This is a genomic window from Methylosinus sp. RM1 (assembly GCF_011378635.1).
Lineage (GTDB): Bacteria > Pseudomonadota > Alphaproteobacteria > Rhizobiales > Beijerinckiaceae > Methylosinus > Methylosinus sporium.
Map to the genome: position 1 here is coordinate 1 of NZ_WOVC01000006.1, position 53,633 is coordinate 53,633.

Annotated in this window: 59 protein-coding genes and 2 tRNA genes (1 of these 61 running past the window's edge); 26 read left to right on the forward strand and 35 right to left on the reverse strand. The window is 64.6% G+C overall.

The features are described 5' to 3' along the window. Nucleotides 1-377: 377 nt before the first annotated feature. A complete protein-coding gene (locus FMZ75_RS05360) occupies nt 378-1,187 on the reverse strand; it encodes a glycosyltransferase family A protein (RefSeq protein WP_166141609.1) in 810 nt (269 codons plus the stop codon). Nucleotides 1,188-1,375: 188 nt separating this feature from the next. Continuing rightward, entirely contained in the window at nt 1,376-2,506 is a 1,131-nt protein-coding gene (locus tag FMZ75_RS05365; protein WP_108918209.1) for a HupE/UreJ family protein, read from the reverse strand. Nucleotides 2,507-2,726: 220 nt separating this feature from the next. Here FMZ75_RS05365 and FMZ75_RS05370 point away from each other — a divergent pair, with 220 nt between their 5' ends. Beyond that, the gene (locus FMZ75_RS05370) at nt 2,727-3,260 is read left to right on the forward strand and encodes a copper resistance CopC family protein (RefSeq protein ID WP_246728787.1); all 534 of its coding nucleotides are present in this window, start codon (nt 2,727-2,729) and stop codon (nt 3,258-3,260) included. Nucleotides 3,261-3,337: 77 nt separating this feature from the next. Next, complete coding sequence (locus tag FMZ75_RS05375; protein WP_166141610.1) at nt 3,338-3,907, forward strand: hypothetical protein; 570 nt, start codon at nt 3,338-3,340, stop codon at nt 3,905-3,907. Between the two features lie 10 nt (nt 3,908-3,917). Here the strand turns inward: FMZ75_RS05375 and FMZ75_RS05380 are convergent, their stop codons facing one another. From FMZ75_RS05380 to FMZ75_RS05400, 5 genes are all read right to left on the reverse strand, one after another. Then, nucleotides 3,918-5,069: a PepSY domain-containing protein gene (locus FMZ75_RS05380; protein ID WP_166141611.1), complete on the reverse strand. Its 1,152-nt coding sequence runs from the start codon at nt 5,067-5,069 to the stop codon at nt 3,918-3,920. Nucleotides 5,070-5,569: 500 nt separating this feature from the next. Further along, nucleotides 5,570-5,788 (reverse strand): YdcH family protein, encoded by a 219-nt coding sequence (locus tag FMZ75_RS05385; protein WP_108918206.1) that lies wholly within the window; start codon nt 5,786-5,788, stop codon nt 5,570-5,572. 111 nt (nt 5,789-5,899) lie between these two features. After that, nucleotides 5,900-6,493 carry a hypothetical protein gene (locus FMZ75_RS05390; RefSeq protein ID WP_166141612.1) on the reverse strand — a complete coding sequence of 198 codons (594 nt, stop codon included), beginning with the start codon at nt 6,491-6,493 and terminating at the stop codon, nt 5,900-5,902. 10 nt (nt 6,494-6,503) lie between these two features. Beyond that, complete coding sequence (locus FMZ75_RS05395) at nt 6,504-7,940, reverse strand: protein adenylyltransferase SelO family protein (RefSeq protein ID WP_166141613.1); 1,437 nt, start codon at nt 7,938-7,940, stop codon at nt 6,504-6,506. 155 nt (nt 7,941-8,095) lie between these two features. Beyond that, the gene (locus FMZ75_RS05400) at nt 8,096-8,275 is read right to left on the reverse strand and encodes a YdcH family protein (RefSeq protein WP_142863319.1); all 180 of its coding nucleotides are present in this window, start codon (nt 8,273-8,275) and stop codon (nt 8,096-8,098) included. A gap of 268 nt (nt 8,276-8,543) precedes the next feature. On the opposite strand from FMZ75_RS05400, the gene FMZ75_RS05405 reads away from it, so the two are divergent. Continuing rightward, nucleotides 8,544-8,618, forward strand: a tRNA-Val gene (locus tag FMZ75_RS05405). Nucleotides 8,619-8,949: 331 nt separating this feature from the next. Then, complete coding sequence (locus FMZ75_RS05410) at nt 8,950-9,417, forward strand: MucR family transcriptional regulator (protein WP_142863318.1); 468 nt, start codon at nt 8,950-8,952, stop codon at nt 9,415-9,417. Between the two features lie 66 nt (nt 9,418-9,483). Here the strand turns inward: FMZ75_RS05410 and FMZ75_RS05415 are convergent, their stop codons facing one another. Continuing rightward, nucleotides 9,484-10,248: a metallophosphoesterase family protein gene (locus FMZ75_RS05415; RefSeq protein WP_166141614.1), complete on the reverse strand. Its 765-nt coding sequence runs from the start codon at nt 10,246-10,248 to the stop codon at nt 9,484-9,486. Between the two features lie 193 nt (nt 10,249-10,441). Here FMZ75_RS05415 and FMZ75_RS05420 point away from each other — a divergent pair, with 193 nt between their 5' ends. The 3 genes from FMZ75_RS05420 (at nt 10,442) to FMZ75_RS05430 (ending at nt 13,089) form a co-directional block, all read left to right on the forward strand. Then, nucleotides 10,442-11,029, forward strand: a complete 588-nt coding sequence (locus tag FMZ75_RS05420; protein WP_166141615.1) for a TadE/TadG family type IV pilus assembly protein — start codon at nt 10,442-10,444, stop codon at nt 11,027-11,029. A gap of 111 nt (nt 11,030-11,140) precedes the next feature. Then, nucleotides 11,141-11,632 carry a pilus assembly protein gene (locus tag FMZ75_RS05425; RefSeq protein WP_246728789.1) on the forward strand — a complete coding sequence of 164 codons (492 nt, stop codon included), beginning with the start codon at nt 11,141-11,143 and terminating at the stop codon, nt 11,630-11,632. A gap of 20 nt (nt 11,633-11,652) precedes the next feature. Next, complete coding sequence (locus tag FMZ75_RS05430) at nt 11,653-13,089, forward strand: TadE/TadG family type IV pilus assembly protein (RefSeq protein WP_166141617.1); 1,437 nt, start codon at nt 11,653-11,655, stop codon at nt 13,087-13,089. 61 nt (nt 13,090-13,150) lie between these two features. Here FMZ75_RS05430 and FMZ75_RS05435 read toward each other — a convergent pair whose 3' ends face one another. Next, nucleotides 13,151-13,597: a four-helix bundle copper-binding protein gene (locus FMZ75_RS05435; RefSeq protein WP_166141618.1), complete on the reverse strand. Its 447-nt coding sequence runs from the start codon at nt 13,595-13,597 to the stop codon at nt 13,151-13,153. A gap of 165 nt (nt 13,598-13,762) precedes the next feature. Between FMZ75_RS05435 and FMZ75_RS05440 the strand changes: the two genes are divergently transcribed. Next, nucleotides 13,763-13,993, forward strand: coding sequence for a hypothetical protein (locus FMZ75_RS05440; RefSeq protein WP_142863313.1), 231 nt, complete (start codon nt 13,763-13,765; stop codon nt 13,991-13,993). Nucleotides 13,994-14,011: 18 nt separating this feature from the next. Here FMZ75_RS05440 and FMZ75_RS05445 read toward each other — a convergent pair whose 3' ends face one another. The 5 genes from FMZ75_RS05445 to tpiA all read right to left on the reverse strand — a co-directional run bounded on the left by FMZ75_RS05445 (nt 14,012) and on the right by tpiA (nt 17,216). Next, nucleotides 14,012-14,320, reverse strand: a complete 309-nt coding sequence (locus tag FMZ75_RS05445; RefSeq protein WP_207783303.1) for a hypothetical protein — start codon at nt 14,318-14,320, stop codon at nt 14,012-14,014. Between the two features lie 81 nt (nt 14,321-14,401). Beyond that, a complete protein-coding gene (locus tag FMZ75_RS05450) occupies nt 14,402-14,614 on the reverse strand; it encodes a hypothetical protein (protein ID WP_142863312.1) in 213 nt (70 codons plus the stop codon). Between the two features lie 220 nt (nt 14,615-14,834). After that, a complete protein-coding gene (locus FMZ75_RS05455) occupies nt 14,835-15,914 on the reverse strand; it encodes a 3-deoxy-7-phosphoheptulonate synthase (RefSeq protein WP_166141619.1) in 1,080 nt (359 codons plus the stop codon). A 213-nt stretch (nt 15,915-16,127) separates the two neighbouring features. After that, nucleotides 16,128-16,358 carry a hypothetical protein gene (locus FMZ75_RS05460; protein WP_142863310.1) on the reverse strand — a complete coding sequence of 77 codons (231 nt, stop codon included), beginning with the start codon at nt 16,356-16,358 and terminating at the stop codon, nt 16,128-16,130. Nucleotides 16,359-16,457: 99 nt separating this feature from the next. Continuing rightward, a complete protein-coding gene (tpiA, locus tag FMZ75_RS05465) occupies nt 16,458-17,216 on the reverse strand; it encodes a triose-phosphate isomerase (RefSeq protein ID WP_166141620.1) in 759 nt (252 codons plus the stop codon). 205 nt (nt 17,217-17,421) lie between these two features. On the opposite strand from tpiA, the gene ndk reads away from it, so the two are divergent. Then, the gene (gene ndk, locus FMZ75_RS05470) at nt 17,422-17,844 is read left to right on the forward strand and encodes a nucleoside-diphosphate kinase (RefSeq protein ID WP_108918182.1); all 423 of its coding nucleotides are present in this window, start codon (nt 17,422-17,424) and stop codon (nt 17,842-17,844) included. Nucleotides 17,845-17,848: 4 nt separating this feature from the next. On the opposite strand, the gene FMZ75_RS05475 is transcribed toward ndk, so the two are convergent. The 11 genes from FMZ75_RS05475 to FMZ75_RS05525 all read right to left on the reverse strand — a co-directional run bounded on the left by FMZ75_RS05475 (nt 17,849) and on the right by FMZ75_RS05525 (nt 28,226). After that, nucleotides 17,849-18,559, reverse strand: a complete 711-nt coding sequence (locus FMZ75_RS05475) for a glutathione S-transferase family protein (RefSeq protein WP_108918181.1) — start codon at nt 18,557-18,559, stop codon at nt 17,849-17,851. Between the two features lie 366 nt (nt 18,560-18,925). Further along, entirely contained in the window at nt 18,926-19,528 is a 603-nt protein-coding gene (purN, locus tag FMZ75_RS05480) for a phosphoribosylglycinamide formyltransferase (RefSeq protein ID WP_246728804.1), read from the reverse strand. Nucleotides 19,529-19,575: 47 nt separating this feature from the next. Further along, nucleotides 19,576-20,643: a phosphoribosylformylglycinamidine cyclo-ligase gene (gene purM, locus FMZ75_RS05485; protein WP_166141622.1), complete on the reverse strand. Its 1,068-nt coding sequence runs from the start codon at nt 20,641-20,643 to the stop codon at nt 19,576-19,578. Between the two features lie 140 nt (nt 20,644-20,783). Next, nucleotides 20,784-21,152, reverse strand: coding sequence for an iron-sulfur cluster assembly accessory protein (locus FMZ75_RS05490; RefSeq protein WP_185966512.1), 369 nt, complete (start codon nt 21,150-21,152; stop codon nt 20,784-20,786). Nucleotides 21,153-21,209: 57 nt separating this feature from the next. Then, the gene (locus tag FMZ75_RS05495; protein ID WP_166141623.1) at nt 21,210-21,635 is read right to left on the reverse strand and encodes a VOC family protein; all 426 of its coding nucleotides are present in this window, start codon (nt 21,633-21,635) and stop codon (nt 21,210-21,212) included. 15 nt (nt 21,636-21,650) lie between these two features. After that, entirely contained in the window at nt 21,651-22,007 is a 357-nt protein-coding gene (locus FMZ75_RS05500; RefSeq protein WP_026598750.1) for an iron-sulfur cluster assembly protein, read from the reverse strand. Between the two features lie 69 nt (nt 22,008-22,076). After that, nucleotides 22,077-23,327: a cysteine desulfurase gene (locus FMZ75_RS05505; RefSeq protein WP_166141624.1), complete on the reverse strand. Its 1,251-nt coding sequence runs from the start codon at nt 23,325-23,327 to the stop codon at nt 22,077-22,079. Next, on the reverse strand, nt 23,324-24,628 hold the full coding sequence (gene sufD / locus FMZ75_RS05510; protein WP_166141625.1) for a Fe-S cluster assembly protein SufD: 1,305 nt from the start codon (nt 24,626-24,628) through the stop codon (nt 23,324-23,326). Before sufD ends, FMZ75_RS05505 begins: the two co-directional genes overlap by 4 nt. A gap of 10 nt (nt 24,629-24,638) precedes the next feature. Next, entirely contained in the window at nt 24,639-25,388 is a 750-nt protein-coding gene (gene sufC / locus FMZ75_RS05515; RefSeq protein WP_142863303.1) for a Fe-S cluster assembly ATPase SufC, read from the reverse strand. A 140-nt stretch (nt 25,389-25,528) separates the two neighbouring features. Next, a complete protein-coding gene (gene sufB, locus FMZ75_RS05520) occupies nt 25,529-26,998 on the reverse strand; it encodes a Fe-S cluster assembly protein SufB (RefSeq protein WP_108918175.1) in 1,470 nt (489 codons plus the stop codon). A gap of 67 nt (nt 26,999-27,065) precedes the next feature. Further along, on the reverse strand, nt 27,066-28,226 hold the full coding sequence (locus tag FMZ75_RS05525; protein ID WP_166141626.1) for a cysteine desulfurase family protein: 1,161 nt from the start codon (nt 28,224-28,226) through the stop codon (nt 27,066-27,068). 301 nt (nt 28,227-28,527) lie between these two features. On the opposite strand from FMZ75_RS05525, the gene FMZ75_RS05530 reads away from it, so the two are divergent. Next, nucleotides 28,528-29,202, forward strand: a complete 675-nt coding sequence (locus FMZ75_RS05530) for an alpha/beta hydrolase (RefSeq protein ID WP_108918173.1) — start codon at nt 28,528-28,530, stop codon at nt 29,200-29,202. Nucleotides 29,203-29,504: 302 nt separating this feature from the next. Here the strand turns inward: FMZ75_RS05530 and FMZ75_RS05535 are convergent, their stop codons facing one another. After that, complete coding sequence (locus FMZ75_RS05535; RefSeq protein ID WP_166141627.1) at nt 29,505-30,074, reverse strand: redoxin family protein; 570 nt, start codon at nt 30,072-30,074, stop codon at nt 29,505-29,507. A 216-nt stretch (nt 30,075-30,290) separates the two neighbouring features. Here FMZ75_RS05535 and FMZ75_RS05540 point away from each other — a divergent pair, with 216 nt between their 5' ends. Next, complete coding sequence (locus FMZ75_RS05540; protein ID WP_142863300.1) at nt 30,291-30,734, forward strand: hypothetical protein; 444 nt, start codon at nt 30,291-30,293, stop codon at nt 30,732-30,734. A gap of 100 nt (nt 30,735-30,834) precedes the next feature. On the opposite strand, the gene FMZ75_RS05545 is transcribed toward FMZ75_RS05540, so the two are convergent. Beyond that, the gene (locus tag FMZ75_RS05545; RefSeq protein ID WP_166141628.1) at nt 30,835-31,956 is read right to left on the reverse strand and encodes an anhydro-N-acetylmuramic acid kinase; all 1,122 of its coding nucleotides are present in this window, start codon (nt 31,954-31,956) and stop codon (nt 30,835-30,837) included. 172 nt (nt 31,957-32,128) lie between these two features. Here FMZ75_RS05545 and nhaA point away from each other — a divergent pair, with 172 nt between their 5' ends. The 4 genes from nhaA to FMZ75_RS05565 all read left to right on the forward strand — a co-directional run bounded on the left by nhaA (nt 32,129) and on the right by FMZ75_RS05565 (nt 35,344). Continuing rightward, nucleotides 32,129-33,328 carry a Na+/H+ antiporter NhaA gene (gene nhaA / locus FMZ75_RS05550; protein ID WP_166141629.1) on the forward strand — a complete coding sequence of 400 codons (1,200 nt, stop codon included), beginning with the start codon at nt 32,129-32,131 and terminating at the stop codon, nt 33,326-33,328. A gap of 45 nt (nt 33,329-33,373) precedes the next feature. Continuing rightward, the gene (locus FMZ75_RS05555; protein ID WP_166141630.1) at nt 33,374-33,712 is read left to right on the forward strand and encodes a hypothetical protein; all 339 of its coding nucleotides are present in this window, start codon (nt 33,374-33,376) and stop codon (nt 33,710-33,712) included. Between the two features lie 103 nt (nt 33,713-33,815). Further along, the gene (locus tag FMZ75_RS05560; protein WP_166141631.1) at nt 33,816-34,178 is read left to right on the forward strand and encodes a hypothetical protein; all 363 of its coding nucleotides are present in this window, start codon (nt 33,816-33,818) and stop codon (nt 34,176-34,178) included. A 431-nt stretch (nt 34,179-34,609) separates the two neighbouring features. Beyond that, nucleotides 34,610-35,344 carry an FkbM family methyltransferase gene (locus FMZ75_RS05565; RefSeq protein ID WP_166141632.1) on the forward strand — a complete coding sequence of 245 codons (735 nt, stop codon included), beginning with the start codon at nt 34,610-34,612 and terminating at the stop codon, nt 35,342-35,344. Between the two features lie 127 nt (nt 35,345-35,471). Here the strand turns inward: FMZ75_RS05565 and FMZ75_RS05570 are convergent. After that, nucleotides 35,472-35,545: transfer RNA gene (locus FMZ75_RS05570), tRNA-Cys, on the reverse strand. 178 nt (nt 35,546-35,723) lie between these two features. Then, complete coding sequence (locus FMZ75_RS05575) at nt 35,724-36,041, reverse strand: GCG_CRPN prefix-to-repeats domain-containing protein (RefSeq protein WP_142863295.1); 318 nt, start codon at nt 36,039-36,041, stop codon at nt 35,724-35,726. 176 nt (nt 36,042-36,217) lie between these two features. On the opposite strand from FMZ75_RS05575, the gene FMZ75_RS05580 reads away from it, so the two are divergent. The 5 genes from FMZ75_RS05580 (at nt 36,218) to FMZ75_RS05600 (ending at nt 42,362) form a co-directional block, all read left to right on the forward strand. Then, nucleotides 36,218-37,354 carry a hypothetical protein gene (locus tag FMZ75_RS05580; RefSeq protein ID WP_166141633.1) on the forward strand — a complete coding sequence of 379 codons (1,137 nt, stop codon included), beginning with the start codon at nt 36,218-36,220 and terminating at the stop codon, nt 37,352-37,354. 372 nt (nt 37,355-37,726) lie between these two features. Beyond that, nucleotides 37,727-40,489, forward strand: a complete 2,763-nt coding sequence (gyrA, locus tag FMZ75_RS05585) for a DNA gyrase subunit A (protein WP_166141634.1) — start codon at nt 37,727-37,729, stop codon at nt 40,487-40,489. Nucleotides 40,490-40,679: 190 nt separating this feature from the next. Further along, the gene (locus tag FMZ75_RS05590) at nt 40,680-41,315 is read left to right on the forward strand and encodes a glutathione S-transferase family protein (protein WP_166141635.1); all 636 of its coding nucleotides are present in this window, start codon (nt 40,680-40,682) and stop codon (nt 41,313-41,315) included. A gap of 46 nt (nt 41,316-41,361) precedes the next feature. After that, nucleotides 41,362-41,919, forward strand: coding sequence for a Uma2 family endonuclease (locus tag FMZ75_RS05595; protein WP_166141636.1), 558 nt, complete (start codon nt 41,362-41,364; stop codon nt 41,917-41,919). A 107-nt stretch (nt 41,920-42,026) separates the two neighbouring features. Further along, nucleotides 42,027-42,362: a hypothetical protein gene (locus FMZ75_RS05600; protein WP_108918131.1), complete on the forward strand. Its 336-nt coding sequence runs from the start codon at nt 42,027-42,029 to the stop codon at nt 42,360-42,362. Nucleotides 42,363-42,401: 39 nt separating this feature from the next. Here the strand turns inward: FMZ75_RS05600 and FMZ75_RS05605 are convergent, their stop codons facing one another. Beyond that, a complete protein-coding gene (locus tag FMZ75_RS05605; protein WP_166141637.1) occupies nt 42,402-43,061 on the reverse strand; it encodes a class I SAM-dependent methyltransferase in 660 nt (219 codons plus the stop codon). 51 nt (nt 43,062-43,112) lie between these two features. Here FMZ75_RS05605 and FMZ75_RS05610 point away from each other — a divergent pair, with 51 nt between their 5' ends. Further along, nucleotides 43,113-43,706: a glutathione S-transferase family protein gene (locus tag FMZ75_RS05610; protein ID WP_166141638.1), complete on the forward strand. Its 594-nt coding sequence runs from the start codon at nt 43,113-43,115 to the stop codon at nt 43,704-43,706. A 116-nt stretch (nt 43,707-43,822) separates the two neighbouring features. Here FMZ75_RS05610 and FMZ75_RS05615 read toward each other — a convergent pair whose 3' ends face one another. The 5 genes from FMZ75_RS05615 to FMZ75_RS05635 form a co-directional block, all read right to left on the reverse strand. Further along, nucleotides 43,823-45,280 carry a replicative DNA helicase gene (locus FMZ75_RS05615; protein ID WP_166141639.1) on the reverse strand — a complete coding sequence of 486 codons (1,458 nt, stop codon included), beginning with the start codon at nt 45,278-45,280 and terminating at the stop codon, nt 43,823-43,825. 459 nt (nt 45,281-45,739) lie between these two features. After that, nucleotides 45,740-46,306: a 50S ribosomal protein L9 gene (gene rplI / locus FMZ75_RS05620; protein ID WP_108918135.1), complete on the reverse strand. Its 567-nt coding sequence runs from the start codon at nt 46,304-46,306 to the stop codon at nt 45,740-45,742. A gap of 40 nt (nt 46,307-46,346) precedes the next feature. Then, the gene (locus FMZ75_RS05625; protein WP_166141640.1) at nt 46,347-47,357 is read right to left on the reverse strand and encodes a DUF2232 domain-containing protein; all 1,011 of its coding nucleotides are present in this window, start codon (nt 47,355-47,357) and stop codon (nt 46,347-46,349) included. 199 nt (nt 47,358-47,556) lie between these two features. After that, entirely contained in the window at nt 47,557-50,115 is a 2,559-nt protein-coding gene (locus FMZ75_RS05630) for an ABC transporter permease (RefSeq protein ID WP_166141641.1), read from the reverse strand. Further along, nucleotides 50,112-50,801, reverse strand: coding sequence for an ABC transporter ATP-binding protein (locus FMZ75_RS05635; protein WP_166141642.1), 690 nt, complete (start codon nt 50,799-50,801; stop codon nt 50,112-50,114). The genes FMZ75_RS05630 and FMZ75_RS05635 overlap by 4 nt, the downstream gene beginning before the upstream one ends. 180 nt (nt 50,802-50,981) lie before the next feature. Here FMZ75_RS05635 and FMZ75_RS05640 point away from each other — a divergent pair, with 180 nt between their 5' ends. The 5 genes from FMZ75_RS05640 to serS form a co-directional block, all read left to right on the forward strand. Then, a complete protein-coding gene (locus FMZ75_RS05640; protein ID WP_246728790.1) occupies nt 50,982-51,614 on the forward strand; it encodes an arylesterase in 633 nt (210 codons plus the stop codon). 158 nt (nt 51,615-51,772) lie between these two features. Then, nucleotides 51,773-52,021, forward strand: a complete 249-nt coding sequence (locus FMZ75_RS05645; RefSeq protein ID WP_166141644.1) for a twin-arginine translocase TatA/TatE family subunit — start codon at nt 51,773-51,775, stop codon at nt 52,019-52,021. Nucleotides 52,022-52,067: 46 nt separating this feature from the next. Then, on the forward strand, nt 52,068-52,508 hold the full coding sequence (locus tag FMZ75_RS05650; protein WP_166141645.1) for a twin-arginine translocase subunit TatB: 441 nt from the start codon (nt 52,068-52,070) through the stop codon (nt 52,506-52,508). Next, on the forward strand, nt 52,505-53,287 hold the full coding sequence (gene tatC, locus FMZ75_RS05655; RefSeq protein WP_166141646.1) for a twin-arginine translocase subunit TatC: 783 nt from the start codon (nt 52,505-52,507) through the stop codon (nt 53,285-53,287). The genes FMZ75_RS05650 and tatC overlap by 4 nt, the downstream gene beginning before the upstream one ends. 203 nt (nt 53,288-53,490) lie before the next feature. Beyond that, nucleotides 53,491-53,633: the 5' portion of a serine--tRNA ligase gene (gene serS, locus FMZ75_RS05660; protein ID WP_108918144.1), read on the forward strand. The gene runs 1,177 nt beyond the window's last position; 143 of the gene's 1,320 nt are visible here — the first part of the coding sequence; its start codon is at nt 53,491-53,493; its stop codon lies beyond the right edge, outside the window.

Consider the following 53,633-nt stretch of genomic DNA (forward strand, 5'->3'; position numbering starts at 1 on the left):
GCGATGATCCGATCGTCAAGCTGTCCGCCGTGACCGCCTGACCATTCCGGCCATAGCCGGAAATCCCGGTGTCGGCCTCGATCCAGCTACACCACGCTCTGGGACACGATCGGGTCGATTTTTAGAAATGCCAGAGCTGATCGCCGAGTTTTACCAGCTCCGGTAGACTCAGCAGGCGTCCGAAAGTCAGGCAAAATTCGGCCATAGGGCGCGTCCATGGCCGGGGAGCGCGTCTTTTCGAAGCGATCTGGCCTTTGCGGGCGCGTCTTATGCGTCTCGACAATTCCTCGAATCCATCCGCACCGAGACATAGGCGCATCGCCTCCGCGCGCGCCGCCAATCGCGTCGCTATATAGCGCGCGAGGCTCTCATATTGCTCAAAGTCGGGGTGTGCCGCATAGGATTTTTGCAGGCAGAGGAGGGCGCTGACATAGAGATCCGAGCCGAGGCGCGCGGCCAGCGCACAATGTCAGCGCGTCGCGCCGGAAACAATTGCCCGAGGTCGGCGCGGAGACCCAGTTTTCCCAATCATGCGCGTCGATGAAGTGAATGCGCGACTCGATATCGTTCAGCGGCGCTTCTTCGAACGGCCAGAGGCCGGAGGATAGGCCGAAGGGGCGTAGCCGCTCCTTTCGCAAGCCGCGTCCTGAAGCGATGAAGTCGCCAAAGGCGATCCACGACGTTCTGACAACGCCGCCCTTGGTGGATTGCAACATATCGGAAGAGGTGAAGCCGACCGCCGTCCGTAGCGAGAAATGCACGAAGATATGCGTTTCCACGAAGGTCGGGAGGAGGATGTCGTCAGCGTCGAGAAAGACGACATATTCGCCGGAGCTGGCGGCGAAGCCGGTGCCGAAAGCGGCCGTCTGCCCCTGATTGGCTCTATGCGAAATGATCTCGACTTGCGGATTTCGCCGTCGAATCGTCGCGAGAACGACCTCGCTTTCATCGGTCGACGCGTCGTCGACGATGATGCATTCGATGCGAGGATAGGTCTGAGCGAGCGCCGAATCGACCGCTTCGATCAAGAAGCGTCCATAATTATAGTTCGTGATGATTATGCTCACGAGCGGCAAGTCGAAGCCGAGCTTCCTGCCGGATGCGCGTCCTTCGCTCCGCCGATCGTCCTCGTCGACGAGTTTTATCTTATGGTCGGCGTCGTGAAATTGTGTAAAATCTTCAAGCATGGCCGACTCGACGCTTTATACTATTTGCGGCGATTTCGACGCCAATTCGGCGACGTCCCGTCGCGGCGGAAAATCGATTGTCGAGGATAATATACGTAATATACCGAATTGTAAAACGCGCGGCTCTGGACGTGACGGATGCTCTCTTTGGAAGCGAACGAACCGAGTCCGCGCGACCGAAAAGCGCCCTAAACTCGCTCGAACAGCCAATAGGCGCCGAGACAGGCGATGACGCCCGAGCCGAGGCGCACGAGGCGCGGATCGCGCACTCCATGGGTGAACAGCCTGTCGAAGGCCGAGAGCAGGGGCAGCGCGATGAGCACGACGCCGATCTGGCCGGCCTCGACGCCGAGATTGAAGCTCGCCAGCGCCGGCGCGATGGCGCGCTGCGGCACGCCGATTTCGATGAGCCCGCTCGCAAAACCGAAGCCGTGGATGAGGCCGAAGACGAAAGTGTCGCGCCAGCGGCCTTCCACCTTGCAGGTGAAGAAATTCTCGATCGCGACATAGACGATCGACGCCGCGATCGCGATCTCCACCCAGCGGCTCGGCAAATCGACGAGGCCGAGCGCCGCCAGCGACAGCGTGATCGAATGCGAGACGGTGAAGGCGGTCACCAGCTTCACCACCGGCCAGACGCGCGTCGCCCACAGCATCACCGCGATGAGGAAGCACAAATGATCGTAGCCGGTCATAATGTGCTCGATCCCGGCGGCGAAGAATTTCGGCGCGAGCTCCCAGGGCGTCAGCAGCGGCTTGGAGAGATCGACCAGAGCGTCGCCGGGGAAGATCATGACCTCGCCCGGCGCCGGCTCCGCGCCGAGGCTCTGCGCCTCGGTGAGGCGCTCGTCGGCGTTGCGCTCGCCGACGCCGACGAGATGTTTCGCGCGCGATCCCTGCGCCTCGAGCAGTTTGTAGGGGTTGTAGAGGATTTGGCCCGGAACCGCGCTGCAATCCATGCGCAGCACGACTTTCGAGTCGCGCGGATTGGCGGGGTCCGCGCCCACCGAGACGATCTCGCTCGGGCAGGCGGCGCCGGCCTCGTTCTGCAGCGCGACGCGGCTTTGAATGAATTTGCCGATCATCGCCTCGATGACGCCCGGCTCGGTGAGATCGACATCGGCCCGGCTCGGCCCGCTCTCGGCGAACATGCGCTCTATGTCGGCGCCGAGAAAGCCGACATCGACGCGATAGCGGCCGTCTCCCTCGGGAACGATGCGGCTGCTGGAGATATCGGCCGTATGCGCCTTCGCCGTTCCCGCGCCGCCGACGACCGACAGGGCGACGATGAGCAGCAGAGCGATGCGCGAAAGCGCCATTCCTTCGACTCCCTTGACGCCTCGCGACATGGCGGCGTATGCACGAAATATCGATAGTGCATATCACGCCGATCTTGACAAGGCCGGCGTCCGGGCCGGCGTCCAGGCTCGTGTCGAGGAGCCGATCGGGCGCCGCGGCGCACAATCACAAGTCGAGCGTGCGCCTTGCTCGCATTCGACGACCGGCTTAGCATCGATGGATGTACGACAGACGGAAACCATGATCCTTCCCGCCGCCGCTCCCCGATGCGAGCGACGCCGAGCCGGCGCCGGCCCCTGGTCGGCGGCCCGCAGCGTTCTTCTGGCGATCGGTTTTTCGATCGGCGTCGCGCCGAGCGCATTGGCGCGCGCGAGCGGCGCAGAGACGCTCCCCAACGACCGCCTGCCGCATTTCGAGAGGCTTCCCTGCGCTGCGCAGGAGCCGTCGCCGAAAGCGGAGCGGCCCATTCTGCTCGCCCATGCGATCGTCGTGCGCACCTCTCCGGCGCAGGACGGCGTCGCCGCCGGAAGCATCGGCAAGGTCGACGTCTGGTATGACGCCGGCATAAGGGACGCCTTCGCGGCGCTGGCGGTGATCAGCGCCTCCGGCGAGCGCGTCGACAAGCGCGATGCGGCGATCGACCGAGCCGACGCCGCCCATGTCTCGGTGAGCGTCAATCCGCTCGGCCCCGGCAAATATACGGTTCGCTATCGCGCTCTGTCCGCCGACGGCCATCTCGTCAGCGGCGCCTGGGATTTCGAGGTGCGACCCTGAGAGACGCGAAGGCGGGCTGCGAGCGGCTGTCTTCGCGCAATCAAAAGCCGCTCCGCAAAGGAAAGGAAGCCGCGTCGATGAGCCCGAACGGCCGGATGAATCTGATTTTGTTCCTCGCCGTCGTGGTGATCGCCGCCGGCAATGTCGCCGCCTTCTCCTATTCTCTCTGGGGCCCTTCTTTCAGCCTGTATTGGAACGATTTTCTCGACGCGCATCTCTATCGGCCGGCGGTCAAGGCCGGCGACCGCACCATGGCGAACTGCCTCAAGGTGAGTGATTTCTATTCGGCGCGGCTGACCACCTATTTCCTCGCCGACTCGGACAAGAGCGCCGGCGGGCGGACCGACGATCTCAGCAAATACGACGAATATTGCGATCGGGTGCCGGGGACCGGAAAGGTGATCTTCTCCGTCACTCTGATGGAGAAAGACGTGCGGAGCCAGGCGGTCGCGCTGTCCTTCTACAAGACGGACGCCAAAGGCGGGCTCGAGCTCTTGACCGCCTTGCCCTCCAAGACGCATCCGGCTGGTTTCGTGACCTTGGAATCCTCTGTCGATCACAAGGGGAAATATATGCTGAAGCTCGCTTTCGGCGACGGCAAGAGCGATGAGGACATGATCGAAATGCCGATTTCGGTCGGCCAGTGACGTCTTCGCGTCATATCGTCCGGCGGCGCGCGCGGCGCTTGTGGCGCCATCGCAGGACGCCGGTCACGTAGAGGAGCAGGGGCGCGAGCCCCGTCAGCAGAACCATCGTGCGGCCGAGCGCGCCGAAGGCCTCGCCGCAATGCAGCGGGAACAGCCATTCGAGCAGCGTCTCGCCGGCGGTGAACTCGCCGCGGTCCTGCGTCTGCAGCACTTGTCCGCTGTAGCGGTCGACGCCGACATTGCGGAATGTCTTGGTCCGATTGGGCTCGTCCGCCGATTGCTCGCCGACGACATAGACGCCGTCTTCGCCGCTCGGCAGCAAAATCCAATGCAGCCGACCCGTCGGAAAAATCTGCTCCGCGCTGGCGACCGCCGCGTCGATGCCGATCGGCGCTCGGCCGGGGATAGGCGTCGATTTTCCAAAATCGGGTTCGGGGCGTACGGGGGAGATGAGAGTCGCCAGCGAATGCGTCGCCGGCTTGAAAATCATCGCGACTCCGGTGGCGAGCGTCGCGAGCAGAAGAATGGCGAAATAGGCCCCGACGCATCTGTGCGCGTCATAGGCGACCCGCTCGAAGCTCGCGCCCCATTTGATCGTCAAGCCCTGCCGCCATCGGCCATTGCGCGGGCGCCAGAGATAAAGTCCGAAGAGAACGGAGAAGAACAAAAGAATTCCGACGGCGCCGACGAGATAGGCGTTGTTCGCGCCGAGCAGCAGCGTCCAGTGAAAGGCCATGACGATCTGGACGAAAGGCTGCGAGAACACATCGTCGCCATGCGAATATAAGCGGCTGCCGATGACTTTGGCCGTATAGGGATCGACGAACAGCTGGTGGAAGTAGCTGTCGAGATCGTCGCTCTCGACCATGTAGCTCACGATCGCGGCCGCGCGCGAATGACGCGGGAGCGTGATGCGTTCAGGCCGTCCGTCCGCCGGAATGGCGGCGGTCGCCGCCGCGAAAATCTCGTCGAGCGGACGCATGGCGGGTCGCGTCGGCGATTCGACGCGCATGAGCGGGGCGTTCAGCCACTCGTCAATGTCCTCGCGAAAGGCGAGCAGAGCGCCGCTGAGCCCGATGAGCACGAAGATCGCGCCGGCGAAGAGGCCGATGATGCGATGCGTCGCCAGAAAAATCTCGCGGCCCGAGCCGGTTCGACTCATGACAGACGCCTCCGCCGTCTCGACTGCGGGCGCGGCGGGATCGAGACAGTTTTCGTTTCGGCTTCGCCCGCGCTCCGCGGCCGCGAGGGGAGCGTCTTCCGCGGCCTGTGTCAATGGCGCCGAAGCGCCGGGTTTTCGCGGCGCGACCGCGCCGGTCGTGGCGCCGCATTCCGACAAATTTCGATCGCGCGCCTCGGGATGTTTTGGTTGCGGGCCGCAAATGTGTAATATCGAATGATCGAGGCGCCGGCTGCGATGTCGCGCGCCCGAAGGGCGATGCTCACTGCGCTGTTCCGTCGCATTTCGGCATATTGTATCTCTCTTGAACAGGCCTAGGCTCGCCAAAATTGAAAAAAGCACGGCGGAGGACCGTATGGGGAGCGCCCAGGAAAGCAAAGAGACAGTGAGGCTGGTGGCGGTCATCGCGATCGTCGCGGTCGTTTCCCTCGTCGTCGCTGTCGGCCTCAGAATGTGGAAATAGCGTGTCGCTTTCGCCCGTCTCAGGCGATGATGTCGGGCGTCAGCTGATCTTCCAGAAAAGCGATGCGGTCGCGCAGCAGCAATTTTCGCTTTTTCAGCCGCTGAATTTGCAGCTGGTCCACGGCGCCGACGGTGAGAAGGGCGTCGATCGCATCCTCGAGATCCCGGTGCTCGAGCCTCAGACGCTCTACTTCGACCCGGATCGAGCTGCGTTCTGTTTCGTTGAGTTCATCGATCATTAGGAGAGCCTGCCCGAGCGGCGCGGCGAGTCGTGACATGTGATTATCGCCTCGCATCGCCTTCATCTTCAAGTCCCGATACGGCGGCGGCTCCGCATAAATTCCAAAGGATCAGTCGACCGCGACCGCTTTGTCCAGCTCCACGCAAGCCGAAGCGTCGACGCGCTCCAGCTCGAAGACCCGATTGTGGCGCGTGAGCTCCAGACGGATCGCTTTCTTGTTCTGATCCGGGCCGCGCCAGCCGCTCACGCTTTCGTCCAGATAGAGCGTGAGCGAAGCGCCGTCCTCGGAGAGATCGATGGGGAAGTCGCCGCCTTCCGCAGCCGCGCCGCCGAGGCCGCCGTGCGCCACGCAGCGGGCGGCGGCGTCCTCGCGGAACGATCGCGCGAGGCGGTGGCCGCCGACGTCGCGATTGGCCTCCTCGCTCCAGGCGCAGCCGCCGACGACATAGAAGGGCTTGCCATGGCCTTTGTGACGGAATTCGACGCGCAGCTCGCGCTCATTCTCGGCGGCAACGGGGAACTCACGCCGAAGCGAGAGCCGCACCGAGACGATCGTCTGGCCGGGATGCGCGCGCAGATAGGCTTCGTCGAAGCGGTTGAAGAAGCAGGCCCCGCTCGGCGGGATTTTCTCGATCAGCAGATTTTTGGCCGCGGCGGCGCTCGAGAGAGCGCAGAGCAGACAGATGCAGATCGAGCGGTTCATCTTCCGAACGTCATCCCCCGGCGGGCGCCGGCGCATAGGCTTCGCGCATCGACGCGATCTGGGCGATCTTGTCGTCGAGCGCGCTCCAATCGTCGCGCTCGGCGATCTGCGCCCAAATCGATTCGACCTCTTCTATCAGCATAGTGCAGGGCGTGGCGCGACGGAAATAGGGATGGTCGAGATTGGCGCCCGGCGCCGTCTCATGGGCGGCGAGCGCCTCGCGCAGGCTCGCGAATTCCGGCGCGTCATAGGCCGCCGCCTGCGGGCTCGCGGCGGCGCGCTCGCGGCTCGCCATGCCGCCGCGCCAATCGAAGAAGGTCTGTTCGAAAGACGCCTGCGTCTTGCCGAGAAATTCCAGCAGAGCTTTTGCGAGGGCGGCGTCCTGCTCGGGATCTCGCGCCGGCAGCAGGCCGAAGCGATCGAGCAGGGCGAGTCGGAACTCGCGCTGAAGATGGTTCTGATAGCCGCCGAGTATCTGTTCCGCCCGCTGCAGCCCGACCTGCTGCAGAATGGTTTCGGCGAGCCGCGTCAGGTTCCAGCCGAGCGCGCCGGGCTGGCGGCCGAAAGAATAGAGCCCGCTGTCGTCGAAATAGGCCGCCGTGAATTGCGGATCATAGCGCGGCGCGAAACGCCACGGCCCATAATCGAAGCTCTCGCCCGTTATGTTGATATTGTCCGAATTGAGCACGCCATGGACGAAGCCCGCCGCCATATAGCGGGCGGCGAGCCGCGCCACGCGCGCCGCCACGCGCTCCAGAAAGGCGCCGGCGCGGCTTTCCGCCGGCTCGCCCGCGAGCTCGGGGAAATAATGGGCGACGCAATGCGCGACGAGCCGGCCGAGCGCCTCTTCGTCGCCGATATGGGCGAGGCGCTGGAATGTGCCGATGCGGATATGGGAATGGGACAGCCGCACCAGCACGCTGGAGCGGGTCGGCGAGGGCTCGTCGCCGCGATAGAGCGGCTCGCCGGTCTCGATCAGGCTGAAGCTCTTGGAGGTGTCGACGCCGAGCGCCTCCAGCATTTCCGTGGCGAGAATCTCGCGTACGCCGCCCTTGAGCGTGAGCTTGCCGTCGCCCTGGCGCGACCAGGGCGTGCGGCCGGACCCCTTCGTGCCGAGATCGAGCAGGCGCCCGTCCTCTATGTCGCGCAATTGCGCGAACAAAAAGCCGCGGCCGTCGCCGATGTCGGGATTGTAGGCGCGGAATTGATGGCCGTGGTAGCGCAGCGCCAGCGGCTTGGGGAAACCGCCGGGCAGCGGCTCGAAACGGCCGAGATGGGCGATCCATTCCTCCTCGGTCAGCGTATCCAGGCCGACGCGCGCCGCCCAGCGCTGATTGCGATAGCGCAAAATAAGCCGGGGGAAGCGGGCGGCGTCGACGGGATCGAAGAAACCGTCGCCGAGCGTGGCGTGGAGCGTTTCGGCGCGATAGCGCGGGGCAGGGGGCATGGGTCTCGGCTCTCGCTTTGGCAGGAGATTCTGCGGCTCTGAGCCCCGCGAAGCAAGCCGGGCGCCCGCGTGGCGCGGGCGGAGCGAGAGAGGACCGGCCGAAAAAAAGGCGGAGAAAGCTCTCCGCCTCGACGCTGGACCTCGGGTTCGGGCCGTCAGTGCACGCTGGCGCCTTGCCGCAGCTTGTTGATCTCGTCCTTGAGCTGAAGCTTTTTTCGCTTCAATTCGTGGAGCTTCGAATCGTCGTATCGGGGATGATGCTGCACCTGCTCGATCTCTTTCTTGAGCGCCTGATGGCGGCGTTCGAGCTCGACGAGATGGGTCTGTAGCGACATACGGCGCCTCCTTTGGTTGATGACAGAAGGACGACGCCAGTGTGACAGGAATTATATGGCCCGCAAGGGGCGGCGACGTCGCGGGGGCGCGAATTATTTCGTTCAAAAGCCCTGGCCGCGGAACGAATTCTTAAAGTTTTCAGGCGTCGGGCCGATGTTCGGCCGCGCGCGGGGAAACCGTTCTGAAACCGTTCTGGGGCGCTTGCGCCTCGGCCCGACTGCCGCTATACGGGCGTCACTCGCGTCGAACGAAACCGGTCGGCGCAGGGGGCGCGTAGCTCAGCGGGAGAGCACTACGTTGACATCGTAGGGGTCACAGGTTCAATCCCTGTCGCGCCCACCATCTATGTCACATCGAGTTTCATGTCGCTTCGAGCGGGCTTCGACCTCTCGCTTCGCGCATTGTCGTGCGTCCGATTCGTCCAAATGGCCATCACGCAGCGAAAGCGTCCGCCGAAGAAACGCTCGGGTCGCAGGGGATGCTCCGATTGCCGAGAAGCGGCTTTCGCGCCGTGCGACGGTTTCGATCGCTCTGCAATATTTCGGCGTGATGAGCCGCTGCAAAAAAAGCGAGTTTCTTGTTCGATGCGCGTGTCTTTGCGAGTAAGGCGACGATTGCAATCGACAGCGATATCGGCTCCAATATAAAAGATTTGAACGCCGAGGAAAGCACCATGTCCGAAGCCGAAGACAAAGCGCTCGTCGCACAGATACTCTCTTCCTATCTTTCGAATAATACTGTTGCTCCTGTCGATCTCCCTTCTGTCATTGCGGCGGTGAAAAAAGCTTTCGGCAACGGCGATGCGGCGATGGCGGCCGCCGCCGAGGGAGAAGCCAAGCAATGGCGGCCGTCCGTTCCCGTGAAGAAATCGGTGAGCCCCGAAGCGATTATTTGTCTTTGCTGCGGAGAGCCGTTCAAATCCTTGAAGCGTCATCTGCAGGCCGAACATAAGCTGACCCCGGACGAATATCGCGCCGCTTTCGATCTGAAGAGCGACTATCCGATCGTCGCGCCCGATTACGCCGCCCGGCGCTCGGCGCTGGCGAAATCGCTCGGCCTCGGCCGCAAGCCCGCCGCGAAGCTCGTGCCGCCCCCGAAAAAGCGCGGCGCGCCGGCGCGCAAGGCGGTCGCCGAGGCGTGACGCACATCCGTCGCGCCGCTTTCGCCGGATCGGCGCGAGCGGCCGCGCGTCGGTTTCACGAGCCTGTCAGACATGGCCCACGAACAACATTCGGCGACTGTCCGTCTCGAGAACGAGAGCGGTGAGGATAGAGGTCGCGAATGCGCCCGTATCGACATTGATGCGGTTGGGCAGGATGTCGGGCTCGGAGACGGGCGTGTGGCCATGCACGATCATCTTTTCCCAGGCGCCTCGGAAGCTCAAAAACTCCTCCCGAATCCACAACAGATCCTCGGCTCTCTGAGCGTCGAGCGGCACGCCGGGCTTTGCGCCCGCGTGACAGAAGAAATAATCGCCATAGCTCGCGGTCAGCGGCGTCTCCTGAATGAAGCGCCTGTGCGCGTCCGGGAGCCGCGCCGACAAAGCGCGGCGCGCCTCCTCATAGCCCTTGCCGCGCATGATGGAAGAGACCTCCACCCCATAGGAATGAAGGGTCTCGATGCCGCCGAACCTGCGCCAGCTCTCGAGGACGGACGCATCCTCGAGGAAGCGCATGAATATTTCCTCGTGATTGCCGCGGAGCGCGAGAAAGGGCGTCGGAAAATCGCCGCGGCTCAGCCAATCGACGACGGTGGAGGATTGCAGGCCGCGGTCGATGTAGTCGCCGAGAAAAATCGTCAGCACAGCCGACGGCGCCGATGCGCGCTCCTCCTCGATGCGCCGCGCGAGCTTGTCGAGGAGATCGGCGCGTCCATGGATGTCGCCGACGGCGTAAATTCGCAGATCGGGTGGGAGGCGCGTCGGAAGCCCGGTCTGCAATGTCTGAAATTGCGTCAATCGAGAATTGGTCATTTCATCGGTCCGAGACCAGTCGCGCCCGGAGGCCCGCCGCGACATTCTGTCCAGACATTAGAGCAGATCGTCGGCCGATGAAATCGCGCGGGACCGCGATCGTCGCCTTTATCCTGTTCGCGCCCCGCGAACAGCTCCGCTCTGGTAACGGTTTTTTTGCCGGCTTCGCTCATGCTGGGGGCGGAGAGAAAATATGCGCAGGGACGACGAAAAAGCCGGCGATCGAGCGGCGCGCGAGGCCGATGTCGACGTAAGGGCGTTTCGCGCGGGCGCGGCGCTTTTGGCGTGCCGCCGCGGCGCGGCGATCGTCGAATTCGCCTTCGTCGCGGCGCCGCTCTTTGCGATTTTGATCGCGATCTGCCAGGTCGGCGTCGTGTTTCTCGCGCAGCAGGAACTCGAATCCGCCGTCGAGAAATCGGCGCGCACTCTGCTGACCGGCGAGGTCCAGAAGAATGGTCTCGACCAGTCGCAATTCACGACCAAGGTCTGCGGCGGCCTCACCGCGCTCTTTTCCTGCTCGCAGCTGATGGTCGATGTGCAGACGGCGAGCGCCTTTTCGTCCGTCGATACATCGGCGCCGGTCCTCACCTATGATTCCAACGGCAAGGTCACCAATAGCTGGAAATTCCAGACCGGCGGCGTCGGCAGCATTCTCGTGCTGCGCGTGATCTATCAATTTCCCGTCGTCGGCGGGCCGCTCGGCTTCAATCTGGCCAATCTCGCCAATGGCAGACGCTTGCTGATGGCGACCGCCGTATTCCAGGTCGAGCCTTATTCTTGAAATAGCATCGGAGCAGGTCCTTTGCGAATGCATTGTCTCAGCCGCTTCTTCTCGTGCGCCGGCCGACGCGCGCGAGATGGCGCTCGCACGCTGCGGCGCGACGAAGGCGGCATGATCGCGGTGGAATTCGCATTGCTGATTCCGATCGCCGTGCTGATCCTCGTCGCCGAATTCACGCTCGGAGAGGCGATCGGCATCAGCCGCAAGGTGGCGATCACGGGACGCACGCTGACCGATCTCGTCGCGCGGCGCGCGGTCGTGTCTTCCGCCGATCTCGCCACTATTTTGAACGCTTCGACGCAAATCATCGCGCCCTTCCCGAGCGCCAATCTGAAGATCGTTCTCGCCCAGCTGTCCACGGATGACAAAGGCAAGACGACGACGGTCGTATGGAACGAGCCCTTCAATATGACGGGTCTCGTCGACAAATCGACCTTCGTGCTGCCGGCCGGCATGGCGCAGGCCGGAACCTCGCTGATCTATGCCGAAGTTCGTTATGACTATACCCCGCCCTTCGGCGCGAAGCTGATCCCCGCCGTGCCGATCCGTTACACATTCTATATCAATCCGCGCATCACCTCGTCGGTGCAGCGGGTGAACTGAACGAAAAGGCGACGCGACGCATGACGCTCTTCCCGGCTCTCGCGAAATTCGTCGCCCATCGCAAGGGCAATGTCGCAATCATATTCGCGCTCGCCGCGATCCCACTGATGATCGCCGCGGGCGGCGCCGTCGATTATGCGAGCGCAGGGCGCGTCAAGACGCAGCTCTACGCGGCCGCCGACGCCGCCGCGCTCGCCGCGACGACTCCGCCGATGATGCTGAAATCGGAGGCCGTCGCCAAAGCCGCCGCAACGACCATGTTCGCCGCGCAGGCGGCGCAGATCACGCGCCAGACCTATAACGCCGCCAATCTCGCCATAGACGTCCGCGACAAAGTCGAACCGGGCTCTATGACGCGCAGCGTGTCGGTCACCTATACGACGCAGGTGCAGAATTCTTTCGGCGCTTTCTACGGCCTGCGCACGTCGAACATAAGGGTGAACGCCGTGGCGAGCGCGACGACGGCGCGCAATATCGATTTCTATCTGCTGCTCGACAACTCCCCCTCGATGGAGCTGCCGGCGATGCAAACGGGCGTCGATGCGATGAACGCGACCGGATGCGCTTTCGCGTGTCACGAGAAAAACCTCAGCGACGGCGAGTACACGAACAAATATGCTGGCTGGGGAACCATCGACAGCTACGCCTACGCCAAGAACAATGGCATAAAGCTGCGCATCGACAATGTGCGCGAGGCCGCCAAGAGCCTCGCCTCGACGGCGCAATCGCTGATGTCCTCCAATGGCGCGACCTATCGTCTGGCGGCCTATAATTTCAATTATGCGGTCTCGATGATGCAGAGCCTCGTTCCGACGACGAGCGCCAATGTGAGCCTCATCCAGGCCAATATCGAAACCATGACTCCGCCCTTGATGGATTCGAACAATTATCTCGCGTCCAATTCGTCCTACACCTATCCGACCGCCGTCTCGACCTACAATACGGTCACGACCGGCGGCGCGCTGCGCAACAATGATGCGATGACCGATCTCAACCAGGCGTTCACCAAGCTGAACGCCGTCATGCCGCTCCCCGGCAATGGCACGACCGCCGCCGGCGACACGCCGCAAGAGGTCTTGATGCTGGTGACCGACGGCGTGATCGACGCGAGTAACTACTCCAGCACGAGCTGCACGACCTCGATCAATTCGAGCTATTCGAATTCCTATGGTTCTTTCTATCGCTGTCTTCAGCCGGTCGATGTCTCGTATTGCACGGCGATCAAAAATCGCGGCATTCGCATCGCTGTGCTCTACACGACCTATTATCCCGTGCCGAGCAACGGCTTCTACAACGCCACCGTCGCGACTTTCGCCTCGCAGATTTCCGACAATCTGAAGAGCTGCGCCTCGTCCTCGGATCTCTACTTCGAGGTCAACACGGGCGGCGACATCACCACCGCTCTGGCGACCTTGTTCCAAAAGGCCGTCTCCACCGCCTCGCATCTCACGCAATGATCGGGCGCGAGCCTGCGCCATTCGCCGATCGCCCGCGCAGGCTCGATCGCTCGCGTCCGCGTCAGACCGAGACCTTGCGGCATTCGTCCGCGCAGGCTTTGCATGCGTCGCCGCAGGCTTTGCATTCGGAATATTGCGGGAAGCGGTCGCATTCTTTCTTGCACGCCATGCAGACGTCGCCGACCGCCTTGGCCAGGGTCGGCGTGAACGGCGAATTGACCGCCGCCAGCGACTCGAGCGCGGCGCAGGCGGAGACGAGATCATAGGCGGCCTTGGTGCAGCCGGCCATGCTCGTATCGTTCATCGACAGCATTCCGAAGCAGTGACGCAGGCATTCATTACCGGTCGAGACACATTCGGCGCTGGTCTTCATCAGCGGCTGAAACTTCGGACCGTGCATCATGTGCTCGGAGTGCGGATTGGTGGACTGCTCCTCGGCCAGAGCGCGCGTGGCGGAGAGGGCGGCGGCCGCGCCGACGGCGGCGGCGACGAATTCGCGACGTTCCATGGAGAGCCTTCCTTTCGCTTCGATAGGAAAGTTCTGCTCCAACTGGCGCAGGCCGCAGAAAATTCAATCTTTTTTCTCGGTCTAGCAGCGCGTCATTTTTATTGCGCACGCGAGCGGAAAGGCCATTTAGGAGGAAAAAGGGGAGGAAGACGCAAGGAGGGGGAGATGGAGCCGAAAATCGCGCTCACGCTCGCGCGCGGAGATGCGGAAGCGCTCATGGGTTGCCTGCGACGTCGCTTCGAGCGGCTGTGCGACATCCGCAAAGAACTCTGTGAGCCGGACGAATTCGACGAGCTGGAGCGCGAGGAGCGCGCCTATTTCGACGCCGAGAATGCGCTGGTCGAGCGCATCATCGGCGAATTGGCGCGCGCCCTCGAAGAGGAGCCGCGCCACTGAGGCGCGAGCGTCTGCGCGTCACGCATCGCAGGGCGAAGGGGCCGTCGCGTCCCAGGCCAGCGGCCGCGGCGCGCGGCGGCGCGTCTCCGGCCATCTCGCCAGCAGCATTCGCAAGACGACCATGAGATCGGCGGCGGCGCGCACCTGGCCGAGATCGAGAAAGCCGCGAATATCGGCGACGAGAATGTCGCGCACGGCGGCGGCGCCGCGGTGGCTGTTGAGGAGATAGCTGGCGAGCGTTCGCTCATGCGCCTTCGAGGGGGCGGCGTCTTCGATCGGCAGGAGATCGAGGCCGCTCGGCGCCAGTATTTCGGCGATCTGCATCATCGGTCGGCTCCACGACTCGTTTCTGACGCAGAGCGCTAAACCGACGAAAATGACGTTTTGTGACAGTGGCTATCGGGGGAACTACCTATCGAGCGCAGGCGCGGCGGGGGCTTTCTCGCGCAGCAGCCGCTCCGCGCATTCGGCGACGCGCAGCCACACGACGCAGCCCTCGCTGTCGCCCGTTTTTTGGAAATCGGTGGCCCTTTCCCGCGCATTGGACGGCGCTTCACCCAGCAGCCGGTGGGTCAGCGCGCGTGCATGAATCTCGACGGCCTGTTCCAGGGAAATCTCCATAGGATCCACTCCTCGTCGCAGCCGTTGCAGCCGCGTTCGTTCACGCGACATATCTGTGGCACATGACGTAGAGCGCCGGCCCTGCGGCGCAGTGTCGCGTTTTCCGGCCGAGCCGCAGGCCGCGCGTTCCAGCCGAAGCTCTCGAAAGATCGGGGACAAGTCGATATATCCCCGCTCTTTCAAGCTGATCGGCAGAAGCTACGGGATGCGGCGCATCGGCTCAGGAGGCGATGCGCGTCGTCCCCGAGGTGGATCGCCGCAGCTCGACAGCGGTCGCGAGACGACGCAGCGCGGCGAGCGAGGTCGCCCAGTCGATGCAGCCGTCGGTGACGCTCTGGCCATGGACGAGCGGCTTGCCGGGAACGATATCCTGTCGCCCTGCGACGAGATTGCTCTCGATCATCAGACCGATGATGCGCCGCTCGCCGCCCTCGATCCGCTGGGCCACATCATCGACGACGAGAGGCTGGTTCTCGGGCTTCTTGCTGCTGTTGGCGTGAGAGGCGTCGATCATCAGATATGGCGAGACGCGCGATTTCTCGGCTTCTTTGGCTGCGGCGTCGACGCTGGCGGCGTCGTAATTGGGCGTCTTTCCGCCGCGCAGAATAATGTGGCAATCCTCATTGCCGCTGGTCGAGGCGATGGCGGAGCGGCCGTCCTTGGTGACGGCGAGGAAATGATGCGGCTGCGAGGCGGAGAGCACGGCGTCGAGCGCGATGCGCACATTGCCGTCGGTGCCGTTCTTGAAGCCGACCGGGCAGGAGAGGCCGGAGGCGAGTTCGCGATGCACCTGGCTCTCCGTGGTGCGCGCGCCGATCGCGCCCCAGCCGACGAGATCGGCGATATATTGCGGCGTCGTCATATCGAGGAATTCGCAGCCCGCCGGCAGGCCGAGCTCATTGACCTCGAGCAGCAGCCGCCGCGCGAGGCGCAGGCCCGCTTCTATGTCGAAGCTGCCGTCGAGGCGCGGATCATTGATGAGGCCCTTCCAGCCCACCGTGGTGCGCGGCTTCTCGAAATAGACGCGCATGATGATCAGGAGCCGGTCGCCGAGCTCGCGCTCGGCCTCGGCCAGCAGGCGGGCATATTCCATCGCGGCGTCCGGATCATGGACCGAGCAGGGGCCGATGACGACAGCGAGGCGATCGTCGCGCCCGCGCAAAATGTCGCGCAGGGCGGCGCGCGCGCCGAGCACGGTGGCGCTCGCCGTCTCGCTGCGCGGAAGCTCGCGCATGATCTCGGCGGGCGGGCTCAATTCGGCGATTTTGACGATGCGAAGGTCGTCGGTTTCGGTCGGCACGGCGGGCTCCTTGTTTTCGAGCGTCACGCCGGCGGCATAAAAAAGCCGCCAGCGGGACTGGCGGCTCTCGGGGTTTTCAGGCTTCGCGTTACGTCAAGTCACACGCGTTCGCCTCCCGTCGCCGCCGGCGCAGGATAGCTAAAGTACCAGTAGTAGCGCGTAGAGCGGGCGAGGGTCATGACGGCCTGAGTTAAAGCGGAGAGGGGGAAGGAGTCAAGGCGCCGGCACGCAGAGTCCCGAATATCCGGTCATGCGCGTATTCAACGGCGAGCCGTTCTCCCTGCCGTCGGCCGCTATTCCGAAGGAGGCGCGCGGCTGCAGCTTGCGTGCGGCCTCGACGCATTTTTCTTCCGTCGCATAGCCGGGAATGGCGTTGGTCGCCACGGCGCCGGCGGCCTGGGAGGTGGTGACGACGAAGGTTGCGACGATGAGCGTGTAGGACATTGAAAATCTCCTCGCGAGCAATGAAAGCGAATGAAAAATGGCGAAGACGCCGTTACGCTTCGAGACCCTATCGCGAAACGATTGCGAGAACGTCGCCGCTCAGCGATAGACTTCGGCGATTTCCAGAAATTCCTTCGCGGTCAGAGAGGCGCCCCCGACGAGCGCGCCATCGACATTTTTCACGCGCAGCAGCTCGGCGGCGTTGGCGGGCTTCACCGAGCCGCCATAGAGAATGCGAGTCGCCGCGGCGCCGGCGCCGAAGAGTATGATGAGCCGGGCGCGGATGGCGGCGTGCATTTGCGCGACGTCGAGAGGCGTCGGCGTGAGGCCGCTGCCGATCGCCCATACGGGCTCGTATGCGACAACCAATTTGTCTGGCGCGGCGCGGCGCGGCAGTGAGCCGTCGAGCTGCGCCTCGACGATCGCGGATGCGCGGCCGGCGTCGCGCTCGGCGCGAGTCTCGCCGACGCAGACGATGGGTGAGAGCCCGGCGCGTAGGCCCGCCAGCGCCTTGGCGTGGATCAGCGCGTCGTTCTCGCCATGATCCGCGCGCCGCTCGCTATGGCCGACGATCACATAGGAAGCGCCGGCGTCGGCCAGCATTTCAGCCGATATATCCCCCGTATGGGCGCCGCTCGGCTTTTCGTGGCAATCCTGGCCGCCGACCGCGATTTCGGCCCCGGCGAGGAGTCGCGACGCGCGCTCCAGCAGAGTGGCCGGCGGACAGATCGCCAGCTCCACTTTTTTTCGCAGAGCCGCGTCATAGCCGCCCGCTACCGCCTCGATCTCGCCGAGCGACGCCGAAAGCCCGTGCATTTTCCAATTTCCGGCGACGAGCGGGCGCGGCGTGGAAGACATGTCCGGGCGTTCCTCTCAAATCGAAGCGTGAAGCGAGCAATCTGGCCATATCAGCGCTCGCCGCCATGGGCAATTCGCCGCGACGCGGCGCGGTTGCGGTCAAAAGGAAAATTGTCGCCGCTCCGGCCGGGTTGCCGGGCGTTCGGCCGACAGCTATAAGCGCCGCGATCTTTCCCATCCTCGAACTCGACGAGAAGACGCGCCCATGGCGACCGAACGCACATTCTCCATCATCAAGCCGGACGCCACCAAGCGTAATCTGACCGGCAAGATCAACGCCCTCATCGAGGACGCCGGGCTCCGCATCGTGGCGCAGAAGCGCATTCAGATGACGCGCGAGCAAGCCGAGACCTTCTACGGCGTCCACAAGGAGCGCCCCTTCTTCGGCGAGCTGATCGACTCGATCATCTCCGGCCCGGTCGTCGTCCAGGTTCTGGAAGGCGAGGGCGCCATCGCCAAATATCGCGCTGTGATGGGCGCGACCAATCCGGCCAGCGCAGATCCGGGCACGATCCGCAAGGAATTCGCCGTCTCCATCGGCGAGAATTCCGTGCATGGCTCCGATGCGCCGGAGACGGCGGCGATCGAGATCCCGCAGTTCTTTTCGGGCAATGAGATCGTCGGCTGATTTTTCAGGCCGCGACATAATTCGGAAAATAGGCGGCGAGCAGCCTGTCTCGGTAAGCCACGAGATTGGGCTTGCTCGCCACCGCGTCGCGGAGCGGCGATTCGAGCTCGGGAACGAGCGATTCCGCCACCATGGCGAAGGCCGTGGCGTCGGCGGCGCTCGGCGCCGCGCCGAAGAGATAGGGCTTGTCGCCGAGCAGAATTGAGAGCGCGTCCACGTCGCGACGCGCCAATTCGGCGAGCTCCTCATTCGAATGCCGCCCGAGGCCCTGCGCCGTGAGGCAGCGGGCGATCTTCTTTCGGATCAGCGCCTTTATGAGCGGGCGAACGAGCGCCGGAACGCGCGCGAAAAATTTCGCCGGACCACGCTCGAAATTGCCATCGTCGATCCAGCGGGCCTGCACCATCAGCCAATAATAATGTTCTTCCAGCATTTTCTCGACCGCCCAGCCGGCGGCGCGCTGCTCCGGCGTGAGGCCTGCGTCGAAATCCATGCCATAGGTCTTTTCGAGATAGAGGCGGATAAAGGTGGAATCGGCGACGATTTTTCCCTCGTCATCGATATAAGGCAGCTTGCCCTTGGGCGCGCGGCCGTAGCCGGAGTGATCTTCGCTGTATCGAAGACCGGCGAATTTCAGCAGCGCCATGGTCTTGAGCACAAAGGGGCTTGCATCCGGGAGGCCGAAATAAGGGCCGAACGAGTATAGTTTTATCATTGTCGAAACCTCTTTGCGGAAGCCACTTCGAGAATATGATCGAGAAGCTGCAAAGACTCTATTCTCGACCGGCAAAGGCAAGTAAGTCTCGTATCTTTGCGTTAACATTGGGGCTGATCCGCGCGATGGCGGCGAGGGCGATATGATGACGAAACGCTGGGTCGATTGGGGGGCTAGGGCGACAGGCTTGCTGGCGCTCGCGATTCTGATCGTAGCGACGCCCTTCGATGGCGCGCTCGGCCTCGCCAAGCTTTTGGCTTTCGGCGTCTATCTCTGCTGGTTCGCGCTTCCGAGCCCCTGCAAGGGCGGCGCGTCCTATCCCTTCGGCCATGGCTTTCGCCCAGACGCCGGTTGCCCGCGGCAGGTTCAGCCGGAGGAGGGGACGGCGAGCGCCGGCTGCAGCGACGGGCTCGCACCGAGCACGCGATTGCCCTCGACCCTGACGGCGCCGGAGACGACGAGCCGCAACGCCCGCGGATAGAGCAGATGCTCTTGCTCGAGCACGCGCGTCCCGAGACTCTCCGGCGTATCGGAATCGAGCACGGCGACCGCCGCCTGGGCGACGATCGGCCCTTCATCCATTTCCGGGACGACGAAATGGACCGTGCAGCCGTGAATTTTCACGCCATCGGCGAGCGCCCGCTCATGTGTGCGCAGGCCGCGAAAGGCCGGAAGCAGGGCCGGATGGATATTGAGCATATGCCCGCGCCATTGGCCGATGAACCAGGGCGTCAGCAGACGCATGAAGCCGGCGAGACAGAGAAGCTCGATTCGATGCGTCTCCAGCACGATCTGTAGCGAGCGCTCGAACTCCTCCCGGCCGGCGTAGATCTTATGATCGACGGCGGCGACGGCGACGCCCGCCGCTTTGGCTTTGGCGAGTCCGACGGCTTCCGGGCGATTGGAGACGACGAGCGCGATCTCGGCCGGAAAATCCGGCGCGCGGGCCGCCTCGATCAGCGCGTCCATATTGGAGCCGCGCCCGGAAATGAGGATCGCAGTGCGCAGCCGCCGGTTCACAGCGGCAGATTCCCGCGCGTGACGACGCGCGGCCCGTCGCCGGTCGCCGCAATCTCGCCTATGGCGATCGGCGTCTCGCCCGCTTCGCGCAGCGCCGCGACGGCTTCGTCCGCGCCGTCTTTGGCGACGACCACGACCATGCCGATGCCGCAGTTGAAGGTGCGCAGCATTTCGGCTTCCGCGACGCCGCCCGTCAGCGCGAGCCAGGAGAAGACCGGTGGCGGGCGAAACGCGCCGAGATCGAGCGCGGCGCCCAGCCCCTTCGGCAGCACGCGCGGCAGATTGTCGGGAAAGCCGCCGCCGGTGATGTGGGCGAGGGCGAGAATTTTCTCGCTGCGCTTCAACGCCGCGAGCAGCGGCTTCACATAGATGCGCGTCGGCGTGAGCAGCGCCTCGGCCAGCGTCCGCTCGGCCGCGAAGGGCGCGGGCGCGTCCCAGGCGAGGCCCGACTCGGCGACGATGCGGCGAATGAGCGAGAAGCCGTTGGAATGGGCGCCGGAGGAGGGCAGACCGAACAGAAGATCGCCTTCCCTCACCTCGGCGCGCGGCAGCAGGCGCGAGCGCTCGGCCGCGCCGACGGCAAAACCTGCGAGATCATAATCGCCCTTGGAATAGAGGCCCGGCATTTCCGCCGTCTCGCCGCCGAGCAGCGCGCAGCCGGCCTCGACGCAGCCGGCGGCGATCCCCGAGACGACGGCCGCTGCTGCGCCCGGCTCGAGCTTACCGCTCGCGTAATAGTCGAGGAAAAACAGAGGCTCGGCACCCTGCACGACGAGATCGTTGACGCACATTGCGACGAGATCGACGCCGATCGTGTCATGAAGGCCGGATTCGATGGCGATCTTGATCTTGGTGCCGACGCCGTCATTGGCGGCGACCAGAACGGGATCGGAAAAACCTGCCGCCTTGAGGTCGAAGAGGCCGCCGAAGCCGCCGATCTCGCCATCCGCGCCTGGTCGGCGCGTCGAGCGCACGGCGGGGCGGATGAGGTCCACCAGCCGATTTCCGGCGTCTATGTCGACGCCGGCCTGGGCGTAAGTGAGACCTTTTTGTCCTGCCGCCATTGCGATATCCCGCGCTCGATTTCGAGCCTGCGGCCTAGCGCCTTACGCGGCTGGGCGCAATCCGTTTTGCGGGTGTCGCGGGGCAGAGCGAAGGACGATTTTTCCGACCGCCTCGTCGCCCCGCTCCGCGCGAGACGGACTCAGCCGCTCACATGCTTCTCGACCGCGCTCGGATCGACCGGGTTGAGCTCGACGCTCTCGCCGCAGCCGCAGGCCGAGGTCTGGTTCGGGTTCTGGAACACGAAGCTCGACGAGAATTGCTGCACATCGAGATCCATGCGCGTGCCGAGCAGATAGATGACCGCCTGGCCGGCGACGATGACGCGCGCGCCTTTTTCCTCGATCACCTCGTCGCCCGGCGAGGGCTCGGCCAACTCCATCTTATAGGCCATGCCGGCGCAACCGCTCTTCTCCACCGAGATGCGCAGGCCGATATTGGGGTTCTCGGCGCCGGCGAGCAGGCCGCGCACGCGCTCCGCCGCGGAATCGCTGAGGCTCATGACGTTCATCTGTTCGCTCCCTACATCCCTTCGTCTGCCGCGTGAATGCGCGACCCGACGTCGCGATCAATAATTCTTCCATATGCCCGGCGTCGCCAGCTCGACGAGATTGTCGTCGGGATCGCGGAAATAGAGGCTCCGCCCGCCGCGCGGCCACTCCATCCGCGCCTCGATCGGCACATTCTTCTCCGCGAGCCGCCGCTCCCACAGGCCGAGATCCTCGGGCCGGATTGCGAGCGCGAAATGCAGACGCCCGCGACCTTCGTGCGGCGGTATCTCGCCCCCCGGCAGAACAACCGCCTCGCCCATTGTTTCCCGCGCAAAAAGTAGAAGAACGCTACGCGGTCCGCAATCATAAGCTATGAGCCGCTGATCGGCGAACATTGGCTCGAGGCCGAGCGCGTCCTCATAGAAATGCGAGGCGCGCGCCAAATCCTCGACATAGAGAGCCGTCTCGAGACACCCGTCGATCTTCGGCGCGGGCGCGTCCATCGGCTCTCCTCACTCTCACCACATATCGAGAGTCATGCGCGCTTCGTCCGACATGCGGCTCTGGTCCCATGGCGGCTCGAAGACGAGCTTGACGATGACGGCCATCACGCCCGGCACGAGGCTCACCGAGCTCTGCACCTGCTCGACGATCTGGCCGGCGACGGGACAGCCCGGCGCGGTCAAGGTCATGTCGATATAGACGACGTCCTCGGGCGTGATGTCGATATTGTAAATCAGGCCGAGCTCGAAAATATCGGCGGGAATCTCGGGATCCTGCACGGTCTTCAGCGCGGCGACAATGCCTTGCGTCAGCCGTTCGACCTCTTCCTTCGATCGGCCCGCGGGCAGGGACTGCTGCTCATCCCGAGTCAGCTCCCGACCGGTCACGACTTCCTGCGGCTCCACCGCGTCATCGGTCTTGGTCACGATTCTGTCTCCTCATCAAGAAAACAGCGCCTTTGCTTTCAGCAGCGCTTCCGCCAGGCGATCGACCTCGTCGCGCGTATTATACATTGCGAAAGAGGCGCGGCAGGTGGAGGTGACGTTGAAGCGCTGCAATAGCGGCATGGCGCAATGGGTCCCGGCGCGCACGGCGACGCCGGAGCGGTCGATAACGGTCGCTATGTCGTGGGCATGGGCCTCCGGCATGTCGAAAGCGACGATCGGTCCCTTGTCCTTGGCGTGACCGAAGATTCGAAGCCCCGGTATAACGGAGAGGCGCTCATGCGCATAGGCGGTGAGATCGGCCTCATGGGCGCGGATCGCCGGGCGGCCGATCTTCTGCATATAGTCGAGCGCCGCGCCGAGGCCCGCCGCCTGCACGATGGGCGGGGTGCCAGCCTCGAAGCGATGCGGCGGCGTGTTGTAGGTCACATAGTCGCGCGTGACCGTCTCGATCATCTCGCCGCCGCCGGCGAAGGGCGGCAGCTTCTCGAGCCATTCGCGCTTGCCATAGAGAGCGCCGATGCCGGTCGGTCCGTAGAGCTTATGGCCGGTGACGATGTAGAAATCGACGTCCAGCGCGCGCACGTCGACATCGAGATGCACCGCGCCCTGCGAGCCGTCGACGAGCACCGGCACGCCATGAGAATGGGCGATGCGCACGATATCGGCGATCGGCGTCGGCGCCGCCAGCACATTGGACATATGCGTCAGCGCGACAATCTTGGTCTTCGGCGTGATGAGCTTCTCGAAATCCTCGAGCGAGAAGACGCCGTCATCGTCGGTCTCGATCCATTTCAGCACCGCGCCCTTGCGCTCGCGCAGGAAATGCCAGGGCACGATGTTGGAGTGATGCTCCATGATCGAGAGGATGATCTCATCGCCCTCGCCGATATGCGCGAGCCCATAGGAAGAGGCGACGAGATTGATCGCCTCCGTCGCGCCGCGCGTGAAAATGATCTCCTCGCGATTCTCCGCGTTGAGGAAGCGGCGCAAGGTCTCGCGCGCGCCCTCATAGGCGTCGGTCGCCGCATTGGCGAGATAATGCAGGCCGCGATGCACATTGGCGTATTCATGCTCGTAGACCTGGGAGATCCGCTCGATCACCTGCCGCGGCTTCTGCGCCGAGGCGGCGTTGTCGAGATAGACGAGATCCTTGCCATAGGGCTTCTCGGCGAGGATCGGAAAGTCGCGGCGGATCGCCTCGACATCATAGGCGGGCGTGGCCTCGGCCAAGAGCGGCTGGTTCACTTCGCTCCCCCTCGCTTGCCGAGCCAGCTGCGGATGCGCTCGAAATAGATGTCGCGCACCGCTTCCTCGCCGAGCGCCTCGACGATCTCGCCGGCGAAGCCTTCGATCAGCAGCGCCTCGGCCTCATGCTTGGGCAGGCCGCGCGCTACCAGATAGAAGGTTTGGTCGGCGTCGAGGCGTCCGCAAGTGGCGCCATGGCCGCAAACGACGTCGTCGGCGAAAATCTCCAGCTCCGGCTTATTGTTCATCGTGGCGTTCTCGCTGAGCAGCAGAGCCCGCGACTGCATGGAGCCGTCGGTCTTCTGCGCGCCCGGGCGCACCACCACCTTGCCTTGGAACACGCCGGTCGACTGACCGTCGAGCACGCTGCGGAAACGCTCGCGGCTCTGGCAATGAGCCGCGGCATGTTCGACGACGAGCGTCGTATCCGCGTGATCCTTGCCGCCGAGCAGGGAGATTCCGTCGAGCGAGACGCTCGCCTCCTCGCCGGCGAGTCGCGCGAAGATTTGCCGACGCACGAGGCCGCCGCCTTCGACGAAGCCGAGCGATTTGAACGCGGCTTTCGCCTGCGCCGTGATCAGCAGGCTGAACAGGCGGATGGCGGATTCCGATTGCGGGCCGATGTCGGCGATATGCTCGACCTCGGCGCCCGCGCCGATCGCGAAAGCGAGAACGTGGTTCTCCTGCGCGCCGGAGGGCGAGAGGGCGAGCGAGGTCTCGACGATCTTCGCCTTGGCGCCGTCGCCGACGATGACGAGCGAGCGCGTGAAGGAGGAGCAGGCCTCGCCGCCGGAGGAGAGCAACAATATCTCGATCGTCTCGGCGACTTCTGTCGCCGGAGCGATGCGCAGCACCACGCCGTCCTGCATCAGCGCCGCATTGAGAGCGATGACGGCGTCGGCCCCGGCGTTCTCCGGCAGGCCCAGCGCCGTGAGGACGGAAGCGTCCTCCTTGGCGAGGACATCGGCGAGAGAGGAGAGCTCGACGCCGGCCGGCAGAGAAGCGACGTCCGACAGCTCGGGACGGAACGCGCCGTCGGCGACGACGAGACGCACACGGCCGAGGGTCGTCGGCGGCAGCGTGATCGCTCCCGGCGCGCCGAGCGGAGCCACTGTGCGCAGCGAGGCGCGCAGATCGGTATAGTGCCACGCCTCGACGCGACGCGTCGGCAGCCCTTTGCGCGTGAAGAACTCCCACGAGGCCTGGCGCAACGCGGGCGCGCCCTTGCCCTTCATCGCCTCGAAGGCGCCGGCGAAGGCCGTCTCGGCCTCGCTCTTCTTGTCGATCGCCTGCACGGTCATGATCTTATCCTCACGCCGCTTCGCCGACATAATCGCGATAGCCGCTCTTCTCGAGCTCGAGCGCGAGCTCCGGCCCGCCGGTCTTCTGAATCTTGCCCTTGGCCATCACATGCACAGTGTCCGGCTTGATGTAATCGAGCAGGCGCTGATAATGGGTGATGACGAGGAAGCCGCGCTTCGGCGAGCGCAGCGCATTCACGCCCTCGGAGACGATGCGCAGAGCGTCGATGTCGAGGCCGGAGTCGGTCTCGTCGAGAATGCCGAATTTGGGCTCCAGCAGGCTCATCTGCAGAATGTCCATGCGCTTCTTCTCGCCGCCGGAGAAGCCGACGTTCAGCGCGCGCTTCAGCATGTCCATGTTGATGCCGAGCTTGGTGGAAGCCTCGCGCACCATTTTCATGAAGTCGGGCGTCTGCAGCTCTTCCTCGCCGCGCGAGCGGCGCTGCGCGTTCACGGCGGCCTTGAGGAAGGTCATCGTCGCGACGCCCGGAATCTCGACCGGATATTGGAAGGCGAGGAACACGCCCTTGGCGGCGCGCTCATGCGGCTCGAGGTTCAGAATATTCTCGCCGTCGAGCAGCACCTCGCCCTCGGTGACGTCATAGCCCTCGCGGCCGGAGATGACATAGGAGAGCGTGGATTTGCCGGTGCCGTTCGGCCCCATGATGGCCGCCACTTCGCCGTCCTTCACCGTGAGGTTCAGCCCGTCGAGAATTTTACGCTCGCCGATGGAGACGTGGAGATTCTTGATTTCGATCATGGTGTCGTCCTGTTGGCTGTTCGCTGTCGTGCGAGGGACGTTGCAAATCGGAGGCCGCTCAATCGGGGCCGTTTCGTCGCCCGCCTGCCTCGTAAAGAGGCGCTCAATAAACGCAGAGCGCCTCTTTGCTCATCGATACGTCAACCGACGCTGCCTTCGAGGCTCACTGCAATCAGTTTCTGCGCTTCCACTGCGAATTCCATCGGCAGCTTCTGCAGAACGTCGCGCACGAAACCATTGACGATGAGCGCCGTCGCCTCTTCTTCGGAGAGGCCGCGCTGCATACAATAGAACAGCTGGTCCTCGGAGATTTTCGACGTCGTCGCCTCATGCTCGAACACGGCGGAAGCGTTCTTCGACTCGAGATAGGGCACAGTATGCGCGCCGCATTTGTCGCCGATGAGCAGGCTGTCGCAATTTGTGAAATTGCGCGCGCCTTCCGCCTTGCGATGCGCCGACACCTGTCCACGATAGGTGTTCTGCGAATTGCCGGCCGAAATGCCCTTGGAGATGATGCGGCTCTTGGTGTTCTTGCCGAGATGGATCATCTTCGTGCCGCTGTCGACCTGCTGATAGCCGTTCGACACTGCGATCGAATAGAACTCGCCTTGCGAATTATCGCCGCGCAGAATGCACGACGGATATTTCCACGTCACCGCGGAGCCCGTCTCCACCTGCGTCCAGGAGATATGCGAATTCTTGCCGCGGCAATCGCCACGCTTGGTGACGAAATTGTAGATGCCGCCCTTGCCCTCGCTGTCGCCGGGATACCAGTTCTGCACCGTCGAATATTTGATCTCGGCGTCGTCGAGAGCGACGAGCTCGACCACGGCGGCGTGCAGCTGGTTCTCGTCGCGCTTCGGGGCCGTGCAGCCTTCGAGATAGCTGACATAGGAGCCGGCGTCGGCGATGATGAGCGTGCGCTCGAACTGTCCCGTGTTCTTCTCGTTGATGCGGAAATAGGTCGACAGCTCCATCGGGCAGCGAACGCCCGGCGGGATGTAGACGAAGGACCCGTCCGAGAAGACGGCGGAGTTCAGCGTGGCGTAGAAATTATCCGTCACCGGCACGACTGAGCCGAGATATTTGCGCACCAGCTCGGGATGCTCGCGCACCGCTTCCGAGATCGGGCAGAAGATCACGCCGGCCTTGGAGAGCTCCTCGCGGAAGGTCGTCGCCACCGAGACCGAGTCGAACACCGCGTCCACAGCGACCTTGCGCTGCTCGACTCCGGCCAGCGCCTCCTGCTCGCGCAGCGGAATGCCGAGCTTCTCATAGGTGCGCAGCAGCTCTGGATCGACCTCGTCCAGCGACTTGGGGCCGGGCGTCGATTTCGGCGCGGAATAGTAATAGAGGTCCTGATAGTCGATCGCGGGATAATCGACGCGAGCCCATTTGGGCTCCTCCATCGTCAGCCAGCGCCGATAGGCCTCGAGCCGCCACTCGGTCAGCCATTCGGGCTCGTTCTTCTTTGCCGAAATGAAGCGGACGATATCCTCGCTGAGACCCTTTGGGGCCTTTTCGGATTCGATATCGGTGGTGAAGCCGTATTTATATGCGTCGACGTCGATCTCTTCGACGCGCGCCACCGTCTCCTGGCGAGCCGCCATTTGTCCTCTCCTCGTCTCGACGGGTTCAAGGCCCGCCGGCCGAAATTAGAGCCGCCTAAGCCGCCCTTCAGGCGGCCGTCCGCCGCGCCCTGATCCTCTTTGCGACCCCTGCAAAAGCGATACCAAACAAATCTACATGCTCCTCCGTCGAACTCCAGCCCAAACTCGCCCTGAGCGCGGCTTTGTCCTCGAGGCCCATAGCGGCGAGCACATGGGAGGCTTTCACCTTGCCCGAGGAGCAGGCCGAGCCGGAGGAGAGCGCGATCCCTTCGACGTCCAGCGCCATCAGCAAGGTCTGCGCTTTCTGGCCCGGGGTCAGAAAGGCGGAGGTATTGGCGAGCCTCGGGCCTTTCGCGCTGAGAAACATGGCTTCCGGCCAGATTTCCGCGACTTTCGCCTCCAGTCGGTCGCGCAGCGCGCCGAGCCTTTCGGCCTCCGCTTCCATGCCGTCTTTCGCGACTGCGAAAGCCGCGGCGAAGCCGGCGATGGCGGCCACATTCTCGGTTCCGGCGCGGCGTCCGCCCTCCTGGCCGCCGCCGCGCAAAAGCGCCTCTCTGATATGGAGCCGGTCCTCCGCGAACGCCAGTGCTCCGGCGCCCATAGGTCCCCCGATCTTATGTGAGGAAAAGAACAAAGCATCGGCCGGCAGGGCCGCGAATGTGGTCTCCAGCCGTCCGACCGCCTGGGTGGCGTCGCAGACCAGAAGCCCGCCTGCCGCATGGACGAGATCAGCCGCCGCGGCGACCGGCTGTATGGCTCCGGTCTCATTGTTGGCGGCCTGCAGGGCGAGCAGGATTCGTTTACCTTTGTTGCGCTGCAGCGTATCGGCCAGCGCATCGAGCGACAGGGCGCTTTCCGCGTCGAGCCCTATGGTCTCGGCGCGCGCGGCGGGGAAACGATGGCCGGCCAGAACGGCCGGATGCTCGCCGGCGCCGAGGAGCAGCAGATCGATCTCCGCCGTAGTTTGGTCTCGTTGTAAGAAAGGCGTCAAAATCAGATTGGCGGCCTCGGTCGAGCCGGACGTGAAGACGACATTGCGCGATTTCGTCCCAAGTCCCGCGGCGATTTCACTGCGCGCCTCCTCGATCAGCGCGCGGGCGGCTCGGCCTTCGGCATGGACGGAGGACGGATTGCCGAGCGTCTCCAGCGCCGCGAGCATGGCGTCGCGCGCCTGCGGCCGCAGCGGCGTGGTGGCGTTGTGATCGAGATAGGCGCGCGGTGCGGACATGAGGCGAAGCTAATCGTTCCGCAACGAGAATGGGAGAGGCCTGCGGCCGGCGAATTGCGATCTCGGCCGAGCTCGCGATCGGTCGGACAGAAAGCGCGGCGACCTTCAAAACTCTTGCATCTAGCGCCGTCACACATGCTAGAAGGCCCGCTCGGCCGTCAAAGGGCCGCGGGTTCGGAGCGCGCCGGACGCGCGGACGCCCGAAAGGGGCGCTTCGGCCGGAGCATAACGCATTTTCGGCCCCGGCGGAAACCGCTCGGCCGCATAAGGCGTTTTTCGCGCGGGGGAGACGAGGAACTCAATGCCCGAGGTCATTTTCACCGGCCCTGCCGGCCGGCTCGAAGGCCGCTTTCATCAATCGGCGCAGCGCGGCGCGCCGATCGCCATCGTCCTGCATCCGCATCCGCAATTCGGCGGCACGATGAATAATCAGATCGTCTATCATCTCTATTACGCTTTCGCCGAGCGCGGCTTTTCCGTGCTGCGCTTCAATTTCCGGGGCGTCGGCCGCAGCCAGGGCGCTTTCGATCACGGCGCCGGCGAGCTCTCCGACGCCGCGGCCGCGCTGGATTGGGCGCAGGCCGTCAATCCGGAGGCGCGCGCCTGCTGGATCGCCGGCGTTTCCTTCGGCTCCTGGATCGGGATGCAATTGCTGATGCGCCGGCCGGAGATAGAGGGCTTCGTCTCGGTCGCGCCGCCGGCCAATCGATTCGATTTCTCGTTTCTGGCGCCGTGCCCGTCATCGGGCCTGTTCATCCATGGCGACATAGATCGCGTGGCGCCGCTCAAGGAAGTGACCGGCCTCATCGAAAAGCTCAAGACGCAGAAGGGCATCGTCATCGAGCACGCCGTCGTGCAGGGGGCGAACCATTTCTTCGAGAACCGCATCGAGCCGCTGATCGCTCATGTCGATTCCTATCTCGACAAGCGTCTCGGCAATCCGCCGCGCATCGCCATTCCCGCGCGTGGCGACTGACGACGGTCGAAGAGCCGAAAGGGGAGCGCGACGCTATGCGGGCGCCGCGCTTTTTTCATGTCTGCGATAGGGAGCGCTCCCGCCGTCCCCACGATCCGCTGAGACGGGGCCGGGGCGGGCCGGATGGCGGGGCGCGGTCTCGAGAAAGAGAGCCGCGAACCGGCGGGAGCGGGAGAAGACTCTTCTCTACGCGCTCCGAGCTCAAGTTAAATTTTGTCAATATTGGAAGAGGCGCGGAATAAACGTCGCCGCCTGACGCTCAATTCTTAATTACGAAAATTTAATGTGCGCATTCGACGCTCTCACGCGCCCTTGGCCAGCGCCGGCAGCACGCGGGTCGCGATCGCGTCTTCGTCGATCGGTCCGAGAATCGCGATATCGATCTTCGGACCCGGCGCCACGACAAAGCTCGCCGGAACGCCGCGCGCGCCGAGCGCCCGCTGGAGCAAGGCGCGCTCGTCCCGTCCGACCGCGACGAACGGATTGCCATGCTCGGCCAAAAATCTGCGGGCGTGGTCGGGATCGTCCTTCACATTGGCGCCGTAGATGGCGACGCCTTTTTGCGCCAGCGCCATCACCAGATGATGCTCGGCCCGGCAACTCGGGCAATAGGAGGCCCAAAGATAGAGCAGGGCGTGCTTGTCCGCGAGATCAGCGGATGCGAATCCGGGCGTCGGACGCCCATCGGCGAAAGTCAGCCCCGGCGTCGGCGGCAGGTCGAAAGCCTCGATCGACAGAGTGTTGAAGAAGCGGGCGGAGAGATCCTTTCTCGACCAGACTTCCGCGCCGACAGCCGCTAGCCCGAAAGCAGCCAATAGCAGGCCGCGCCGGCTCGTGGTCATGCGTCTGTCGTCATTGGTGGCCGCGCGCATCTTCGCTCCTGCATTCGCCTCGCCGCAGCTTGGATTGGAAACCTTCAATATGGAATGAACAGGGCGGCGCGTGCGAGGCGGCTGGTTCTTGACAATTGCGATTGTCCTGCTTCATCGTTTCTGAACGATTGCTTCTCCCCACGCGCGGAGAGTGGGGCGGCGCCGAATTGTTCCGCGGAAAATCTTCGATATGCGGCCGATTTCAGGAGGCTCTTCATGAAAATTTCGAGACGATGGCGTTGCGTCGCAATCCTATTCGCTCTGGCGCTGGCGGGTTGCAACGTCGGACCACAGGTCAGTTTCGCCAATGGCGGCAGCGAGGTTCTCATCCGACGGGAGGCGACGGTCGCGTCGGGCGCGCTCGTGCGCCTCCACACTCTGACCAATAATATCGATCCGGACTGCTCCAGCATTCGCCGCGCCGACGTTCGCGTCGCGCGGGAACCGCAGCACGGGCGTCTGACGATCGTGAGGTCGGTGGTTTATCCGGGCTTTTCGCCCGGCAATCCGCGCGCGCATTGCAATGGCAAAGGGACGCAGGGCGCCAAGGTCGAATATCGCTCCACGCCCGGTTTTCAGGGCGACGACCTCGTCGAATATGAGATTTGGACATTCAACGGCGGGCGCCTGCGGTACACGGCCGTGATTCACGTCCTTTAGAGTGTCCGTTCCAGCCGAAGTGGACACCGCTTCGGCGTTGGAAACGCGTCAAAACAAAGGCCGAGAGTCATTCCGTGTTCCAATGAAACACGGAATGACTCTAGCGCATCGTCCGATCGGATCGGACAATCCGGCCGCCCTTGGTCGGCGCGCTCACCCCGGTCGTTCCGGGGAAGGTCAGCGGCTGGCCGTTCAGCACACGCACCGCGAGAAAGGCGAAGGCCTGCGCCTCGATCGCATCGCCCATCCAGCCGACCTCGGCCGCTGTGGCGACCGGGCAGGGGAGGCGGCGGGCGAGCTCGCCCATCAGCGTCGGATTATGCGCGCCGCCGCCGCAGATGATCGCGCGCGCCGGAGCAGAAGGCCTCTGCCCGAAGGCGAGAGCGAGCGAGGCCGCAGTGAAGGCGGTCAGCGTCGCGGCCGCGTCCTCGACCGAGAGCTTATCTGTCAGGTGAAATGAAAAATCATTTCTATCCAATGATTTCGGATAGGTTTTTTGAAAATATGGATGAAGAAGGAACGATTGCAGAACGGCCTCGTCGACGCGCCCTTTGGCGGCGGTCGCGCCGTCGCGATCGACCGGTTGGCCGGTTCGCGCGAGCATGAGATCGTCGATGAGCGCATTGCCGGGGCCGGTGTCGAAGGCGACGGGCTCGGCCGCGCCGCCATCGACGAAAGTGACATTGGCGACGCCGCCTATGTTGATCACGGCGGCCGGCCCTGCGATCCCGCTCGCTGCAACCAGAGCGCGATGATAGGCTGGAACCAATGGCGCGCCTTCGCCGCCGGCGGCCACATCGTCGGCGCGAAAATCAAAGGCGACATCGACGCCGAGCCGCTCGGCCAGCGCCTTCGCGTCGCCGATCTGGACGGTCAGCCGGCGCTCGGGCCGGTGCAGGACCGTCTGCCCGTGAAAACCGATGATATCGACGGCGGCCGGATCGAGCTTCTCGTCGCGCAGGAACGATTCGACCGCCTGCGCATGGCGCTCGGTGATCAGACGCTCGGCCGCGCCGACCGCGCCCGGCCGCGCCTCGCGGTCGGCGAGCCGCGTCGCTTCGGCGAGGGCGGCGCGAAGCAGATCGCGGTCCGCTTCGGAGTAAGCGAAAAAGCCAGTCGGTCCGAAGACGAGTCGCGCTTCGCCATCCGTGTCGAGCAAGGCGACGTCCACCCCGTCCATGGACGTGCCGGACATGAGGCCGATGGCGCGGGAGAGGGTCATTTGCGTCTCCTGTCGGCGTCGATATCCGGTCCGCGTCCATATAGAGCGCTCTGAGCCGATCCGGTTTTCCGAATCGGTTTTCCGAACCGGATTTTCAATCCGGTTTTCCTTGCCAGATCGCCGCAAATCGCTCAACTGTGGCGCTTCTCGTTCATCTTGGGCGGAGCGCGCCGTGAAACATCATTCGCATCATGCGGAGCCTTCGACGCTGCGCCGTTTTCTCGCCAGCGAAGCGGCCGGCGGCGTGGTGCTGATGGTGAGCGCGGCCGTCGCGCTGGCGCTCGCCAATTCGCCTTGGGCGTCGGCCTATCACGATCTGCTCGAGGCGCCGATCGCCGGTCATTCGACGCTGCATTGGATCAATGACGGGCTGATGGCGATATTTTTTCTGCTCGTCGGCCTCGAGATCAAGCGCGAGCTCGTCGATGGGCATTTGCGCCATTGGTCGGCGCGCGTTCTGCCGGGCGTCGGAGCCCTCGGCGGCATGGTCGCGCCGGCGCTGGTTTTCGCCTATTTCAACGCCCAATCGCCGCAAACTGCGCGCGGCTGGGCGATTCCTTCGGCGACCGACATCGCCTTCGCGCTCGGCGTGCTGGCGCTGCTCGGCGATCGCGTTCCCGGCGCATTGAAAGTGTTTCTCACCGCTCTCGCCATTCTCGACGATCTCGGCGTGATCGTCATCATAGCGGTCTTTTATGCGGGCGAGCCGTCGGCGGCGCCCCTGCTCGGCGCCGGGGTGACCTTGTTTCTGCTGCTCGGCCTCAATCTCTTCGAGGTGAAATTCCTCACGCCCTATCTGCTGCTCGGCGTTGCGCTGTGGCATTTCGTGCAGCTCAGCGGCGTCCATGCGACGCTCGCCGGCGTTCTGCTCGCCGCGATGATTCCGCTGCGCCTCTCCGGGCCGGATCCGGAGGAGCATACGCCGCTGCACCGGCTCGAGAATGCGCTCGGGCCTTTCGTCGCCTTCATCGTGCTGCCGCTCTTTGGTTTCGCCAATGCGGGCGTGGCGTTTGGCGGCGGCGATCTCGCGGCGGGCGGGGGGCTGGTTCTGCTCGGCGTGGCGCTCGGACTCTTCCTCGGCAAGCAGGCCGGGGTCTTCGCGGCGATCGCGCTGGCCATAGGGACGCGCATCGCGTCCCGGCCTCCCAAGAGCGGCTGGGGCCAGCTCTACGGCGTGTCCGTCCTCTGCGGCGTCGGCTTCACCATGAGCCTGTTCATCGGCCAGATCGCCTTCGACGCCGACGAGGGGGCGATGCGCGCGACCAAGATCGGCGTGCTCGCCGGCTCGGGCGCGTCCATTCTGCTCGGCTCACTGGCGCTGTGGATCATGTCGAAGCGCGCGTCGGCAGGACGCGCGCCGATCGACTCGTGAAAAATAGGGTAAGCTCGATCGGCTCCATTTCAGCGAGGTCGGCTCATGGCCAATTTCAAGCTTCCTCTGTCCGGGGACGTCGCCCAGACGATCAATCCCTGGACTGCCGTCTTCAGCCCCTATGGCGGACAATTCGGACTCGTCAACATAAATCTCGGCCGCTCGAGCGCCCCTCGGGTCGAGGAGGATGTGCTCGCGGACGTCGGCAGCTATGGCAAGCAGCTCGGCCGCATCGGCGACGCTATGGCCGTGCTCTTGAAGCATTTTCATCCGCAATGCGAGCTCACGGCGGAGGAGCGCGCCGCGCTCGACGTGCTGACGGCGATGCTGGAAGAAATCGACGCGATCAAGCGCCGCCATGACCGGCAGGTCGCAGCGCCCTGACACAGAGCCCTGACGCGCGTGCGACGCGCCCACCACAACCTTGACAAGCGTTGCGAACCGGGTTGAACTCGAAATTATTGAATTCGAGAAAGTAGGATTTCCGATGGATCAAGTTTTCAGAGCATCCAACAGCCCCGAGGTCATCGAGCTCTATCGGCTGATGCGCGCGCTTCTCGCGCTGCGGGACATGTTCGATGGGGCCTATGAGCGGGCGGTTCTGTCCATGCTGCCGGAGGCGACGCGTAAGCGATTCGATCGCATCGCGAATTGCGCGGACGACCATGCCGGCGTCGCCGTGGCGCGGCCGATCCTCGACGACTCTTATGACGCGCTCGAAGCCGTGTTCGACGAATATAAGCACGAGGTGGCCGAGAGCCTGCTCGCCGCCGCCCTCGCGGACACGGTCGCCGATCTTCCCGAGAAATTGGGCGCTCTGGAGAAATCGCTGCTGAGCGAGCGCCTCTAGCCGTTCCCGCCGAAGGGGACGCCGCTCAACGTCGGAAACGCGTTGAAACAATAGCTTAGAATCTCATTCGCAAAGTATCGAGAGCGAGTCCGAAGGTTCGCGGTCCAAGGGCGCATCCCGGACAGCGAGCCTTCCTGCTCGCTCTTTCGCTTTGTTCGATCTGGCTGTCGAGAGAAGGGGCGCGGCTGGAGGCCGCGGCGGGACTTCCAAAAATGAACAAATTCATGATGTCAAACACATGGTGAGGGGTTTTTCAGACGTCGCCCCTCAGATTGTGCGGCCCGCAGAAGCGGCCTAGAAAGAAAAGCTCGACGAGTTAAAGGGCGCCCGCGGGCAGCAAAAGGATCGCATCGAAGCTGCCGAGGCGCCGACCACGTTCATCGAGCTGCGCGGCAAATTGTAGCGGCAGCAACGAGTAGCGAGGCGAGCGAATGAAGGTGCGTCAATATGCGAAGCATATCGTCAATAGCACAGTCGCCACATTCGGTGCGCGCGTCGTCAATGCCGAATGGGGGCCGCGTGGATTTCAAGCCGCATTTCGCCAGATCGCTAGAACAGGATGGGCGCCGGCCACAGTTTTAGACATCGGCGCATCGACCGGGAGTTGGTCACGAGAGTGCATGTCGATCTTTCCATTGGCGCAGTATTTTTTGGCGGAGCCATTGGAATACAAGTGCACGGCGCTCAAATCTTTAGCTTCTTCCAACAATCGCGTTCGCTATTTCCTCGGTGGAATCGGCTCCAGGAACGGTCAACTCGAACTCAACGACAACGACGCACAATCGAGCTTTTTCTCCAGCCATGATTTCCATGGAGTCAAGCGGAGCGTGCCTGTGCGAACGTTGGACTCGTTCCGGGACGAGCTCGGATTCCAGGCGCCGATGCTGCTCAAGGCCGACGTTCAAGGATTCGAACTCGAAGTTTTAGAGGGCGCGAGGGAATGCTTGCCATTTGTCGATGTGATGCTGCTGGAGGTGTCATTCCGGCGCATTTACGACAGTGGCCCGCTCGCGCATGAGGTGATCGCATACGCGGGGATGAACGGGTTCCGCATGTATGATTTTGTCTCGTACATGCAGCGGGGCTGCGATGGCGCGCTCTTGCAAACAGAGATTGTTTTTGTGCGGGATGGAAGCAAATTGTTCAATGACGAGCGCGCGTTTTGAGTGCGCCAAAAGCAAGTGCGTCAAGCAAAAGAACAAAAAGCCCCGACGCCGAAGCGCATACTCCTCGAAACCAGCATACCCGATAGCGAGCTATCGGGTAATCCCACCCATATGTGAGGATTGATGTTGGAGGCCTCGGAGGGAATCGAACCCCCGTACAAGGATTTGCAGTCCTCTGCGTAGCCACTCCGCCACGAGGCCCCAGACGTGGGCGCCGAAAGCTCGACGTCGACGTGAGAAGGCTCGCTCATACAGGACCCGGCGGCGAACGGCAAGACTCCGTAGCGACAGTCTGATTGCAACAGTCGGTCTCGTCGCAACAGCGTTGGCGCGGCGCGCAGAACTCGGCGAGCTCTTCGGTTCTACGCGCCGTGGCCGATCACCAGCGGTTCGGGACGCAGCGGCCCCACTGATTGGCATGGAAGCCGGGGCCGCAACGGTAACCGTGACGCGGTCCATAGACCGGCGGAGGACGGTAGCCCGGACGCGGACCATAGGCCGGCGGCGGCGGACGGCGATGCGGGACGCAGCGTCCCCAGGGATCGACGTGCCAGCCGGGGCCGCAACGATAGCCGATAGCCTGAGTCAGCGGGGCGGCCACTCCTTCCGCCAACGGCGCGAGGGGCAGGGCCATGGCGGACGAGGCCTCGACGCCGGCGAGCGCCAGAGCGGCGAGGAAAGCGACCTTCAACTTCATTTGTCTCCTCCTGTCGGGAATGCGAAGCGAGGGCCTGAGCATCGCCCCATGCGGGTGAACCGATGGTGAATGCGGCACGAGATCATGGCGTTAACAGATTGTTAATCGCATTGCTAAGGCTTTGTTCAACTCCGAGAGGCAAGCTGACGCCTCGACATTGCAGCGGAGCTTCGAAGATGAGGTCGATATTCACGCCGTTCACGCGCCTGCTCGTCGGCGGCCTGACTCTGGCTGTCGCCGCCGCACATTTCGGATGCGCCGTCGCCGAGCCGCGCCGTTCGCGCGGCGGCGGGAGCGCGCCGATCGAGGAGTTCGGCGCGCCGAGCAGCAAAGGCTACGACGATATCGTCTTGCAGCTCGCGCCGCTCGTCGCTGCGAAACCTGCAAAAGCGGTCCGACCGGCGGAGCCGGCCGCGGTCGCCGCGCCGCCGCCGACCGAATCGACGAAGTCGGAGCCGGCGGCTCCCGTTTTCCTGCACGCGCCGCTTCCACTCATCGAGAGCGCGCCCGTCGCCGAGGTCGCGACGGCCGGGGAGCCGGGCCCCGTCGCGCCGCCGGCCGAGCCGGAGGCGGCCGCGGCTGCGCCGCAGAACATAGCCGCCGCGATGGAGGAGCCGGCGGAGCCTTCACCGCGAGCCGCAGATTCGGAAGCGATCGCCGAATCCCAAAAAGGCGAGGAGCTTGTCGCCAGGGAGGCCGCGCCGCCGCTCGCCGCAGTCGAAACTCTGCCTAACCCCGCCGCGGCGGCCGCTCCCGCTTCACTCCCCGAAGAAGCGTCCGCGGAGGAGAGCGAGTCGCCGCTCGCCCTCTGGCAGGCGCTGGTCGCCGCCTTCGCGCTCTTCGGGCTGCTCGGCATGAAATATGTCCGGCGCGCGCCCGTCGCCCCGGCCGCGCAGGAGAAGGCCGCGCCGGCCGCCGGTCTCGCCGCGGCGATCGCCGCTATGCGCGCGAAAATCGAGCCGCTGCGCGCCAAATTCCTCGCATCACGCGGCCAGAAGCCGGCCGAGCGAGCACACGAAGCGCCCACCGCCGCGGCGCCGAATGAAGCGCCGAAGAAGCCGAAATCGCTCGATTGGGCGGAAGTCGCGAATGCGCTCCGCGCGCGTTTCGGCGGCGCGAAAACCACGGGCGAGCCGGTGGCGGCCCAGCAAAATCGCTCGATCGGCCTCGTCGAGTCGGAGGGCAGGGGGCGCGTGGCCGATTCGTGGGAGACGAGCGAAGAGGATGGGCTCGAGCTGCTGGAGCCGGGCGACGCCAGCGCGCGGGCGATCGTCATGAACGCCCGACGTCGGCTGCGTTCGGCGCAGAGCTGACGCCGCCGCCCAAAATGAATCGGACAAGATTTGAGGAATTTTTCTAAACCCGTGTTTCTCCGAGCAGAACCGCGACGCCGCGCGGCGGGGCGAACTGGCGTCGCCGCCGAGAATCGCCTATAGAAAAATGGCGGTTTCGAGCGTCGTCGACGGCTGCCGCTAGGCTCGCCTCGGCGCGCTTCGCTCGAAACGTCCTGCGAGCGCGATCTCCACGTCCCGCCGCTCTCCCGAGCGGCGGACCTTGCAGCCGCCTCGCCTTCGTCGGCGAGACGGGACGACGACGAGAAGCGCTCTTTCCCAGAGCCGGCGCGACTTCGCCGCGGCAGGATTTCGCCGCGGAGCGCGGGACGATCGAAGCGGATTGGCGAGCCATTGGCCGAGAACGACACAGACGACACAAAGCCTCCGACGCCCGGTTCAGACATTCGCCCGGTCTCGATCGCCGACGAGATGAAGCGCAGCTATCTCGATTACGCGATGAGCGTGATCGTGAGCCGCGCGCTGCCGGATGTGCGCGACGGGCTCAAGCCCGTGCATCGGCGCATCATGTTCTCCATGCACGAGAACGGCCATACGCCCGATAAGCCTTATGTGAAATCGGCGCGCATCGTCGGCGACGTCATGGGTAAATATCACCCGCATGGCGACGCCGCGATCTATGACGCGCTGGTGCGCATGGCGCAGCCCTTTTCCATGCGGCTGCCGCTCATCGACGGCCAGGGCAATTTCGGCTCCGTCGACAACGACCCGCCGGCGGCCATGCGCTACACCGAGTCGCGTCTGGCCAAGCCGGCGCTTGCCCTGCTCGAGGATATCGACGAAGGCACGGTCGACTTCAAGCCCAACTATGACGACAAGGAGATGGAGCCGACGGTTCTGCCGGCGCGCTTCCCCAATCTCCTCGTCAATGGCGCCGGCGGCATCGCCGTCGGCATGGCGACGAATATTCCGCCGCATAATCTCGGCGAGGTGATCGACGCCGCCATCGCGCTGATCGACCGGCCCGACATGGGCGTCGCCGAGCTGATGGAGATCGTGCCCGGCCCGGACTTCCCCACAGCGGCGACAATTCTCGGCCGCGGCGGCATACGCAACGCCTATACGACCGGGCGCGGCTCGATCATCATGCGCGCCAAGGCCGAGATCGAGACGCTCCGCAAGGAGCGTGAGGCGATCATCTTCACCGAGATTCCCTATCAGGTGAACAAGGCCGCGCTGATCGAGCGCATCGCCGAGCTCGTCCGCGAGAAGAAGATCGAAGGCATTTCGGATCTCCGCGACGAATCCGATCGCCAAGGAATGCGCATCGTCGTCGAGCTGAAGCGCGACGCGGTGGCGGATGTGGTGCTGAACCAGCTCTGGCGCCATACGGCTCTGCAATCGAGCTTCCCGGTCAATATGATCGCGCTCAATGGCGGCCGGCCCGAGCTGCTGACGCTGAAAGACGTGCTCGTCGCCTTTGTCGACTTCCGCGAGACGGTCGTCACAAGGCGCACGAAGTTCCGCCTCGCCAAGGCGCGCGACGCCGCGCATCTGCAGGTCGGCCTCGCCATCGCCGTCGCCAATATCGACGAGGTCATTCGCCTCATTCGCACGTCTGCCGACGCCGCCGCCGCGCGCGAGGCGCTGATGGAGCGCGCCTGGCCGGCCAAGGATATGGCGCCGCTGGTCGCGCTGATCGCCGATCCGCGCCATGTGCTCGCCGAGGACGGAACCATTCGCCTCTCCGAGGCGCAGGCGCGCGCCATTCTCGAGCTGCGCCTGCAGCGCCTCACCGCGCTCGGCCGCGAGGAGATCGCCGAGGCGCTGAACAAGCTCGCCGCCGAGATCGCCGAATATCTCGAGATTCTGCGCTCGCGCGAAAAGCTGTTCGGAATCGTCAAGGACGAGATGATCGCGGTCAAGGAGGCCTATGCGACGCCTCGCCGGACGCAGATCGTCGATGGCGACGGCGATGTGGAGGACGAGGACCTCATCGCCAGAGAGGATATGGTCGTCACCGTCTCGCACGCCGGCTACATCAAGCGCGTGCCGCTCTCGACCTATCGCGCACAGCGGCGCGGCGGCAAGGGCCGCTCCGGCATGCAGACGAAGGAAGAAGACTTCGTTCAGCGCCTCTTCGTCGCCTCGACGCATACGCCGGTGCTGTTCTTCTCCTCGCTCGGCAGGGCTTACAAGGAAAAGGTCTGGCGTCTGCCTCTGGCGGCGCCGCAGGCGCGCGGCAAGGCGCTGGTCAACATGCTGCCGCTGGAGCAGGACGAGCGCATCACCACCATCATGCCTTTGCCCGAGGACGAATCGAGCTGGGCGACGCTCGACGCCATTTTCGCGACGACGGGCGGCACGGTGCGCCGCAATAAGCTCTCGGATTTCTCCGATGTGCGGCGCTCCGGCATCATCGCCATGAAGCTCGATGAAGGCGAGGCCATCGTCGATGTCGCTACAGCGGCGGAGCAGGAGGATATTCTGCTGACGACGCGCGAGGGGCAGTGCATTCGCTTCCCGGTCAGCGACGTGCGCGTGTTCCAGGGGCGCACCTCGATGGGCGTGCGCGGCATAGCGCTCGCTGGCGACGACCGCGTGATCTCAATGTCGATCCTGCGGCATTTCGAGGCCGTCGGCGACGAGCGCGCCGCCTATCTCAAGCGCGCCGCGGCGCAGCGCCGCAATGCAGGAGTGGAAGGCGCGGAGGAGGGTGCGGCGGAGACCGAGGAGGCCTCGACCGCGATCGAGCTGACCGAGGCGCGTTATCGCGAAATGGAGCAGGCCGAGCAGATTATCCTGACTGTCTCCGAGAATGGCTACGGCAAGCGCTCTTCGTCCTTCGAATATCGCATTACCGGACGTGGCGGCAAAGGCATTGTCGCCATGGCGGTGAACGCCCGCAATGGCAAGCTCGTCGCCTCCTTCCCCGTGGGTCGCGGTGATGAGATCATGCTGGTGACGGATGGCGGCCAGCTCATCCGCTGCCCGGTCGAGGGCATACGCATAGCGGGCCGCGGCACGCAGGGCGTCATCGTCTTCGACACGGCGGTGGGAGAGCGCGTCGTCTCGGTCGAGCATTTGGCCGACGCCGGCGAGGACGAGGCGGCCGGCGACGCGGCGTCCGGCGATACAGGCGGCGAGACCGCCTGAGCCTTGGTTGCGGCCGAAAAAGCGCGTTTCGCCGGGGGATTTTCGGCGAAACGCAATTTGTTTTCATGAATTGCTCTCGTCGCGCGCAGCTACGCGGCTTCGATAAACGCAACCCCACGTCAATGGCGCGCGCCTGCGCCTCGGGCTAGATTGCCGCAACGCCGAGATTGCCGAAGAAGGAGACGAACGCATGCTCACGATCTGGGGACGGCGCAACTCCTTCAATGTGCAGAAGGTCATGTGGCTCGTCGGCGAGCTCGCGCTCGATCACGCCCATGTGCCGCTCGGCGGCGCTTTCGGCGGGCTGGACGATCCGCAGTTTCGCGCGAAAAATCCGCATGGCCGCATTCCGGTCATCGACGAAGAGGGCGTGGTGGTGTGGGAATCTCACGCCATATTGCGCTATCTCGCCGCGCGCCATGGCGGCGAGGCCTTCTGGCCGGCGGATCCGGCGACGCGCTCCTTCCCCGATCGCTGGATGGATTGGGCGCAGACGACGTTGCAGCCGGCCTTCGTCGACGGCGTGTTCATGGGCTATTACCGCACGCCGGAGGAAAAGCGCGACTGGCCGGCGATCATCGCCGCCGTCGCGCGCTGCGCGCAGCATTATCGATTTCTCGACAACTGGCTCGCGGATCGTCCTTTCCTCGCCGGCGACGAGCCGACGCTCGCCGACATTCCCGCCGGAACGACGCTGTTTCGCTATTTCTCGCTCGACATAGAGCGGCCGTCGCTGCCCAATGTCGAGGCTTGGTATGCGCGCCTCTGCGAGCGGCCGGCCTATCGCCAGCATGTGATGGTGCCCTTCGACGATCTGAAGGGGTGACGCCCCGGAATGGCGCCGGATGCGCCATTCCGCTAGGATGCTCCGCATGAGCGCTCTGCCGAAGACGAAAATGACCGCCGAGGAATTCGTGGTCTGGGCCGAAGGACAGCCCGGCCGACACGAGCTCGTCGATGGTGAAGTTTTCGCTCAGGCGGCGGAACGAGCCGCCCATGCGAAGGCGAAGCTCGCGGCCGCTCGCGCTCTTCAGGACGCCGCGCGCCGTGCGGATGCGCCGTGCCATGTGCTGCCGGACGGAATGGCCGTGCGCGTCGATGCGACGACCGTCTTCGAGCCCGATGCGCAGCTCTATTGCGGACCGGAGCTGCCGCCGGACACGCTTTTCGTCGAAGCGCCTCTTATCGTCGTCGAGGTGCTGTCGCCATCCACAGGGCGCAATGACGCTCTCGGCAAGCTCGTCGGCTATTTTCGCATCGCGAGCGTCGCGCATTATCTCATCGTCGATCCAGATTCGCCGCTGGTGATTCATCATCGTCGCGGGGAGGGGAGCGATATTCTGACGCGCGTCATTCATGACGGCGACATCACGCTCGATCCGCCCGGCCTCGCCTTTCCGCTTTCCGCGCTCTATGGCGAGACGCATTGAAGCGCGCTCTGTGCTCGCGCGCACGGCGATGACAGCGCGCCGCGACTAATCTCCTCTGCATCCGATCGCAATGATTTCATGCGACGGTTTCAGATAGGAGATTGAAAATGTCCAAAGTGCTTTTCATCGACACCAAGACCGAGCTCACCCTCGCGCCCGGCGCGACCGTTCATGGCTGGTGGAACAACGCCTCGCCCTTCAATGCGGTGTGGGACGCGCAGGCCGTGCCTTTCGCCACCGGCAGCACGGCGACCGGCTTCAACCAGGACACCTCGCTCGAGGTGACGCGCGTTTGGCGTCACTTCACGGTGACGGAGATCAAGCCGAACCCGCAGTCGCAGACCGTCGACACCAAGGACGAGACCGAGATTCATTACGAGATCAAGAATATCGGCAATTCGGTCGCGAAGTTTCACGTCGTGCTGAGCGCGATCTACGAGTGATGGCGTCGGAGGCGCGAGCCGAAAGGCTCGCGCGATCCGTCAATCATGCGCGACGAACACGGCGGCGCAGCCGACAATGTCGATCTCGACATTGCGGAAGCGCCGCTCGAGCGCGTTGCGCAGCCCGTCGAGATCATCGTTCCTATTCGAGAACACGCCTTTGCGATTGTAGAAGTCCATCAGCCGCCGCGCCGCGCCGGAGCGCTCGACGCCGCCTTGCAGCAAGGTCGAGCCGAAAAAGACGGCGCCGTCATTCGTCAGCGGCTTCAGATGTTCGAAAACGACGGCCTTTTCCGCTATCGCGCCCGGCAGGCAGTGCAGCAGATAATTGACGCCGACGGAATCGAATTTCGGCGCGTCGAAAGCGATCGGCTCCAGCACATTGCGGCGATAGCTCTCCGGCGAATAGTGCGCGATGCGGGCCGCTGCGAAGCGCAGCGCGTCCGCGTTCAAATCCATCAGCGCGACGCGCGGCGCCACGGCGGGAAAGCGGCAATGGTCGAGGTAATAGCCCGTGCCGACGCCGACATCGAGATGATTGCCCGACACATGCGCGTCATAGAGCGCGCGTAGGCGCGGCGTCGGACATTTCCAGATGAAGCGGTTGGAGAGGCCGAGCACCAGCAGATCGTAGAGCCGCAGAACCGCGGGCGTGTAGACGGCCTGGCCGGCGGCGATCTCTTCGGGACTGGCGGTCATCTTCGTTACGTCCTATTGCTCGACGACGCCTTTTTCGACGTGAGGGAGCCAATGCCCATTCTACGCTATTCTGCGGCTTCGCCCTACGCCCGCAAGTGCCGCATCGTCGCCGAGCTGCTCGGCTTCGGCGCGAGCGTCGAGCTCGTCGGCGCCGACACGACAAATCCCGACGATTCGTTGCGCGCGCAAAATCCGCTCGGCAAGGTGCCGGTGCTCATCCTCGACAGCGGCGAGACCATCTATGACAGCCGCGTGATCTGCGAATATTTCGATCTTTTCGCCGGCGGCAAGCTCATTCCGCGTGATCCCGCCGAGCGAATCGCGGCGCTGACGCTGCAGGCGCTCGGCGACGGCATGAACGACGCCGCTCTGCTGATTCGTTACGAGGCGACGCGGCCGGAGGCTTTGCGCTCCGCCGATTGGATCGCGCTGCAGACCGGCAAGCTCGACCGCGCTTTGTCGGCGCTCGCCGCCGCGCCGCCGGCCGGCCCGGTGACGATCGGCCATGTGGCCGTCGCCGCCGCGCTCGGCTATCTCGATCTGCGCTTCGAAGGCGCCTGGCGCGCGAAATATCCCGCGCTCCTCGCCTGGCTCGACGCTTTTTCGCGCGAGGTTCCGGCCTTCGAGGAGACGCGCGTCGCCTAGCGTGATGCCGGCTCAGATTGAACCGGAATCACGCTAGACCTCCTTGTTCTGTCGTGTTTTCTTCACGCGAACCGGCTCCCACGTCGCTCGAAAACACTCTAAAGGCCGCCGGCGCCTCACATGCGCGCCGGCAGCTTGTCCTCCTCGGCGAGATTGGAGAAGCGCGTCACTTCGGCTTCGAAGGCGAGCGTCACCGTTCCCGTGGGGCCGTGACGCTGCTTGCCGAGAATCGCCTCGGCGCGCCCATGCACGCGCTCCATCTCGTTCTGCCAGGCGATATGCTCTTCCGTGCCCTCGCGCGGCTCGCGATTGCGCAGATAATATTCCTCGCGATAGACGAACATCACCACGTCGGCGTCCTGCTCGATCGAGCCCGATTCGCGAAGGTCGGAGAGCTGCGGGCGCTTGTCGTCGCGGCTCTCGACCTGACGTGACAGCTGCGAGAGCGCGATGATCGGCACCGCCAGCTCCTTGGCCAGCGCTTTGAGGCCCGTGGTGATCTCGGTCAGCTCCTGCACGCGATTGTCGCCGCGCGATTTGGAGCCGGAGAGCAGCTGAAGATAGTCGACGACGAGCAGGTCGAGCCCGCGCTGGCGCTTCAAGCGCCGCGCCCGCGCGGTGAGCTGGGCGATGGAAATGCCGCCGCTCTGATCGATGAAGAAGGGCACGCTCTGCATCTCGCGCGCCGCCTCGGCGATGCGGCGGAAATCGTCCTCGTTTATGTCGCCGCGGCGGATTTTGTAGGAGGGCACGCCGGACTGCTCGGCGATGACGCGCGTCGCCAATTGCTCGGCTGACATTTCCAGCGAGAAGAAGCCGACGATTCCGCCATTCGCAGCCTTGATCGAGCCGTCCGGCTGCTGCTCCGGGACATAGGCCTTGGCGATGTTGAAGGCGATATTGGTGGCCAGCGCCGTCTTGCCCATGCCGGGACGGCCGGCGACGATGATGAGATCGGACTTCTGCAGCCCGCCCATCTTCTCGTCGAGATCGACGAGCCCGGTCGCGACGCCGGAGAGATGCCCGTCGCGCTGATAGGCGCTGCTCGCCATATCCATGGCGGTGGAGAGCGCGTCGGCGAAACGCTGAAACCCGCCGTCATAGCGGCCGGTCTCGGCCACCGCATAGAGCTTGCGCTCGGCCTCCTCTATCTGCTGGCGCGGCGCCTGATCGACGGCTGCGTCATAGGCGGAGTTGACGATATCCTCGCCGATGACGATCAACTCCCGTCGCACCGCGAGATCATGAATTGTGCGGCCGTAATCCTCGGCGTTGATGATCGTCGTCGCCTCGCGCGCCAATCGCGCGAGATAGGCCTGCATGGTCACGCCGCCGGGCAGCTCGATATCGCCGAGATGCGTCTTCAGCGTCACCACAGTGGCGACGCGGCCGGCGCGAATGATCTGCGACGCGACCTCGAAAATGCGCCTGTGCAGCTCCTCGGAAAAATGCTCGGAGCGCAGAAAATCGGAGACGCGATCGAAGGCGTCATTATTGACCAATATGGCGCCGAGCAGCGCCTGCTCGGCTTCGATATTATGCGGCGGCGTTCGATAGGCGGGCTGGTCGAGCATCTCTCTCTCGGAAGCGGGACGGAGCGGGGTCGTCACGGCGCCGAGAACATCGCCAAAGGCGGGCGCTCGGCTCCCTCGCGAGGGAGCCGAGCGCCATAGGCGGCCGGGATGCGGTCGCTCCCCGAATCATGGGGACGTCCAGCCCGGCCTTTCGCCTGATTGCCTCTGATGGATGTCTTCGATGCTCGTGAACGCGTAGCGACAGGCACTCGAGAACGGTGGCGACATTGCCCGAAGGTGAGAGCGGCGCCAATGCCGAAGATCGACACAAAGATCGGCAAATGCCCACGCAGCGATCTTGTGAGTCATTTCCACATACCACAGCACAGCTTGCGGTCTATCTGCGTGAAATCCTTTGAGTGTGACAATTTCGCCACGGCGAATCGGCGGCGCATGAAAAAAGCCGGAGACGCAGGGGTCTCCGGCCTTTTGTAAAAAAACGAATCGCTTCGCGCGTGATCAGAGCTCGACGTCGCCGGCCTCGGCCAGAGCGGCGCCGACCTCGAGGCCGAGATCGTCGAGCGTCGTCTCCTCGCGGGCGGCGGCCGCCTCGCCGCGCGCCTGACGCTCGGCCTCTTCGGCGGAGCGGGCGACATTGACGATGATCTTCACCTCGATCTCGGGATGCAGATGCACTGGCACATTATGCAGGCCGAGCGCCTTGATCGGATGCTGGAGATCGATCTGGCTGCGGTTCAGCGAGAAGCCGCCCGCGGTCGCCGCCTCGGCAATGTCGCGGGGCGCGACCGAGCCATAGAGATGGCCGCTCTCGCCGGCCTGACGGATGATGACGAAGGCCTGTCCCTCGAGCTTCTCGGCGACGGCCTCGGCCTCCTTGCGGGCGGTGAGGTTGTGGGCCTCGATATGGGCGCGCTGCGTCTCGAAATGCTTCTTGTTGCCTTCGGTGGCGCGCAGCGCCTTGCCGCGCGGCAGCAGGAAGTTGCGCGCATAGCCGTCGCGCACGCGAACGGTGTCGCCCATCTGGCCGAGCTTGGCCACGCGCTGCAGCAGAATGACATCGACCATGGGTTCTTCTCCTCGTGTCTCTCGAATTGTGTCGCGGCGCTCAGCCGCGCCGCGCCTGCGCCGCCTGCTTGCGGCTGCGGAACGAAAACACCGCATCGACGACGCCGATCACGGTGAACAGGACGATCGGCCAGGCGAACAGGCCGATGACGATATAGACGATGGTGAGCGTGACGCCGCCGACGCGCGTGCCGCGCAGCAGAGCGTGAATCACGGCGAGGCCCTGCAACGCCAGAGCGAGGCCGAGCGTCTCGGCGAAGACGAGGCCGATCGCGCCGGGAAGATTGCCGGCGAAGGCCACGGCGCTGGCGACGAGAAACAGCCCGGCGATCGCGCGTGGCAACACGAACTCTTGGGCGATGTCGGGCCAGGGACGCGTCGACGCTTCCGAGGCGCGGGCGAGCAGGCCGGCGCCCCAGAGATTGAGCACATGGCTCAGCAAGGTGAGTGCGGCGAGAGTCGCGGGAAAGGCGAAGACGACGAGCGCCGAAAGCTGGCTCGGATCGAACTTGTCGCCGAGTTCCTGCGTGCGGATGAGGTCCTCGATCGCGATAAAGGCGCGCGCCTGCAGCGGATTGAGCGCCGCGTCGAGGCCGCCGGAGCGAATCGCGGCTATGGCGACCGCTATCGATACTGCGGCCGCGACCACGCCGCCGGCGGCGAGGACTGCCCAGGCCGGCGCGTGAGCGCTCGCCAATTCGCGCCCGCGCCAGACCGCTCCGGACGCGACATAGGCGGCGGCGAGCGCCGGAAGGGCGACCAGGATAGCGTAGACGACGCCGAAGACCGGGCTCGGCCAGATCGACAAAAGACCGGTCGCGATGAGGGCCGAGGTCGCGCCATGGCGCAGGCCGAAGCCGAGCGCGACGATCAAAATCGGCAGCGGCGCGAGAAAAGCGAAGAGAACCGCCGCCGAAGTGCCCTTGGTGATGACCGCGAACACGGCCGCGCCGGCGAGGCCTCCGCCGATGGAGGCGAAGATCTGCGACAGCGAAAAATCGCCATTGTCGGGAACGGGCAGTTTCTTGCGTTCGGGCAGAAGTTGGGGCATGGGCTCTACGCTTGTTCGAGGGCGAGCGCGATCATCTCGCGTCCAGCCCCCTGAACGCCGGCGAAGCCCGCCTTTTAAGGCGAGCGATCTCTCCCGGCAAGGGTCGGCGCGCGAAAAAGCCGCTTCCAAGCGACGAAAACATCGCCATTTTGGCGTTTTCGCCGCCTCGGCGCGAGATTCTATACGACGAGAAAGCGCTTTATTGACGGCGCAGCGCCGGGCCGGGCTTTTCTCCGAGCACGCGCCAGCTCCCCGCGAGGCCGAGGCCGATGGCGAAGGCGAGCCCGCCGAGCGCGGTCAGCGCCACCGGCCAGGGGCGAAAGACGAAGTCCATTTTCATCAGCGCTTCCAATATGAAGCCCGCCGCGCCGGCGCCCGTGATCACAGAGAAGAGTCCGGCGACGAGGCCGAGCAGCGCGAACTCCATTGCGAAAGCGCTCGTCAGCCAGACGCGCGTCGCGCCGAGCGTCTTCAATATAATGGCGTCGCGCTGGCGCCCGCGCTGGCTCGCCGCCACGGCGCTGCCGAGCGCCAGCGCCGCCGTGACGATGGCGAGGCCGGCGGCCGCCCGCGCGGCGAAGGTGAGCTGATCGGCGATCTTCTGCACCGCTTCGAGCGCATCCTTCACGCGCAGCGCGGCGATCTGCGGAAAGCGCGCGGCGACCTCGCGGATCAGCCGCTTGTCGCGAGCGGGATCGTCGCGATCGGCGAAAGCGACGGTGAAAATCTCCGAGAAGGGCGCGTCGGCGAAAGCGTCCGGCGAGAACACCATCATGAAATTGATGCCATAGCTGCGCCAGTCGAGGCGGCGCAGATTGGCGATGCGGGCGGCGACGTCGCGGCCGAGCACATTGACGACGATCTCGTCGCCGACGACGAGGCCGAGACCTTCGGCGACGCGCGTCTCCAGCGAGACGAGGGGAGGCCCGTCATGCCCCGCCGCCCACCATTGGCCGGCGGCGATTTCGGAGCCCTTCGGCGGCGTCGCCGAGAAGGTCAGGCCACGGTCGCCGTCGAGCGCCCAGGCGATATCGTCCGGCGGCTTCAAATTCTCGGCGCGGACGCCTTTCACCGCGACGATGCGGCCGCGCATCATCGGCACATGCTCGACCTTGGCGTCCGTCGCAAAGGCGGAGAGGAAGGAGGCGAATTCGCCGGCCTGCTCCTTGGCGACATCGACGAAATAAAAGCTCGGCGTGTCGTTCTTGCGGACCTGGTGCAATTCGGCGTGGATCGAGCCCTCGATCAGCGCCAGTGCGACCAGCAGCGTCTCAGTGACGCCGATCGAGACGATGAGAGTCGCCGCGAGGCTCTTCGGCCGGCGAATATTGCCGATCGCATGGCGCAGCCGCGCATTGGGAACATTGGAGACGCGCTGCGCTATACGCACGACCAGCGTGGCGACGCCGCGCAGCAGAGCGAAGGCTGCCGCCGTGGCGGCGATATAGGCGCCGGCCAGCCTCTTGTCGGCGGCCGAACCCAGGACGAGAGCGACGAGAAGCGCGGCGGCGGCGAGCGCCGCGAGCATAAAGATGCGGGGAGGGGCCTTCTCCTCCGCCTCGTCGCGCAACAGGCGGGCGACTGGCGTCCCATAGGCGCGGCCCAATGGCGGCAGCGCGAAGATCAAAGCCACCAGCAGCCCATAGGCCGCGCCGACCGCGAGCGAGCGCATGTCGACAGAAGGGGAAAATGGCAGAGGCACGGAGGCGGAAAGGGCGAAATCGGCGAGATAGGGGAAGGTCGCGCCGAGCGCGAGGCCGCCGATGACGGCGAGGCCGGCGACCAGCAGCACCTCGACCAGCGCCATGGCGAAGACGCGCGAAGCCGGCGCGCCGAGCGCCTTCAAAATCGCGAAAGCGTCGCGCTTGCGGGCGACGAATCCGGAAACGGCGTTGGCGACGCCCGCGCCGCCCGCGACCAGCGCCGTCAGCGCGACCAGAGTCAGCAGCTGGGTGAAGCGCTCCTGATTGCGCGAGAATTGCGGGGAGACGGCGTCGCGCTTGCGCAAATCCCAGCCGGCCTGCGGAAAGGCCGCGGTCAGCGCCGTCGCGAAACGCTCGACCTCGGCGTCGCTCGCCCCAGCGCCGCTTCCGCGCAGCGAGATTCGGGTCAGCCAGCGCACGACCGCCCCCGGCTGCAAGAGCCCGGTCGCTTTCAGCGCCTCCTCGCTCATCACGATGCGGGCGCCGAAGCCGAAACCGCCGGCGAGCTTGTCGGGCTCGCTCGTCAGTTCGGCTGTCAGACGGAAGGAGCCGCCGCCGATCTTCACCCGATCGCCGACCGCGAGATCGAGCCGGGCGATCAGCGTCGAATCGGCGACGAGACCGTAGACTCCGTCGTGCTCGCCGAGCGCCTCGGCGAGCGGCTGCGCGGGCGTCAGCTCGACCGCGCCGGCGTTGGGGTAGGCGGAGTCGACGGCTTTTATCTCGACGAGCGTCGCCTCGCCGGTCGCCGAACGGGCCATGGCGCGCATCAGCGCGATTTCGCAGACGCGGCCATTGCGCTCGAAAAATTCGCGCTCCTGCGGCGACAGCCGCCGCATCGTGGTGGCGACGGAGACATCGCCGCCCAAAATCGTGCGGCCCTCGCGGGCGAGGCCTTCCGAGAGCGATTGCGACACCGCGCCGACGCCGGAAATGGCGGCGACGCCGATGACGATGCACGCGATGAAGACCGAAAAACCGCGCAGATCGCCAGCGAGATCGCGCAGAGCGAAACGCAGCGCCAGCGGCAGGCGCGAGGCGAGGCCGCGCCTCATGACGCTTTCGCCTCCTCGCCCTCTATGCGGCCGGAGCGCAGCCTAATGGCGCGGTCGCAGCGGGCGGCGAGCGAGGGGTCGTGCGTCACCAGCACCAGGGTCGCCGAGCGCCGCGCCTTTTGCGCGAAGATGAGATCGACGATGGACGCGCCGGTCTCCGAATCGAGATTGCCGGTCGGCTCGTCGGCGACAAGAATGACCGGATCGGGCGCGAGCGCGCGGGCGAGGGCGACGCGCTGCTGCTCGCCGCCGGACATTTGCGCCGGATAATGCGAGAGGCGATGGGCGAGGCCGACGGCCTCCAGCTCCTGGCTGGCGCGCGCAAAAGCGTCGGCGCGGCCGGCGAGCTCCAGCGGAACGGCGACATTCTCCAGCGCCGTCATCGTGGCGATGAGCTGGAAAGACTGGAAGACGACGCCTATCTTACCTCCGCGGAACCGCGCCAGCGCGTTTTCGTCGAGGCAGGCGAGATCGCTGCCGTCGACGAGCACCTTGCCGGAATCGGGCCGCTCGAGGCCGGCGAGCGTCATCAGCAATGTGGATTTCCCGGAACCCGATGGTCCGACGAGGCCGACGGCCTCGCCGCGGGCGACCGTGAGGCTTATGTTCTTGAGCACATGGACGCGCGCCGCGCCCGATCCGAGGGTGAGATCGACGTCCTCGAGCTGGATGACCGGCCGCTGCACTTTGGGGAGGTCCTACAAATGGTATGCCGCTGCGCCGCCAGCCGGTCCGCCTCTCGCGTTCCGGCCCAGACGACCGCTCCGACATATGCGAAGGCGCCCCTGGTTTCCAGTCTCCGGTCGCGCTTTCGGCCGCGGGGACCCGCGGCGCTCCTGTGCGTCGCCATGCTTTTGGCGCTTTTAATGGCCTTCGCGCGCCCGGCGGCGGCCGAGCCTTTGCGCGTCATCGCATTCGGCGACAGCCTCAGCGCCGGCTTCCAATTGCCGGCCGACGCCGCTTTTCCCGCGCAGCTCGAGGCGCGGCTGAAGAAGGACGGCTATGACGTCCGCGTCATCAACGCCAGCGTCTCCGGCGACACCACCCGCGGCGGGCTCGCGCGTCTCTCCTATGCGCTGCGCGACGGCGGCGATCTGCTGATATTGGAGCTCGGCGCCAATGACATGCTGCTCGGCTTCGATCCGGCGACGACGCGCGACAATCTCGAGAAAATCGTCACGCAGGCGCAGGCGAAAGGGCTCGACGTGGTGCTCGCCGGAATGCTGGCCAGCGCCAATTTCGGCGAGGAGCGGCAAAAGGCGTTCGACGCCATTTTCCCCGATCTTTCGGCGCGGCGCGGACTGCCGCTCTATCCGTTTTTCCTCGCGGGCGTCGTAGGCGAGACCGGGATGACGCTCGTCGACGGGCTTCATCCGAGCCGGGCTGGCGTCGCCAAAATCGTCGCCGGAGTCGCCCCGCTGGTGGAAAAGAGCCTCGATTCGCTGCAATCGAAGCGGCGCGACGCCCGAGACGGCGTCGCCATCCGTCCCTCGCCCTGACTCGAGGGAGCGCGCCCGAAGCTCGCCGACGCCGAAATCCTACCGGAAGCGTCGGAGAATTCGTTCATCCAACTTGTTTTTGCGCGTCCGGCGTCCTAGGTTCCGGGAGTTTCGGCCGGCCTCGCCGGTCCACGAAAGACGAGTGGGAGGTTCGCGCCATGGGCGGTCTGTCGATCTGGCACTGGATTATCGTCGGCGGCGTGGCCTTCATCCTGTTCGGCGGGCGTTTCAAAATCTCCGATGTGATGGGCGACGTCGCCAAAGGCATAAAGGCCTTCAAGAAGGGCCTCGCCGAGGACGAGACCGAGGCGAAGGCCGAGGAGCCGGCGAAATCGCTGGAGCATTCGCCGCTCACGAGCCCGTCCACGCTTCACGCCGACAAGCCGGCCGAAGCGAAAAAGGCCTGACGTCACCCTTTTTCACGCCTGCCGCCTGCAGGCTCTCGAGAAGACCATGTTCGATCTCGATCCCGGAAAGCTGATCGTCATCGGCATCGTCGCGCTCGTCGCGATTCCGACCAAGGATCTGCCGCGCGTATTGCGCCAGATCGGACAAGTGACCGGTCGAATGCGGCGCATGGCGGCCGAGTTCCAAGGCCAGTTCATGGACGCGATGCGCGAGGCGGAGATTGCCGATCTCCACAAGAATTTGAAGAGCGAGGTCGATTCGGCCTTCGCCGGCGTCGGCAAGGACGTCGCTTTCGATCCGCTCAAGGAAGCGCGCGAGCAGATCGTCGGCGCGATCGAAGGCCCGCCGGCCCCGTTGTCCGACGATGAGGCCAAAGCCGAGGAGCCTGCGCCGGCGCTCGAAGCGCTGGCTGCGCACGAGACTCGGCAGCCGAGCGAGTCTGCGCCGTCGAGCGAGGTTTCGCCGCCCGAGAGCCTGCCGAAATGAGCGACGCCGACATAGACGCGACCAAGGCGCCGTTGATCGAGCATTTGATGGAGCTGCGCGAGCGGCTCATTCGCGCGCTGCTGGCTTTTCTCAGCGCCTTCATCCTCTCCTTCTTCTTCGCCAAGGATATCTATAATCTCCTGGTCGTGCCCTATACGATGGCGGCGGGGCCGGAGGCCAAGCTCATCTACACGGCGCCGCAGGAATATTTCTTCACGCAGATCAAAGTGGCGATGTTCGCCGCGGCCTTCATCTCCTGCCCGATCGTCATCGGACAGCTCTACGCCTTCGTCGCGCCCGGCCTCTATCGGCACGAGCGGCAGGCGTTTCGTCCCTATCTCGTCGCCACGCCGGTCTTTTTCGCGCTGGGCGCGATCGTCGTCTATTTCCTGGTCATGCCCAATCTGCTGCATTTCTTCATTTCGATGCAGCAGGCCAATGAGCCGGGGAAGGCGCAGATCGAGCTGCTGCCGCGCGTGTCGGAATATCTGTCGCTCATCATGACCTTGGTGCTCGCCTTCGGCGTCGTGTTCCAGCTGCCGGTGGCGCTGACGCTGCTCGGGCAGATCGGCATCGTCTCGTCGAAATTTTTGTCCGAGAAGCGTCGCTATGCGATCGTCCTCGTCTTCATCGTGGCGGCGGTGCTGACGCCGCCCGACGTGTTCAGCCAGCTGGCGCTCGCCATACCGGGCCTGCTGCTCTACGAGGCGTCGATCATTTCCGTGCGCTGGATCGAGAAGAAGCGGGCGGCGGCCGAGGAACAGCAAGCCGCGGGTTGACCCTTCGTTCCGCTCGAGGGACAAGGGCCCTCATCCGACCCCGCTTCGCGGGGCCACCTTCTCCTGCGCGCGGGAGAAGGGAGCGGCCGAGGTTTCGCGTACACGACGTGGTGAGCGAATCCTTCTCCCACTCGTGGGAGAAGGTGGCCCTCGCGTCAGCGAGGGTCGGATGAGGGCACGCACCAGTCGGCGGATCGATTCTCATGCACGACATCAAATTTATTCGCGATAATGCGGAAGCTTTCGACAATGGCCGCCGCCGCCGCAACCTCGCGCCTCTGTCGGAAAGCCTTTTCGCGCTCGACGACGAGCGCCGCGCGGCGATCGCGGCTTTGCAGGCGGCGCA

Excerpts from the sequence above, each read along its gene's own strand:
- FMZ75_RS05565 (WP_166141632.1), top strand. The coding sequence starts at position 34,610 with ATGAAGGTGCGTCAATATGCGAAGCATATCGTCAATAGCACAGTCGCC.
- FMZ75_RS05600 (WP_108918131.1), top strand. The coding sequence starts at position 42,027 with ATGTCCAAAGTGCTTTTCATCGACACCAAGACCGAGCTCACCCTCGCG.
- FMZ75_RS05375 (WP_166141610.1), top strand. The coding sequence starts at position 3,338 with ATGAGCCCGAACGGCCGGATGAATCTGATTTTGTTCCTCGCCGTCGTG.
- FMZ75_RS05545 (WP_166141628.1), bottom strand. The coding sequence starts at position 31,956 with ATGACCCTCTCCCGCGCCATCGGCCTCATGTCCGGCACGTCCATGGAC.
- FMZ75_RS05410 (WP_142863318.1), top strand. The coding sequence starts at position 8,950 with ATGTCCGAAGCCGAAGACAAAGCGCTCGTCGCACAGATACTCTCTTCC.
- FMZ75_RS05360 (WP_166141609.1), bottom strand. The coding sequence starts at position 1,187 with ATGCTTGAAGATTTTACACAATTTCACGACGCCGACCATAAGATAAAA.
- FMZ75_RS05385 (WP_108918206.1), bottom strand. The coding sequence starts at position 5,788 with ATGATCGATGAACTCAACGAAACAGAACGCAGCTCGATCCGGGTCGAA.
- FMZ75_RS05400 (WP_142863319.1), bottom strand. The coding sequence starts at position 8,275 with ATGTCGCTACAGACCCATCTCGTCGAGCTCGAACGCCGCCATCAGGCG.
- FMZ75_RS05580 (WP_166141633.1), top strand. The coding sequence starts at position 36,218 with ATGAGGTCGATATTCACGCCGTTCACGCGCCTGCTCGTCGGCGGCCTG.
- FMZ75_RS05535 (WP_166141627.1), bottom strand. The coding sequence starts at position 30,074 with ATGCGCGCGGCCACCAATGACGACAGACGCATGACCACGAGCCGGCGC.
- FMZ75_RS05365 (WP_108918209.1), bottom strand. The coding sequence starts at position 2,506 with ATGGCGCTTTCGCGCATCGCTCTGCTGCTCATCGTCGCCCTGTCGGTC.
- FMZ75_RS05630 (WP_166141641.1), bottom strand. The coding sequence starts at position 50,115 with ATGAGGCGCGGCCTCGCCTCGCGCCTGCCGCTGGCGCTGCGTTTCGCT.
- FMZ75_RS05575 (WP_142863295.1), bottom strand. The coding sequence starts at position 36,041 with ATGAAGTTGAAGGTCGCTTTCCTCGCCGCTCTGGCGCTCGCCGGCGTC.
- FMZ75_RS05475 (WP_108918181.1), bottom strand. The coding sequence starts at position 18,559 with ATGATAAAACTATACTCGTTCGGCCCTTATTTCGGCCTCCCGGATGCA.
- FMZ75_RS05650 (WP_166141645.1), top strand. The coding sequence starts at position 52,068 with ATGTTCGATCTCGATCCCGGAAAGCTGATCGTCATCGGCATCGTCGCG.
- FMZ75_RS05640 (WP_246728790.1), top strand. The coding sequence starts at position 50,982 with ATGGCCTTCGCGCGCCCGGCGGCGGCCGAGCCTTTGCGCGTCATCGCA.
- sufB (WP_108918175.1), bottom strand. The coding sequence starts at position 26,998 with ATGGCGGCTCGCCAGGAGACGGTGGCGCGCGTCGAAGAGATCGACGTC.
- FMZ75_RS05540 (WP_142863300.1), top strand. The coding sequence starts at position 30,291 with ATGAAAATTTCGAGACGATGGCGTTGCGTCGCAATCCTATTCGCTCTG.
- FMZ75_RS05615 (WP_166141639.1), bottom strand. The coding sequence starts at position 45,280 with ATGCTCGACCAGCCCGCCTATCGAACGCCGCCGCATAATATCGAAGCC.
- FMZ75_RS05490 (WP_185966512.1), bottom strand. The coding sequence starts at position 21,152 with ATGAACGTCATGAGCCTCAGCGATTCCGCGGCGGAGCGCGTGCGCGGC.
- purN (WP_246728804.1), bottom strand. The coding sequence starts at position 19,528 with ATGGACGCGCTGATCGAGGCGGCCCGCGCGCCGGATTTTCCGGCCGAG.
- FMZ75_RS05430 (WP_166141617.1), top strand. The coding sequence starts at position 11,653 with ATGACGCTCTTCCCGGCTCTCGCGAAATTCGTCGCCCATCGCAAGGGC.
- FMZ75_RS05610 (WP_166141638.1), top strand. The coding sequence starts at position 43,113 with ATGCCCATTCTACGCTATTCTGCGGCTTCGCCCTACGCCCGCAAGTGC.
- FMZ75_RS05425 (WP_246728789.1), top strand. The coding sequence starts at position 11,141 with ATGATCGCGGTGGAATTCGCATTGCTGATTCCGATCGCCGTGCTGATC.
- FMZ75_RS05560 (WP_166141631.1), top strand. The coding sequence starts at position 33,816 with ATGGATCAAGTTTTCAGAGCATCCAACAGCCCCGAGGTCATCGAGCTC.
- rplI (WP_108918135.1), bottom strand. The coding sequence starts at position 46,306 with ATGGTCGATGTCATTCTGCTGCAGCGCGTGGCCAAGCTCGGCCAGATG.
- FMZ75_RS05450 (WP_142863312.1), bottom strand. The coding sequence starts at position 14,614 with ATGGAGATTTCCCTGGAACAGGCCGTCGAGATTCATGCACGCGCGCTG.
- FMZ75_RS05495 (WP_166141623.1), bottom strand. The coding sequence starts at position 21,635 with ATGGACGCGCCCGCGCCGAAGATCGACGGGTGTCTCGAGACGGCTCTC.
- FMZ75_RS05605 (WP_166141637.1), bottom strand. The coding sequence starts at position 43,061 with ATGACCGCCAGTCCCGAAGAGATCGCCGCCGGCCAGGCCGTCTACACG.
- FMZ75_RS05380 (WP_166141611.1), bottom strand. The coding sequence starts at position 5,069 with ATGAGTCGAACCGGCTCGGGCCGCGAGATTTTTCTGGCGACGCATCGC.
- FMZ75_RS05625 (WP_166141640.1), bottom strand. The coding sequence starts at position 47,357 with ATGCCCCAACTTCTGCCCGAACGCAAGAAACTGCCCGTTCCCGACAAT.
- FMZ75_RS05420 (WP_166141615.1), top strand. The coding sequence starts at position 10,442 with ATGCGCAGGGACGACGAAAAAGCCGGCGATCGAGCGGCGCGCGAGGCC.
- FMZ75_RS05390 (WP_166141612.1), bottom strand. The coding sequence starts at position 6,493 with ATGAACCGCTCGATCTGCATCTGTCTGCTCTGCGCTCTCTCGAGCGCC.
- purM (WP_166141622.1), bottom strand. The coding sequence starts at position 20,643 with ATGGCGGCAGGACAAAAAGGTCTCACTTACGCCCAGGCCGGCGTCGAC.
- FMZ75_RS05590 (WP_166141635.1), top strand. The coding sequence starts at position 40,680 with ATGCTCACGATCTGGGGACGGCGCAACTCCTTCAATGTGCAGAAGGTC.
- FMZ75_RS05415 (WP_166141614.1), bottom strand. The coding sequence starts at position 10,248 with ATGACCAATTCTCGATTGACGCAATTTCAGACATTGCAGACCGGGCTT.
- FMZ75_RS05525 (WP_166141626.1), bottom strand. The coding sequence starts at position 28,226 with ATGTCCGCACCGCGCGCCTATCTCGATCACAACGCCACCACGCCGCTG.
- FMZ75_RS05530 (WP_108918173.1), top strand. The coding sequence starts at position 28,528 with ATGCCCGAGGTCATTTTCACCGGCCCTGCCGGCCGGCTCGAAGGCCGC.
- FMZ75_RS05645 (WP_166141644.1), top strand. The coding sequence starts at position 51,773 with ATGGGCGGTCTGTCGATCTGGCACTGGATTATCGTCGGCGGCGTGGCC.
- FMZ75_RS05460 (WP_142863310.1), bottom strand. The coding sequence starts at position 16,358 with ATGTCCTACACGCTCATCGTCGCAACCTTCGTCGTCACCACCTCCCAG.
- FMZ75_RS05595 (WP_166141636.1), top strand. The coding sequence starts at position 41,362 with ATGAGCGCTCTGCCGAAGACGAAAATGACCGCCGAGGAATTCGTGGTC.
- FMZ75_RS05440 (WP_142863313.1), top strand. The coding sequence starts at position 13,763 with ATGGAGCCGAAAATCGCGCTCACGCTCGCGCGCGGAGATGCGGAAGCG.
- FMZ75_RS05445 (WP_207783303.1), bottom strand. The coding sequence starts at position 14,320 with ATGATGCAGATCGCCGAAATACTGGCGCCGAGCGGCCTCGATCTCCTG.
- sufD (WP_166141625.1), bottom strand. The coding sequence starts at position 24,628 with ATGACCGTGCAGGCGATCGACAAGAAGAGCGAGGCCGAGACGGCCTTC.
- FMZ75_RS05435 (WP_166141618.1), bottom strand. The coding sequence starts at position 13,597 with ATGGAACGTCGCGAATTCGTCGCCGCCGCCGTCGGCGCGGCCGCCGCC.
- tpiA (WP_166141620.1), bottom strand. The coding sequence starts at position 17,216 with ATGTCTTCCACGCCGCGCCCGCTCGTCGCCGGAAATTGGAAAATGCAC.
- FMZ75_RS05370 (WP_246728787.1), top strand. The coding sequence starts at position 2,727 with ATGATCCTTCCCGCCGCCGCTCCCCGATGCGAGCGACGCCGAGCCGGC.
- FMZ75_RS05555 (WP_166141630.1), top strand. The coding sequence starts at position 33,374 with ATGGCCAATTTCAAGCTTCCTCTGTCCGGGGACGTCGCCCAGACGATC.
- FMZ75_RS05395 (WP_166141613.1), bottom strand. The coding sequence starts at position 7,940 with ATGCCCCCTGCCCCGCGCTATCGCGCCGAAACGCTCCACGCCACGCTC.
- ndk (WP_108918182.1), top strand. The coding sequence starts at position 17,422 with ATGGCGACCGAACGCACATTCTCCATCATCAAGCCGGACGCCACCAAG.
- tatC (WP_166141646.1), top strand. The coding sequence starts at position 52,505 with ATGAGCGACGCCGACATAGACGCGACCAAGGCGCCGTTGATCGAGCAT.
- sufC (WP_142863303.1), bottom strand. The coding sequence starts at position 25,388 with ATGATCGAAATCAAGAATCTCCACGTCTCCATCGGCGAGCGTAAAATT.